The sequence below is a fragment of the Amycolatopsis regifaucium genome, assembly GCF_001613935.1.
GTDB lineage: Bacteria > Actinomycetota > Actinomycetes > Mycobacteriales > Pseudonocardiaceae > Amycolatopsis > Amycolatopsis regifaucium.
In genome coordinates this window covers 226,721-282,667 of the sequence record NZ_LQCI01000012.1, presented here as the reverse complement: position 1 = coordinate 282,667, position 55,947 = coordinate 226,721, and the positions used below count along the sequence as shown (strand labels likewise).

Here is a 55,947-nt window from a genome sequence, read left to right as displayed (position 1 = left end):
CGGCGCCCACGCCTGGGAAGCCGACGTCACCAGCTGGGACGACCTCGAACGCGCCACCGCGGGCGTCGTCGAACACTTCGGCGGGATCGACATCGTCATCGCGAACGCCGGCATCGCGACTTCCGGCTTCGTCCGATCGGTGGACCCGGCCGCCTTCGAGAAGGTCATCGAGGTCGACCTACTGGGTGTGTGGCGTACCTTCCGCGTCACCCTTCCGCATGTCATCGACCGCAAGGGCTACCTGCTCGCGATCTCGTCGCTGGCCGCGATCACCCACGCGCCCGGCATGGCCAACTACGCCGCCGCGAAGGCGGGCGTCGAAGCGTTCTGCAACAGCTTCCGCGCCGAAGTCGCCCACCTCGGCGTGAAGGTCGGTGTCGCGCACCCGACCTGGATCCGCACCGACCTCGTCGAAAGCGCCGACAAGCACCCGGTCTTCGGCAAGCTCCGCACCGGCATGCCCGGCCTGCTCGGCAAGACCTACCCGCTGTCCGTCGCGCTCGACCACCTGCAGACCGGGATCAACAAACGCGCCCGCACCGTCCACGTGCCCCGCTGGGTCGGCGGCCTCAAGCTGATCCGCGCGTTCCTGCCGCCGATCATCGAGATCGGCGCGAAGAGCCGGATCAAGAAGGCCGACGCGGCCGCACTCGTGGACATCGAGCGGCGCGGCGCGTACGAATCTTCCATAACCGGCCAGGCAGGCCGGGCCGCCACGAAGAAGGGCTGACCACGCATGTCGCGTCGCGACCAGATCCGCATGACGCCCGACGAGCTCGCCGCGTTCCTCGACGGGCAAAAGGTCATCAACGTCGCGACGATCGGCCCGAACGGCCGTCCCCATCTGGCGCCCCTCTGGTATTACCCGTACGAGTCCGGCGTCGCGACCTGGACTTATGGCACGTCCCAGAAGGCGAAGAACCTGGAGCGCGACCCGCGCGCCACCGTGCTCATCGAGGACGGTGACAGCTACGAGAAGCTGCGCGGGGTCTCACTCGAAGCCGATGTCGAGGTCATCACCGATACGGCCGTGGTCACCCAGATGGGCATCAACCTCATGCAGCGCTACGCGGGCGCGAAGTCCGGAGACCCCGTACCCGAAGAGCTCTCCGGCTTCATCGGCAAGCAGGCCCCGAAGCGGATCGGACTGATTTTCACCCCGACCAAGATCGTGAGCTGGGATCACACGAAGCTCGGCGGGACATACTGACAGGTAGGTAGTACTAGCAAGTAACTGTTACTTCCGGTAACGTCATCTGGGCACGAACGCCTCGAAGTGGAGGATTGCCAGATGACCGAGCGATTCAAGGTCGTGATCGTGGGCACCGGGTTCTCCGGGCTCGGCCAGGCCATCCAGCTCGAAAAAGCCGGAATCCGGGACTACGTCATCCTGGAGAAGGCGGACGAAGTCGGCGGTACGTGGCGGGACAACTCGTACCCCGGCTGCGCCTGCGACGTGCAGTCCCACATGTACTCGTTCTCCTACGAGCAGAACCCCGACTGGTCGCGGTCGTTCTCGCCGGCGCCGGAGATCTTCCAGTACCTCAAGGACGTCACCGACAAGTACCGGCTGCGCGACAAGATCCGGTTCGGCGTCGAACTCACCGGCGCCACCTGGGACGAAACCACGCGCCGCTGGCACGTCCACACCAAGACCGGCAAGGACATCGAGGCCCAGTTCGTCGTCTCCGGCGTCGGGGGCCTGCACATCCCGCAGCTCCCCACCCTGCCCGGGATCGAGGAGTTCAAGGGCCAGACCTGGCATTCCGCGCAGTGGAACCACGAATACGACCTGCGCGGCAAGAAGGTCGCCGTGGTCGGCACGGGCGCCAGCGCGGTCCAGTTCGTCCCGCGGATCGCCCCGGAGGTCGACGAACTGACGCTGTTCCAGCGCACCCCGCCGTGGATCATGCCGAAGCCCGACCACGCCATGCCCGGCTGGGCCAAGACCGCGTTCCGCCGCATTCCCGGTGTGCAGCGGCTTTACCGCAACGCGCTCTACTGGTTCCTCGAAGTGCGAGCCGTCGGCTTCAACGGCCACCCCGCGATCATGAAGGCCGGCGAAGTGATCGCGAAGCGCCACATCGGCAAGGCCATCAAGGATCCCAAGCTGCGCAAGAAGGTCACCCCCGACTACACCATGGGCTGCAAGCGGGTGCTGATCTCCAACGACTACTACCCGGCGATCAATCGGTCCAATGTGGACGTCAACACCGACGGCGTGCGCGAGGTCAAGGCGCACAGCGTCGTCGACGGCAACGGCGTCGAGCACGAGGTCGACGCGATCATCTACGGCACCGGGTTCAAGGTCACGGATGCCTTGGAATACCTGGACATCACCGGGATCGACGGCCGCGACCTCGCCAAGGAATGGGCGACCGAGGGGATGCGCACGCACAAGGGCATCACCGTGTCCGGCTTCCCCAACCTGTTCTTCCTCCTCGGCCCCAACACCGCGCTGGGCCACAACTCCGTGGTGTTCATGATCGAATCGCAGGCACGTTACGTCGTCGACGCGATCAAGCTCGCCGACTCGCGCGGTGCCGAGGCGCTCGACGTTCGCGCCGGTGTCCAGGAGAAGTTCCAGCGCGAGATCCAGGACAAGCTCGTCAAGGGCGTGTGGACGCAGGGTGGCTGCAAGAGCTGGTACCTCGACGCCAAGGGGGTCAACCGCACGATCTGGCCCGGGTTCACCTGGCGCTACTGGCTCGAAACCCGCAAGGTCGACCCGAGCGACTTCGAACTCAGCGGGCGGGCCTCGTGACGGACCACGAGCAGATCGTCCTGCACGCACGCGACGTCAAGTTCGACTGGGGATCGCTGCCGATGCACTGGATCCCCGGCGAACCGCAGGCGACGCACACGATCAACGTGCTGCATCTGGCGTTGCCGGAAGGCGAACGCTGGTTCGTCGAGGTGTTCAAGCAGGCCGTGCCGCTGATCCGCGACGAGCGGCTCAAGGAAGACGTCCTCGGCTTCATCGGCCAGGAGGCCATGCACGCCGAGGCGCACGACGGTGCCGCCGAACACCTCGAAGCGGCCGGTGTGCACGTCCGGCCGTTCATCGCGCAGATGGAATGGATGTTCCGCCGCCTGCTCGGTGATCGCCCGCTGTCGGCCAAGCGCCGTGAAGAATGGCTGATCGAACGGCTCGCCATCGTCGCCGCGATCGAGCACTACACCGCTTTCCTCGGCCAATGGATCCTCGACGCCGAAGCGCTCGACGCCGCCGGTGCCCATCCGACGATGCTGGATCTCCTGCGCTGGCACGGCGCCGAAGAGGTCGAGCACCGCTCTGTCGCCTTCGACCTGTTCATGCACCTCGACGGTCGCTACGGCCGACGCGTGCGCAGCATGATCGTGGTGACCCCGGTGCTCGCGTGGGTCTTCTTGCGGGGCACCAGATTCCTGATGCGCAACGACCCGGCCCGGCCGGGCAAGACAAGTTTCCGGACATATCTGCGCGTCGCGAAGCTCGGGCTGCTGCCATCGGGAAGGCAGCTGGGGCGCGAAATCCTGCCGTATTTCCGGAAGTCCTATCACCCGGCCGAAACCGGCGACACCGATCAGGCCGTCGCGTATCTCGCGAATTCCCCGGCCGCGCTGGCCGCCGACGAACCACGATGACGCGCCCGCTGCGGCTCGACGGCAGCGGGCGGACCGACCGCTTGATGGCGACGCTGACCGGGGTCGTCGCGGTGTACCGCAGGCTCAGCGGGGTGAGCGGACGCCGTCGTCCCCCGGTCCTCGCCGTCGACCGTGATCTCCCGCTCGTGGTCGACGATGTCCGCGCCGAAGCCGAAGGCGTCGTCAGCCTGCGGTTGGTGCCCGAACGCGGCGAGGTTCTGCCGCGCTGGCGGCCCGGCGCGCACGTCGACCTCTCACCGCGGCCGGGGCTGGTCCGTCAGTACTCGCTGTGCGGCGACCCGGACGACCGCTCGGTGTACCGCGTCGGGGTCCGCTTGCTCGGCGAAGGATCCACGGCGGTGCACGGGTTGAAGAAGGGCGCGCGCGTCACCGTGCGCGGACCGCGCAACGCCTTCCCGTTCGTCGCGAGTCCGTCGTATCTGTTCGTCGCGGGCGGCATCGGGATCACGCCGATCCTGCCGATGGTGCGGCAGGCCGCCGCCTCCGGCGCGGACTGGCGGTTGGTCTACACCGGCCGCGATCGGGCCTCGATGCCGTTCCTGGAGGAATTGGCCCAGATCGAGGCACTCTTTCCCGCCGAGAGCTCATCAACGCTGTCCGGCGACCGGGTCTGGATCCGGCCGGACACCGAATACGGCGTCCCCGCCTCGGGCGCGGAACTTCTCGAAGGCATGCCCGAACAGGCGCCGATCTACTGCTGTGGCCCGGTTCCGATGATCGTCGGCGTGCGGGCGGACGCGGCACTGCGCACGTCCGGCCCGGTCTTCTTCGAACGGTTTTCGCCACCGCCGATCGTCGGCGGCGAACCGTTCCGGGTCACGCTGGCCCGCAGCGGCGTGACACTGGACGTACCCGCCGACCGGACGACACTCGACGTCCTGCGCGAAACCGTGCCCGGTATCGCGTATTCGTGCCGTCAGGGGTTCTGCGGGACCTGCGAGCTGCCGACGGTGACCGGCGCCCGCGTCCGGGTCTGCGTCGAACGCGAGCCGGTCACCCTCGACCTCTGAGCCGTCAGGCTTCCTCCGGGAGCCAGGAGCCGATCACCGGCTTGAACTCGCGGACGGTCCGCTTCGCGACGACGCCTTCGAGGTGATAGGGGTCCTGGTCGATGATCTCCAGCAGTGCCGCCTCGTCCGCGGCCTGGTACATCGAGATGCCGCCGGAGCCGTCGCCCAGCGGGCCGCCGAGCGCGACGACGCCCTGGTCGGCGAGGTCGGAGAGGAACTTCCGGTGCCGCGGGCGCACGTCCTCGAGCTTCTCCCGCACGTACGTGATCTCCACCAGGAACCAGGCCATCGACGTCTCCAAGGGTCGTTCCGACAGACGCCCCAGCTTCTCAGGAACCGATCAGGCAGGACTCCCGCCCCACCCGATACGCTGATCGAGCGCCACGCACAGGTTGTGCATCAAAGGGGTAAATGAACAGGTAGGGGTACATGCTCGAGGGCAACGCGGAACGCAGTGTCGAGGTGACCCTCGGCCATCTGCGCACCATGGACGGACCGGTCACGCCACCGCCGCCTGCGGCACCACTGACCCTTGAGGATCTCTATCGTCAGCATCGGATGCGGCTCGTCCGGCTGGCCATCCTGCTCGTGGACGAACCGGCCACCGCCGAGGACGTCGTGCAGGAGGCGTTCACCGGCCTGCACCGCAACTGGGGGCGCCTGCGCGACGCCGCCGCGGCCGTCGGCTACCTGCGCACCGCCGTGGTCAACGGATCACGCAGCGTGCTGCGCCGCCGCAAGACCGCTCGCGAGTACGTCGCGCCGCACGCGGTCAACGCGCGTTCGGCCGAAAGCCTCGCCATGCTGTCGAGTGAACATCAGGCCGTGGTGAGCGCTTTGTCCAAACTGCCCCCGCGTCAGCGTGAAGTTCTGGTACTCCGTTACTACGGTGGGCTGAGTGAGGCCGAGATCTCCGAGGCCGCCGGTATTTCGAAAGGTACCGTGAAGTCAACCGCCAGCCGGGCGCTGGAGGCACTGCAGAAAGCGATGCAGTCGCCGAACTGAGACCCGGCCTCACTCTCGAGCGCTGGGTTGTGCCGCCATGCTTGGTCCAGACCAATATATGCTGGGGGGCGTGAGAGGCGCCGGAGATTTCGTGATCGTGGGCGGCCGGGTCGTCGCCCCGGACCGTGTACTCGACGACGGCTGGCTGGCGATCGCCGGCGGCAAGATCGTCCAAGTCGGGTCCGGGACACCCCCGGACATCGACCGCGTCCCAGTCGATGGGTGCCTGGTCGTGCCGGGCTTCATCGACACCCACTGCCATGGCGGTGGGGGCGGGTCGTTCTCCAGTGCGAACCCCGAGGAGCTGTTCCGCGCCGTCCGCGCGCATCGGCGACACGGGACCACGACCATGCTCGGCAGTCTCGTCTCGGACCCCATTCCGGTGCTCCGAGACCAGATCGCGGCCCTTCGAGAGCTGGTCCAAGAGGGTGAACTTGCCGGCATTCACCTCGAAGGACCCTTCATCTCGAAGGCGCGCTGCGGCGCACACGACCCGGCGACGCTGATCGAACCGGACACGGCGACGGTCAACGCGTTGCTGACCGCGGGCCGCGGTGACATCCGGATGGTCACTCTCGCCCCCGAACTGCACGGTGGGCTCAAGGCGGTCCGCCAACTGGCCGAATCGGGCGTCATCGCCGCCATCGGGCACACCGACGGCGTCGAAGACCAGATCATCCCGGCGATCGACGCCGGCGCCTCCGTCGCGACGCACCTCTTCAACGCCATGCGCCCGCTCCACCACCGCGAACCGGGCCCGATCGGCGCACTCCTCGACGACGAGCGGATCACCGTCGAGCTGATCTGCGACCTCGTCCACGTGCATCCGACGGTGCTGCGGCTGGCCGCGCACCACGCCGGCAAGGGCCGGACGGTGCTCATCACCGACGCCATGTCGGCCACCGACGCCGCCGACGGCAGCTACATCCTCGGCCGCCTCGAGGTCGACGTCCGCGACGGCGTCGCCACGCTGGCCGGGAACGGCTCGCTGGCGGGCAGCACGCTGACCATGGACGCGGCCTTCCGCAACCTCGTCCGCGGCGCGGGTATCGATCTGCTCGACGCCGTCCGCGCGACCTCCGGCAGGCCTGCCGAACTGCTCGGCATCGCCGACCGGACCGGGTCGCTGCGCGCGGGTCTCGCGGCCGACGTCGTGGTGCTCGACCGCGACCTGCGACCGGCCAAGGTGCTGCGCCAGGGCGAGTGGGTCAAGGACGAGGCGGCGGCTACATTGAGCGCCACGGCCCCGCTGAGCGGCGCGGTCGAAGGCGGTGTGTCGGTCAGCGACGGGTAGCGGCGAGAGGAGTCCGGATGAGCGAGCCCAAAGACCCGGAGAAGCTCCTGGCCGACGCCTTGCGCGCTCAAGCCGTCTTCGCGCCTTCCGCGGAGCGGATCACCGAGGCTTCCACCGAGAAACCGGTCGAATCGGACACCGAGAGTAATTCGGTCACCGAAGCGGCTCCGGTCGCACCCGAGCCGTCTCCGTCGCCGGGAGAAGGCGAGCTGCCCCTGCAATACGGGCTGCTTTCCGGCGCCGGCGCCGGCTCGCTCGAACGTGAGCGCGTCGCGTTGGAGGACGCGGAAACGGCCAGGCTGGCGGAGCGGCCGTCGCCACCTCCTGCTCCTTCGCCCGGCAGTGCGCCCCTGCCCGCGTACTGGGTGTTGCTGCTCGCCGTACTGCTGGGACTGGCGGCCGGTTCGGTGATCGGGCTGCTCACGCTCATCTGAGCCGCCTTCCCCGTCGGATCAAGCCACTCAGCGTCACCCTGTACCGTTTTGGTGTGATCCTGGCGCAGAACAACGTGACGACGATGGGGCTCCTGCCCGAGTGGCTGGACCCGATGCACCTGCTGAACGGGCTGACCGTCCCGGTCATCACGGTGCTCTGCCTGATCATCTTCATCGAGAGCAGCGTCTTCCCGGTGCTGCCCGGTGACTCCCTGCTCTTCACCGCCGGCCTGCTGATCGCCTCCGACAAGATCCAAGCCCCGCTGTGGCTGGTCTGCGTGCTGGTCACCGTCGCGGCGCTGCTCGGCAACCTGCTCGGCTATGGCCTCGGCTGGAAGGTCGGCCCCTGGCTGTTCCGCAAGCCGGACTCCAAGTTCTTCAACAAGAAGTACGTCGACCAGACCCACGCCTTCCTGGAGAAGCACGGGCCGAAGGCGGTCGTGCTGGCGAGGTTCGTGCCGTTCGTGCGGACGTTCATCACCTGGATCGCGGGCATCGGCAAGATGGACCCGAAGAAGTACTTCACCTACACCGTCATCGGCGGCATCCTCTGGGCCGCCGGGATCACCGCGCTCGGTCACCTGCTCGGCGACATCCCGTTCATCCGCGACAACATCGACGCGATCTTCATCCTGATCGTGCTGGTGTCGGTGGTGCCGATCGTGCTCGAGTACCTCAAGTCGCGCCGCGAGAAGAAGCACGGCGCCACCGCGACCGGCATCGTCGCCGACACCGCCGAGGACATCACGCAGCAGATCCCCCGGATCCGCGACTGACCCACTTGCTCGCCCCTGCCGTTCATGCAATGAAGGGGCCTTTCATCGCAAATTTTGCGATGAAAGGCCCCTTCATTGCACTCAGAGGGAGAACATCGAGCCCGGGTTGAAGAGGTTCCCCGGGTCCAGCGCCTGCTTGATCTGGCGGTGCACCTTGAGGCCCACTTCGCCGATCTCCTTCGCGAGCCACTCACGTTTGATCCGGCCGATGCCGTGCTCGCCGGTGACCGTCCCGCCCAGCGACAGGCTGACGTCCAGAATCGCGTCGAACGCCTTCTGAGCGCGGGCGAACTCGTCCTCGGAGTCCGGCGCGTAGACGATCGTCGGGTGCATGTTGCCGTCACCGGCGTGGCCGACGACGGCGATCCGCAGCCCCACCTCTTCGCTGATCCGCTCGCAGCCGGCGATCAGTTCGGCGATCCGGGTGCGCGGCACGCAGACGTCGTCGGTCAGCCAGACGCCGTACAGTTCCAGCGCGGTGAGCACGACCCGCCGCACCTGCAGCAGCATCTTGCCCTCTTCGAGATCGTCGGTGGCGTAGGCGAGATCCGCGCCGCAGTCGACGCAGATCTGTTCCAGTGCCGCGAGTTCCCGCCGCGCGACCTCGCCGCCGGAGTCGGATTGCGCGAGCAGCAAGGCCTTGCAGTCCGTTCCCGCGCCGACGTCGGTCTTGAGATAGGTCTCGGCGGCTTTGATGGACGTCGCGTCCATGATCTCCAGCAGCGACGGCACCAGCCCCTCGCGCACGACTCGCGCGACGGCTTCACCGGCGGCCTCTGTGCTGCTGAAGCCCGCGACGAACGTGGAAGGCAGCTGCGGCAACGGTTTCAGCGCCACTGTGGCCTGCGTGATCACGCCGAGCGTGCCCTCGCTGCCGACGAAGAGCCGTGCGAGGTCGTAGCCCGCGACGCCCTTCACCGTGCGGCGCCCGGTCTTCAGCACCGACCCGTCGGCGAGCACGACTTCCAGGCCCAGTACGGAGTCCGTCGTGACGCCGTACTTCACACAGCACAAGCCACCGGCGTTGGTGGACAGGTTGCCGCCGATGGTGCACCAGTCGTAGCTGGACGGGTCCGGCGGATAGAACAGGCCGTGTTTCTCCACCGCGTTGCGGAAATCGAGGTTCACCACACCGGGCTGCACGACGGCGAGCCGGTTGGCCGCGTCGATCTCGACGACCTGGTCGAGTTTGGTCAGCACCAGCATGACGCAGCCGTCGATCGCGTTCGCGGCGCCGGACAGGCCACTGCCGGCGCCGCGGGGCACGATCGGCACCCCGAACTCCGCGCACGCCTTGACCACGGCCTGCACCCCCTCCACATCGGACGGCAGCACCACCGCGAGCGGCTTGCCTGCCGAGGCCAGCGGCATCATGTCGCGCGAGTAGGCGTCCGTGACGTCGGAGTCGGTGAGCACCGCGGCCTTTCCCAGATGCTCACGGAGACGGGTGACCAAGGCTTCGTTGCTCATACCACCATCGTAAGCACATCAGATCCGCACTGCGGAATTCTTCTTCCGGTTAAGGAGAACGAAGGCCTGAACACCCGTATAGACGAGCACGACGACGCCTGCCCATGCGGTGACGTGCACCCCTTGCGTGAAGGCTTCACGAGCCGACTCCAGGAGCGCCTGCCCCTCAGCGGGAGCGAGGTGTTGCGCCGTGGCGACAGCGCCGCCGAGTGTGTCCCGCGCGGACTCGGCCGTGCCTTCCGGCAGGCCGGCGCGGTAGACCGCGGTCGCGACACTGCCCAGGATCGCGGTGCCGAGCGCACCGCCCAGCTCGAACCCCGTCTCGGAGATGGCCGACGCGGCTCCGGCGCGCTCGGCCGGAGCGGCCGAGACGACGAGGTCGTTCGTCAGCGTTTCCGACAGGGCGACACCGCCCCCGAGCAGTGTGAACGACACCACGACATAGGCGAGTCCGCCACCGGACGAGACCTGCGTCAACGCCAGAAACCCGACCGCGGCGACCAACAGACCACCGCTGACCAGCACGGAAACCCGGATCCGCTTCGCGAGCCAGGCCGCGAGAAGCGCACCGGCGACGCCGGCGGCCGTCGCCGGGAGCATCCACAGCGCGGCGACGACCGGGGCCAGTCCGAGCACCAGCTGCAGGTACTGCGGCACCAGGAACAGCAGACCGACCATGGCGAACACGCCCAGCATGTTCGTCACGACCGAGGCACTGAAGGCCCGGTTCGAGAACAGCTTCAAATCGAGCATCGGCTCGTCGAGGTGGTTCTGCCTGCGCACGAACACGACGCCGAGCGCGAGACCGGTCAGGATGCTGAGCGCGGCCTTCCAGGTGAAGCCGTGCTCGGCGATCAGCTTGATGCCGTAGACCACCGGCAGCATCGCGGCCAGCGAGAGCAACGCCGACAGCGGGTCGAAGCGGCCCGGCTTCGGGTCACGCGCCTCCGGCAGCACGAACGGTCCGACGATCAGCAGTACCAGCATCACCGGGACGTTGATGAGGAACACCGAACCCCACCAGAAATGCTCCAGCAGCCAGCCGCCGAGCACCGGCCCGACCGCCATCCCGCCGGAGAACCCGGCGCTCCACACGCCGATCGCGATCCGGCGCTGTTTGGCGTCGAGGAAGATGCTGCGGATCAGCGACAACGTCGACGGCATCAGCGTCGCACCGCCGACACCGAGCAGCGCGCGGGCGATGATCAGCATGAAAGCGCTGGTCGAGAAGGCCGCGAGCACCGAGGCGGCACCGAACGCGGCGGCACCGGCGAGCAGCAGCTTCCGGCGGCCGATGCGGTCACCGAGGGTCCCCATCAGCACCAGCAGACCCGCCAGCATGAACGAGTAGATGTCGACGATCCACAACTGCTCCGCACCGGTGGGTGCCAGATCCTCGGACAGGAACGGCAGCGCGAAGCCGAGCACCGTCATGTCCACGCTGATCAGCAGCACCGGAAGCACCAGTACCGCCAACGCCCACCACTGCTTGCGCCGCGCCATGGCGCACTCTCCTCACTAGATAAACCGTCTGGACGGTACAGTTACCGCCTCGTTCGAAGGTAAACCGTCCAGACGGTATAGTCAACTGATATGACCAGGCCCACGGCGAAGGAACGCATCCTCGATTCCTACGAGGAGATACTCATCGAGCAAGGCCCTGGCGGGATCACCCTCGAAGCCGTCGCCGCGCACGCCGGGGTCTCGAAGGGCGGCCTGCTCTACCACTTCGGCTCCAAGGAAGCGCTGGTCGACGGCCTGATGGAACGTCTCGCCACCTTGTCGGAGGAGGACCTCGAACAGGCGCGGAGCGCACCGGAAGGCGTCGTTTCCTGGTACCTGCGCACCGCCATCACCGACGTGACTCAGCGCAAACCACTGCACCGCACGACCATGGCGACGCTCCGGATCATGCTCAACGAACCACGGGTCTCCGAGGTCGTGCAGGTCTACAACCAGAAGGTCCACGACCTGATCAGCGAGCACGTCGACGACCCGCTGACCGCCGAACTGGTCATCCTGGTGGGCGACGGTCTCTATCTGCGGGCGGCACTCGGCCGAGACGACGCGAGCCCCCTGCTGAACCGGATCGACGAGATCGTCACCCGCATCCAGCACTGACGCCCTGCGCCCCTCACGCATTTCGTCCTCTGAATGCGGTCCTTGCGCGTACAACTACCGCATTCAGAGGACGAAACACGAGTCACATCTGGAGGCCGTAGACGCGCTCGATCGGGATGGTCAGCAGGACACGCTGCTCGGCGACCATGGCGTCGCGGAACTCGTCCCAGTCCGGATGCTCGCCGCGGGCCCGCCGGTAGTGATCCACCAGCGCGTCGACGGTGGCGTCGTCCCGGGCGGCGGCGGTCGGCGTCAAGACCGCGGGACCTTCGACGACGACGTAACCATCGCCGCTTTCGGTCGACACATGGAAGGTCGCCCTCGGGTCACGGCGGAGGTTCTTGGTCTTGGCGCGCGGCGCGGTGATCGAGATCAGGATCGCGCCGGCGTCCGCGTCGTAGAGGTGGTTGACGGTCGACAGCTGGGGCCTGCCGTCACGCTTGATCGTGGCGAGGGTGCCGAAGTTGCGGTCGGCAAGGATCGCGTAGAGCGCGGAGTCGGTCATGACTTCACCAAAGCGCGGCAGGTCTGGCTTGTTCCGCGATGAGCAAAAGCCCAGCTCAGCCCACCAAGCGGGATGAACCGGACAAACATGCACGAATAAATGTGCTTGCATGCGGCAACTAAAGTGTTGTCCGACACACAAGGTCACTTTCTCCTTGCGAAGCACTCTTGAGAGGAACATCCTTGCTCTAGGCAACTAGTTGCAGTGACCAAGCAACCGGCGAGAGAGACCACCATGACACCCACGACACCCGGCACCAGGTCGAAGGCCGACCTCGACCTGGCCGACACCCTCGGGCATGAGCTCGTGCGGCTCGTGCGCCTGGTCAACCGGGCCAAGTCCCAGGTGTCCAAACAAGGGCCGGACGGCATCGAGCGGGCCGCGTACGCGATCCTCTTCTGCCTCATCCACGTCGGTCCTCAGCGGACCAGCAAGCTCGCCGAGTTCCTGCACTCCGAGATCTCGACCATCAGCAGGCAGTCGAGTTCTCTCGTCCAGCACGGGCTGGTCGAGCGCCTGGCCGACCCCGAAGACGGCCGCGCCTGCCTGCTCGCACCGACCGCCGAAGGACTCCGGGTCTTCGAGGAGAACCGCAAGCAACGGAATCAGTGGCTCGCCGAGGTACTCGGCGATTGGTCCGACGCCGACCGGGAAACCCTCAACTCGCTGTTCCACCGGCTGAACGACGACATCGAAAAAACATCTCCACAGTTCGCCGACCCCGCGTCGGCGTCGAAGGCCAAGGGGGCCTGAAGCAATGAGTTCCACCGTAGAAAGTCCGCCAGCCATCCAAGAAGATGGTCCCCGGCTCAGTCACCGTCAGATCGTCACGATCCTGATCGGCCTGATGTCGGGCATGTTCCTGGCGGCACTCGACCAGACGATCGTGGGTACCTCGATCGTCCGGATCGCCAACGACCTCAACGGGTTCGACCTGCAGGCCTGGATCACCACGGCCTACCTGATCACCTCGACGATCGTCACGCCGATCTACGGCAAGCTGTCCGACATCTACGGGCGCAAGCCGTTCTACATCGCCGCGATCTCGATCTTCCTGATCGGCTCGATCGCCTCGGCGTTCGCGACATCGATGTACGAGCTGGCCGCGTTCCGCGCGATCCAGGGTCTCGGTGCCGGCGGTCTGATGTCGCTGGCGATGACGATCATGGGCGACATCGTGCCGCCGCGGGAACGCGCCCGCTACCAGGGTTACTTCCTCGCCGTGTTCGGTATCTCCACCGTGCTCGGCCCGGTGCTCGGCGGGTTCTTCGCCGACTTCGACAAGCTCGGCAGCGTCTTCGGCTACGACATCGCCGGCTGGCGCTGGGTGTTCCTGATCAACGTGCCGATCGCGATCGTCGCGCTGTTCGTCGTCGCCCGCGTGCTCAACGTGCCGCACCAGCGCCACGATCACAAGATCGACTGGTGGGGCGGGCTCGCGCTCGTCGTCGCCGTGGTGCCGTTCCTGATCGTCGCCGAGCAGGGCAACAAGTGGGGCTGGGGCTCGCAGAACGCGATCATCTGCTACATCATCGGTGCCATCGGTGTCGTGGCGTTCATCTTCATCGAGAAGCTGATGAAGGACGCGGCGCTGATCCCGCTGCGGCTGTTCAAGAACTCGACCTTCACGGTCGCGATCATCGGCGGCGTCATCGTCGGTGTCGCGATGTTCGGCGCGATCATGATGATCCCGCAGTACATGCAGGTGGTTCAGGAGTTCTCGCCGACCGAATCGGGTCTGCTGATGATCCCGCTGATGGCTGGCATCATGAGTGGTTCGATCATCTCGGGCCAGATCACCAGCAAGACCGGCCGCTACAAGGTGTTCCCGGTGGTCGGCACGCTGCTGATCGCGGGCGGCGCGTTCTTCTTCGCGCAGGTCGAGTACAACAGCGCGCTGTGGCACCCGCTGGTCGCGGCCGCGATCATCGGTCTCGGCCTCGGTGCCTGCATGCAGACGCTGATCATCGCGGTGCAGAACGCGGGCCCGCGCAGCGACATGGGCGTCTCGACCGCTTCCGCGACGTTCTTCCGGCAGATCGGTGGTACCGCGGGTGTCGCGGTGTTCCTGACGATCCTGTTCAACGTCCTGCCCGGCAACATCACCAAGGCGTTCGGCGGCAACGCGCCGACCGGACCCCAGGCGGCGGCGCTCGGTGACCTGCAGTCGAACACGAGCGGTATCGCGAGCCTGCCCGAGGCCATCAAGACCCCGGTGCTGATCGGCTTCACCGAGTCGATCACCACGGTGTTCTACGTGGCGGGTGCGGTCGCGCTGCTGGCGACGCTGGTGTTGATGTTCATGAAGGAGATCCCGCTGCTCGGCGGCTCGGCGCCCTCCGCGGCTTCGGCCCTCGAAGGCGGCGAAGCCCTCCTTGAAGAGGACGAGACGCCTGCCGAGAAGACGGTCGTGACCGCGCCTGTCGAGCCCGGCAAGCACGCGCTGACCAACGGGAACGGCAACGGCAACGGGGTGTTCCGGGCGGGATCCGCCCAGATCAGTGGGCACGTCCGCCGGGACGACGCCACGAACGTCGCGGGTGCGGCGCTGACCCTGATCGACCACAACGGCAATCAGGTCGCCAGGACGCACACGAACGAGAACGGCGTGTACTCGTTCACCGGCATCGTCGGCGGCCGGTACACGATCGTCGCCAGCGGTCGCTGGTTCCGGCCGGTCGCGGCGACGCTGACCGCCACCGGTGCCGGCGTGCTGCGCCACGACGTCGAACTGGTCAGCACGATCCTGCTGAGCGGGGTCGCCCGTACCGACGGGGACCGGGTGGTGCCGGACGCGCGGATCACCGTGCTCGATTCCGCGGGCGGCGTCGCCGCCGTGGCGAGGACCGACGCGGAGGGCAATTACACGGTCAGCGACCTGCCCGCCGGGACGTACACGGTGATCGCGAGCGGCTACCCGCCCGCCACCAGCCGGGTGGAGCTGCTGGGCGGTGACCAGGCCGAACACGACGTGCGGCTGAGCTACGACCAGGCGCTCGACGAACTCGTCGACCACTCCTGAGCCTGAGATGAAGGGGCCTTTCATCGCGAAATTTGCGATGAAAGGCCCCTTCATTGCGCTTGGGGGAGGCGTGACCGGGCCTTTCGGACACCCCGATTCCATGGTTCGGCCGCGTGTGGTTCGCCGAGTACACGTAGGCTCGCGTCGTGAGTGAGGTGTACACCGAGGCCGCGGGCATCGGCGTGAGCTGGCTCGACACCGCCGGGCCAGTGCTCGTCTGGGTGATCGTGCTCAGCTTCATCTTCGTGGAGTGCGCGCTGATCATCGGGCTGTTCTTGCCCGGCGACTCCCTGCTGTTCGCGGCCGGGGTCGTCCTCGCGCAGCACGGCTCCGACCTGAACGCGTGGCTGCTGTCGGCCGCCGCGCTGCTCGTCGCGATCCTCGGCAACCAGGTGGGTTATTACATCGGCCGGTCGACCGGGACGAAACTGATCGCGCGACGCGGTGGCAAGGTGCTGAACCGGCACAATCTCGACCGTGCCAGGGCGTTTCTGGACCGCAAGGGTTTCTTCGCCATCGTGGCCGCGCGCTGGATCCCGTGGATCCGCACGCTGGCGCCGCTGATCGCGGGGACCGCGCGGATGGATCCCCGCCGGTTCGCGCTCGCGACCGCGCTCGGCGGGCTGCTCTGGGTGCCGACGCTGGTGCTGCTCGGCTACTACGGTGCCGGCTTGCTGGACGAACTGCCGTGGGTCAAAACCGTCGCGCTTTGGGTCAGCGTCGCGTTCTTCGTGGTGGGCACGGCTTACGGCGTGATCCGCTATCGCCAGGAGATGCGGCGTCCCGCCGAAGACGTCGAAGACCGCGCGACGACCTAAACCTCCGGGTCGGCCCAGATCTCCAGCTGGATGCCGTCCGGGTCACGGAACACGATGACCGACGAGCCTTCCAAGGTCCGCGATCCCTTCGACGGCGTGTAGACGACCCCGTATTCCGAGAGCCGTGCTTCCCACTCGGCCAGTTCCGACCGCGACGAGACCTTGAAGGCCACGTGGTCCAGACCGGTACGCCGTTCGTCGAATCGCGGCCGCTCGGTGTCCTGGTGCTCGACCAGCACCACCGCGAAACCCTCGCTCGGCGAGCGCAGCACGACCTTCCGCAGACCCGTCTCGGGGTCTTCGCGACGCGTGAACTCCTCGAGTTCGAGCACTCGGGCGTACCAGGGCACGCTCCGGTCCACGTCGGTCACGGTGAGTGCCAGGTGGTGCACAGACATGAGCTTGGACATCGGGGATGACCGTCCTGATCAAGAAGCTGGGGACGCCACCAGGGTGACACAGGCGCATCGGGCGTCGAGGTGATCCGCCGACTTCCCACATGAATCGTGATATCGGCCGGGAAACAGTGTTGAAACGTGGCTGAACCGCACGCGGACCCGATATCGCCCCGTGACCGCTCCGTGGCCCGGGTCGTCAACGCCCGCCGCCGACGGTCAACACCGTCCCGGTGGTGTACGAGGCGGCCGGGGAGAGCAGCCACAGCACGGCTTCCGCGACTTCGCCCGGCTCGCCGGCGCGCCCCATCGGAATGGTCGGGGCGATCCGTTCCATGCGGTCGGGCAAACCCGCCGCGGCATGCAGTCCGGTATGGATCATCCCCGGTGCGACCGCGTTGACCCGGATGGATTCTTTCGCGACTTCTTGCGCCACGCCGTAGGTCATCGTTTCGACCGCGGCCTTGGTCCCCGCGTAGTGGACCCATTCCCCGGGTGATCCGGTCCGCACGGCGGTGGAGGACACCGTGACGATCGCGCCGCCCTCGCCGCCGTACCGGGTGGACATCCGGCGGATGCCCTCGCGGACGCACAGGAAGACGCCCGTGATGTTGACATCGACCACGCGACGGACGACGTCCACGTCGTACTCGTCGAGGCGGCCGGGGGTGTTGCCGGTGATGGCCGCGTTCGCGACCACCCCGGCGAGCGGGCCGAGTTCGACGGCCGCGTCGAACAGGCCGATCACGTCCGTTTCGGAGGCGACGTCCCCGCGCCGGGTGATCGCCTGGACGCCGTGCCGCCGGACGCGCGAAGCGACGTCTTCGGCCGCTTCGGCGTCGCCCGCGTAGTTGACGACGACGTCGTAACCGCGCGCGGCGGCCAGTTCGCAGACCGCCGCGCCGATGCCCTTGCTGCCGCCGGTGACGACGAGAACACCACTCATATGGCGAAGTTGACCAGCGGCAGGTTCTCCAGTACCAGGTCGGCCCGGCTGCTCGTGGACGCGATCAAATCGGCGTTGCGCTGATCGGAGCCGAGCGCGCGGCGACGCGCTTCGACCAGCGAGCGGCCGTAGCGACGGTGCCGGGAGACGAGCCGCTCGATGCGCTCCGGCTCGTCCGGCGCGAGGAACCACGACTCGGCGAGGATCGGCTTCACCCCGCTCCACGGGTCGTCCTGCAGGAGCAGGTAGTTCCCCTCGGTGATGACCAGCGGGACGTCCGGGGTGACGGCGACGGCGCCGGCGATCGGCTCCTCGATCTCACGACGGAACTCGGGCGCGTAGACCGTTTCGCGGCCCTCGGCGAGCCTGCGCAGCAGGTGCACGTAGCCGGCGGCGTCGAAGGTGTCCGGCGCGCCCTTGCGCTCCACACGGCCGAGCCGCTGCAGTTCGACCTGCGCCAGGTGGAAACCGTCCATCCCGACCACGGCCGCCCTCGTGCCCAGCGCCTTCGCCAGCCCCCAGGCCAGTGTCGTCTTACCGGAGGCGGGGGCGCCGACGATCCCGAGCACGCTGCGCTGTCCCGGCTTCGCCAGCGTCTGAGCCCTGCTCAACAGGTCCTCGAACACCGATGGCATGGCTGTCATGGCAGTCCCTCTCCCATCTTCGCGACCGAGGCCGTCCACGACCTCGGTCCTTCATGCCGCACCCGTTCGGCGGCCACCTCGTTGGCGAACCCGATCCAAGCCTGGAGACCCTCCACGCCCCGGGCGACCGCGTACGCGAAAGCCCCGTGCCAGACATCGCCGGCGCCCAGCGTGTCACGCGCCTGGGTGACGGGGACGGGGACCGCGCCGGATCCGTCCGCGGTCGTCCAGCGCACCGGTTCCGGCCCCGCCGTGGTGATCACGACCGGTACGCCGTACGCGCGAGGATCATCCCCCCGGTAGAGGGATGAGCACGCGGCGATGTCGACCAACGGCAGGAGTTCGCCGAAGACCGGCTTCCAGCTCCCCGCGTCGAGCACCACCGGCACCTTCCGCTCCCGCGCCCAGCGCGCCAGGTGCAGAGCGATTTCTGGATGGTGCCCATCCAGGAGGACACACCTTGGCATTTCGTCCTCTAAACGCGGTAGTTGCGCGTGCAAGGAACGCATCGAGAGGACCGAACGCGAGGAAGCGTGGGCGTTGCGCGAGACGACGGTGCGCTCGCCGTCGGACTCGCGGACGACGACGGCGCTGATCGCGGGCGGATCGGGCTGGCCGGGATCGAGATCGACGAGGTCGACGCCGTGCGCATCGAGGTCGGCGCGGGCGAGTGCGGCCAGCGGGTGCGCACCGGCGACCGTCAGGAGCGTCGCCTCGGCGCCGAGCGCGGCCACGGTCACCGCCGCGTTCGTCGCCGGCCCCCCGGCCGCGACGTCCATCGACAGCGAACGCACCTTCTCACCCGGTGCCGGGATCTCGGCGACACGCTGAACCTGGTCGACGGTGCACAGCCCCGCCAGCAGCACTCTCACTCGCTACAACCCGGTGTGCACGGCCGAAGCGACCTCTTCGACCTCGCCGTTCTCGCCGATCTTCAACGCGCCCGTGAGCAGGCCGACGACCTGGTTCATCGTGTGCGTCTTCGGCGAGACGACCGCGACGCGCTTGCCGAGGCGGTGCACGTGGATGCGGTCGGCGATGTCGAACACATGCGGCATGTTGTGGCTGATCAGCACCACCGGCAGGCCGCGTTCGCGGATCCGGTTGATCAGGTCGAGCACCTTGCCGGATTCGGCGACGCCGAGCGCGGCGGTGGGCTCGTCCATGATCACCGCCTTGGTGCCGAACGCGGCCGCCCGCGCGACCGCGACACCCTGGCGCTGTCCGCCGGACAGCGTCTCCACCGGCTGGGCGATGGATTTGATGTTGATGCCGAGTTCGTCGAGGATCCGCTGCGCCTCGTCCCGCATGGCGGTCCGGTCCAGCTTCCGGAACACCTTGCCGAAGATGTCCTGACGCCGTTTTTCCCGGCCGAGGAACATGTTCGACGCGATGTCGAGAGCGGGTGCGACGGCGAGATCCTGATACACCGTCTCGATTCCGTAGTGGCGAGCGTCCAAAGGAGACTTGAAGTGGACGATCTCACCGTCCACTTTGATCTCACCGGCGTCCGGGATCACCGCACCCGAAAGGGCTTTGATGAGACTCGACTTGCCGGCGCCGTTGTCGCCGACGACGGCGAGCACCTCGCCGGGGAACAGTTCGAAGTCGGCGCCGTCGATGGCGGTGACCCGGCCGTAGCGTTTGACCAGTCCCTGTGCGGACAACGTCGGTGTCGTCATGACTGCTGCCTCCTCGCGAAACGGTCGACGCAGACGGCGCCGATGAGCAGGGCACCGGTGGCGACGTCCTGGTAGAGCGCGTCCACCCCGAGCTGGGTCAGCCCGGACCGCAGTACCGCGACGACCAGCGCGCCCATCATCGTGCCGAGTACGGAACCCCGGCCGCCGAAGAGGCTCGCGCCGCCGAGCACCACCGCGGTGATGGAGTCGAGGTTGCCGAGCTGGAACGCGTTCGGGTCGGCGTTCGGCACGCGGCCGAGCGCCTGCCAGGCGGCGATCCCGACGATCACCCCGGCGACGAGGTACACCGAAAGGATGGTGCGGTTGACCTTGATCCCGGACAGCCGCGCGGATTCCGGCGCGTTGCCGACCGCGTAGACGTGCTTGCCCCACGGCGTCCGCGTGAGCGCGTACCAAAGCCCCAGGTACATCAGCAAAGCCAGCGTCATGCCGTAGGTGATCGGAATGCCGCCGAACAGGTACCGGCGGGTGCCGAGCCACTTGAGCAGCTCGTCGGCGACCGGGACGGCCTGTCCGCTCGCGAACAGTTTCGCGGCCGCGGTGAGCACCGTCAGCAGACCGAGGGTGACGATGAACGGCGGCAATTTGATCCGGGTGACCAGGGAGCCGGTGACCGACCCGATCACCACCGTCGCCACAATTCCCAGCAGCAGCGCCCAAATCCCGGGGACGCCGCCGACGACGAGCTTCGCCATGATCAGCGTCGCGAGCACCATGGCGGCCGCGTTGGCCAGGTCGATCCCGGCGGTCAGGATGATCAGCGTCTGCCCGAGGGCGAGCGTGCCGACCACCAGGGACTGTTGCACCACAAGGGAAAGGTTGTCGAGATCGAGGAAGGTGTCGGTCGAAAGCGAGAACACCACGATCGCGACGAGCAGGGCGAGCGCCGGTCCGACGGCGGGCGCGCGCAGGAAGAACTCACCGATCGTCGGACGCTCGTTGCCTTTGAGGGTCACCGTGCTCATTTCGTCCCCCAGCAGTTCTCGAGGCCCCACTTGGTGTCCTGGCTTTCCACGCCGGGGATCGGCTTGTCCGTGATCACCGCGGATCCGGTGTTCACGAAGCCGCTCGGCTTCTTGCCGGTCTTGGCGTACTCGATGGCGGCGAGGACGCCCTGCTCCGCCATCTTTTTCGGGAACTGCATGACCGTGGCGGCGTACTGACCGTCGCGCACGTTCTTGACGCCTTCGCAGCCGCCGTCGATCGAGCCCATCACGATCTGGTTCACCAGGCCGCGGGCCTGGAGCGCGGCGTAGGTGCCGCGGCCCATCGGCTCGTTCATCGTGTAGACGGCGTTGATGTCGGTGGTCCGCTGCAGCAGGTTCTCCACCCCCTGCTGGGCAAGGCTCTGGTCACCGTTCGCCGGCGTCTTGCCCTTGATCTCCGGAGAGGCGTCGGTCAGCCCGATGCCCTTGAGGAACCCGGTGTGCCGCTGAGTGTCCACTGTGGATCCGGCGGTGCCGTCCACCATGAACAACTTCGGCGGCTTGCCCGCGAGCGCGGCCTTGACGTACGCGCCTTGCTGCCGTCCGGCCTCGAAGTTGTCCGTGGCGAAAGTGGCGTCGACGGCGGTGTCGGGTTCGGTCGCGGTGTCGAGCGCGATGACCAGCACCCCGGCCTTGCGGGCGCGGTCGATGGCGTCGAGGACACCGGTCGAGGAACTCGGCGTGATCAGGATGGTGTTCGCACCCTGCTGCATGAGGTTCTCGATGGCCCGGACCTGGCCGTCGTTGTCCCCGTCGAACTGGCCGGCGAGGGCGCTGAAGTCCGCGCCGTTCGCCTCGGCGGCGGCCTTCGCGGCCGCTCTCAACTCGACGAAGTAGGGGTTGGTGTCGGTCTTGGTGACCAGGCCGACCTTGGCCTTGCCACCACCACCGGTCTTCGACCCGCCACCCCAGTGGCGTTCGACCGTGCACCCGGCCGTGGTCACCGTGAGCGCGGCTGCCAGGGCTAGCGCTAAGAGACTGCGCTGTCTCATGGGGGATGCCCTTCCGATTCAAGGCTGTCGGCGATGAACGGGAAGGTAGACAGGGTTATGCTCACTCGCAAGCGTTTGCGCAAACGCTTGCAGCAGACCTGACCGAGGATTGGTAATGCCGCCGTCACGCTCCTCCCGTCCCACTCAACGCGACATCGCCGAGCTGGCGGGCGTCTCCATCACGACCGTTTCGCATGTGGTCAACGGGACCAGGGCGGTCGCCGAGGAGACCAAGGCCGCGGTGCTCCGCGCGATCGAGCAGACCGGCTACACCGGTGACGCGATCGCCCGCTCGCTGGTCACCGGCGGGACGCGGTCGATCGGCGTCGCGATCTCCCTGTTGGCGAACCCGTATTTCGCGGTGCTCATCCAGGCGATCGAGCGCGAAGCCGCGTCGGCGGGATACACGGTTCTGCTGGCCGACACGCACGACACCGTCGACACCGAACGTGAAACGGTGCGGACACTGCGTTCCCGCCGGGTCGACGGCCTGCTGATCACCCCCTCGCCCGGCGACGGTTCGGTGATCGGGGAACTCGTCTCGCTCGACGTCCCGACCGTGCTCATCGACCGGCTTTCCACGCGCACCGACGTCGACCAGGTCGGCGCGGAGAACATCCAATCGACGTCGGCGCTGACGGCGCATCTGGCGTCGCTCGGGCATCAGCGGATCGGCATGATCAGCGGTGCGGCCGGGCTGAGCACCAGCGAGGAGCGCATCCTCGGCTACCGGCTGGGACTCGGCCGTTCGGGGCGGACCTGGTCGGAGGAACTGGTCGCCTGCGGGCAGTCGTCGCGGGCGGGCGGGGCGCTGGCGTTGAGCACCCTGCTCGCGCTGCCGGAACCGCCGACGGCGCTGGTGGTCGGCAACGACAGCATGATGGTCGGGGTGCTGCACGAACTACGCCGCCGAGGCATGCGAGCCGGGATCGACCTGCCCGTCGTGGTCTACGACGACGTCGAGTGGGCCGACCTCGTCGATCCGCCGCTCACCACGATGGCTCAGCCGATCGAGGAGATCGGCACGCAGGCCGTCCGCTTGCTGCTGTCCCGGATCAACGACCCCGCACGCAAGGCCCAGACGCTCCGGATTCCGCCTACGCTCCGCCACCGTGCGTCCTGCGGCTGCGCGCACGTTCACTCACATTGATGATTGTTGGGAGACTTTCCGGTCTCGCGGCCGAGCAACGCTCCGTCAGCCGTTACCTTCATTCAAGCTCGGATGAAGGCGTGGATCGATGACGGCATTGTCCCCGGCGTTGCCCCTGTGGGAGGACACCCCGGTCACCCACCGGTTCGGGGTGGCCATGGCAATGCACGCGAACCCCTATTCGGGTGAGCTCATCCGCGCCATCCGCCGCGCCGGACGTCGTCACGGCTGCGAAATCACCCTCGCCGACACCGGCGACAGCGTCGCCAACGAGGCCGCGGTCATCCGCGAGCTGCGCGCGGACCGCGTCGACGGTGTCCTGCTGGTCCCGGCGGCCGGCGACGAGGCGGTGATCAACGGGCTGGTCCGGATGGGCGTGCCGACCGTCCTCGTCGACCGGATGGCCGGACGCAACGACGTCGACCAGGTCGGCTCCGAAAACATCCAGGCCGTCTGCGCGCTCGTGCGGCATCTCGCCGGGCTGCGGCACCGCAAGATCGGCTTCATCGCGGGCGAAGAAGGCATGACCACCCACGAGGAGCGCGCGCTAGGCTACCGGCTCGGCCTCGGCCGCTCCGGCATCCGGTGGACGTCGCAGCTGGTCGCGTGCGGGCGGTCAACCCCGGGCGGGGCGGCCGCCGCGACCGCGAAACTGCTCGACAGCTGGCCGTCGCCGACCGCGCTGGTGGTGGCGAGCGAGGCGATGATGATCGGCGTCCAGTACGAGGCGCACCGGCTCGGCATCCGGATCGGCCGCGACCTCGCGATCGTCGGCTACGGCGACATGGAGTGGGCCGGCCAGGTGACCCCGGCGGTGACCACGATGGCGCAGCCGATCGAGGAGATCGGGCGCAAGGCCGTCGAACTCCTGCTCGCCCGGATCACCGACCCTGAGCGACGACCCGAATCCGTACGGCTCGCGCCGCGCTTCATACACCGTCGGTCCTGCGGCTGCTGAGTCACAACCCGCTGGTCAGAACGCCGCCGCCGGGTGAAGATGGCGGAATGACCGAGCTGTGGACCGTGCACACCGCCGACCTCGACGCCGCCGTGCTGGAAGCGGCGCGCGCCCTGCTCGACGACGCCTTCGAGGGCGATTTCAGCGACGACGACTGGGAGAACTCCCTCGGCGGCATGCATACGCTGATCTGGGAGGGCGGCGAGCTGATCGGGCACGCGTCACTGGTCCAGCGACGGCTCGTGCACAACGGCCGGGTACTCCGGACGGGTTACGTCGAGGCGGTCGCCGTCCGCTCCGACCACCGGCGGCGCGGGCACGGCGCCGCGATGATGGACGCGCTGGAGCGGGTCCTGCGGAAGGCGTACGACCTCGGGGCGCTTTCGGCGTCCGAAGACGCACTGGAGTTCTACGAGTCGCGTGGCTGGCTGCTGTGGCGCGGTCCTTCGTCGGTCATGACGCCTTCGGGCGTGGAGGCGACGAAGGAGGACGACGGGTCGATCCACGTGCTGCCGGTGGGGGTCACCATGGACCTGGACGGGGAGATCACCTGCGACTGGCGCTCCGGCGACGTCTGGTGACCCCGCATTCAGTCCTCTAAATGCGAGGCCCGGGGACGAGCGGCGCCTCGCGAATGTCCATAGAGGACGATACTGCCGGTCGCCGAAACGCTCCTCCGCTGCCTAAGTAAGGAGCCCCACCAGGCAGGGCCTGCGCACGAGGAAGTCCGCCGCGCAGGCCCCTTTGGCCCTGCACTGGCTACTAGCCTTCGCGGCGGTCTGTCACCTTCGAGGTTTCCGCTTGCTCTCGGATCACTGATCGTCCTCGGACGGTCAGACCGGGGCGCGCCGTTGGTTCAACGTCGGCGGGCAACACCTCGTGCGGCGCCTGCTGGCGTTCGCCACCACGCGAAACCCCGGAGGGAGTCCCTCCGGGGTCCGGTTGGATGGCACCGCGCCAACGGTGATCCATCGCTACCCTTGGCTCGAGCCACAGCATTAGTTCGTGCCCAGGGTACCGGCCCTTCCGGACCGGTGAACACGACTTTACCCCTTGACGGGGGGTGAGCTCCGGGGAACGAGGACGGTTTTGGACAGCAGGTCACCGTGTCCAAAATCGACCGCGACGGCGCTCAACCTGGGTAAATACGACATCAGGCTGTCCTAAGCAGCGAGTTCACCCGCCACCGCGACAGCGTTTCACTATTCCTCGTCTCATGATCTTGGACACCGGGGACTCGCCGAGTAAGGCCGGTGTGACATCGATTTTGGACAGGAGTTCGAGGATCTATCGCACCTTCTTCTCGCCGTGATCTTCTTGCCAGGCATACGATGGGCCTGCCCTCACGAGGCGTGCCGCACGGCAGCGTGAGGGTTGTTCCGTTATTGGTGCGCCAACACCTGAGCGGAACAGGCTGGGATCACGAAGTCTCGAGCCACAGCACTTTCTGCCTAGCCGCCCACGGCACGCCGGGCGGCCCACATACTGCTCAGGGAGTTTCTTGTGACGTTGTCGTCTGTGCCGAGCGTGCCCGGCACTGCTGTTCCATACCGGCCGCCTGCGCACAGCGTCACGTGGCCACAGGTCACCATGACCCTCGGCGTGCTGTTCTTCACTGGATGGATGCTCACCCGTGGCTACGAGTGGTACCTGGCGCTTCTGATCGCCAGCTGTGCCGTTGTGGTCGGCACCGGCCTGATTTATGTCCCACGCGGTCTCATGCGCCTCGCCCGAGCGATCGACAGGCCGGATCAGTAATGGGAAAGCTGGATCACCAGAGGCCCGCCTTCGAAATGGTCCACGTCTCGCGGCCACGACCCTCCAGCCCACAGCGGGACCTGTTGCAGCAGGCGAAACAACAGATCGAAAAGGACGACCGGCTGAGCTGGCTCAAGCGCAGGCCGGCCGATCAGGCTCTCGACGTCGCGGCGATTTTCGTCCTGGCGGAGCGGACCGAGTTCGCGATGGACTACGACGTGATCCTGGAGATTGCGCAGATAGCGCTGCGGATCGGTGTCGACGACGGCGACCGGCGCGAGGGCGCTGGTGTTCTCGACGCGGCGGAACTACTGGTTGAGAACCCCGACGACGTGTCCAAGGTTGTCCAGCTGGCTATGAGTCGTGCTCGGCTCGGCCATGGGCAAATCGCGGCGAAGACCGGTATCAACCGTTCCCAGGTGTACAACCTCAGCAAACAGGATGGGGCGCTCCCTCGTGAACCCGACCAGCTGCTGAAGTGCTTGCACGCCTGCAAGATGCCGACGGTTCAGATCGACTTGGTGATCATGCAGTGGAGGCTGCTGCGGGAACGTCGACGGCTTGGGCTGTCGCTGGAGCTGCCTCGTTCCCCGATCCCGGCTCAGCGGCACGAGTCGTCCCTGCCGACCGTGCAGATCGGTGAGGATCGGGGCGCCGGGGAAGACCAGCCCGCGGAGCAGGAAGGCAGAGCAGATAACGCGCCGAGCGGTTTCCCGGAGCTTCCGCTGGTGGGAGCGCCGGTTGTCGCAGCGGAGTCCTCACGGGCACGGCAGCTGGCACTACGTCTCAAGGAGGGCGTCCGGGGACGGATCATGATGATCGCCATGCTGGTCATTTTGATCCTCATGCTGTTCCTGCTCGCCGCTGACGACTTATTGCCCAGCAATACCATGGTGGCCCTGCCGGTCTTCTCCATGGTGATCGCCGGCGGCAGCCTGTTCTCGACTTATGTCGTCATCCGCACCATGCGGCAGGAACGCGACGATCAGGCTGGAGCTGGGCGAGCTCGGCGGTCGAGTCTTTCCGAAATGGAGTTGTGCACCGACTACGACGAGCAGAAGGTGGCCGTCCACTCCACCGACGGCGTCTACAGGCCGCGCATGGCGGGCTAGTCCACCCAGCCCGATCTCGACAAGTAGACCGATGACGACGTAGAGGTCCAGTGTGCTCTTCACGCCGGGCCTCTACGTTTGCCACAGCTCACTCATCCTGACCGCGTTAGTCCTCTGGATGCGGTACTTGCACGCGCAACTACCGCATTCAGAGGACTAAACGCGGTGGTCCAGGGTGGCGGCGGCTTCGAGGAGCATCCAAGCGCTGATCTGGACGGACAGGTCGCGCTCGGGGGCGTCGGGGGCGAGAGGCAGCGAAGGCGCCGGAGTCGCCCAGTCTGCGCTGAAGAGCGGCCCCTGCGGTGTCGCGGCGGCTCCGTTCCAGCAGGCTTCAGCCGACCGGAGGACCAGATCGCGCGCGACCCCGCTCGGGAGCAGCGGCGCCGCGAGCGCCAGGTAGCGCGCCAGGATCCCGGCGAACAGGCCCCCGTCACCGCCTCCCTGTCCCCGGATCACCCCGTCCGGCGCGACGTGCGCCGCGACCGCGTGGATCGTGTGCTCCACCCTGTCCAGCTCGGACAGTTCGAGGCAGGCGCCGAGGTAAACCCCTTGGCAGTACGTGAAAATATGCTTGACCAGCTCCCCGGAATCGACCCGCACGCCGTCCCACACCAGTCCGGTTTCCGGATCGACGAGCCGCTCGGTCATCCAGTCGGTCAGGCCTCGCGCGTGCTGCGTCGCCCCTTCACGGGCATGGAAGATCGCGGCGGGGCCGTTCGCGGGCGCGTTCTTGAACTGGTCGCCGACGCGCCACCAGATGCCGCCGCCCGAGTCGTCGGTCCAGCCTTCGCGCAGCCGCGAACTGATCGCCTCCAGTCCGCCGCGGACGTCCAGGCCGAGATGGCCGACGCGTTGCAGCGCGAGGCCGAGCCAGGCGATGTCGTCGTAATAGTCGTTGATCCACTTGCCGAAGTTGCGCAGCCGCAGCGAGGCCACGAACCGGTCGATCAGCTTCAGCCGATCCGGTGAGGGATCCCGCAGTTGGGCGTCGACGAGGGTGTCCAGCAGATGCGCCTGCCACCAGTAGTTCCAATGCCAGTGGACGCGCTGCCCGGTCGAGGGCGGCCAGCCGCTGCGGCCCAGCACGGTCCCCGGCAGCCCCCACACCCGGCGCAGATGCCGGTCGCGGATCGCGCGCTCGGCGGTCGCGGCCCGGTCGGCAAGAGCGTTCATCGCGCCATCATCCCTTGCCCACTGACATACCGCTCAGTATGTTGGGACGATCCCCGATCCCGCGAGGTGCCTCATGACCACGGCGCATGTGACCTGCCCCCTGTGCGAAGCCACCTGCGGCCTGGAGGTGACGATCGACGAGAAGAGCCTGGTCACCCGGGTTCAGGGCGACCGCGAGGATGTCTTCTCCCACGGGTACATCTGCCCGAAGGGCGCCTCCCTCGGCGCGCTGCACCACGACCCGGACAGGCTCACCGCGCCGCTGGTCAAACGCGACGGCGAGTTCGTCGAGGTCACCTGGGACGAGGCCTTCGCCGAGATCGACAAGCGGCTCCGGCCGATCATCGAGGAGCACGGCAAGGACGCCGTCGCCGTCTACTCCGGCAATCCGACGGTGCACAACGCCGCACTCGTGCTCTATGGCCGCGTGTTCTTCAAAGCCTTGGGCACCAAGAACTTCTACACCGCGACCACGGTCGACCAGATGCCGAAGCACTTTTCGTCCGGGTATCTGTTCGGCGACCCGCAGACCATTCCCGTCGCCGACCTCGACCGCACCGAGCACCTGATCGTCCTCGGCGCGAACCCGTTGGTGTCCAACGGGAGCCTGATGACCGCGGCCGACATCCGCGGCAGGCTGCGCGGCATCCAGCGGCGGGGCGGCAAGATCGTCGTCCTCGATCCGCGTCGCACCCGGACGGCGCAGCTCGCCGACGAGCATCACGCGATCCGGCCCGGCACCGACGCGCTCTTCCTGTTCGCGCTGGTCAACGTGCTCTTCGCGGAGAACCGGGTCAGTCCCAGTGAGCACGTGAACGGCGTCGACGAGGTTCGCGCGCTCGCGGAGCCGTTCACCCCGGAGGCGGTCGCGCCCGCGACCGGCATCGACGCGGCCGAGATCCGCCGCATCGCGCTCGAGCTCGCCGACGCCGGACGCGCGGCGGTCTACGGCCGGATGGGGACGACGACGCAGTCGTACGGCACCATCGCGAGCTGGCTGGTCGACGTCGTCAACACGCTCACCGGCAACCTCGACCGCGAGGGCGGCATGATGTTCCCGCTACCCGCTCTCTGGCGGCCGCGCCGGTCCTCACCGTTCACCAGCGGCCGGTGGAAGAGCCGGGTGCGCGGCTATCCCGAGGTGCTCGGCGAGCTGCCGGTGGCCACGCTCGCGGACGAGATCGAGACGCCCGGCGCGGGTCAGGTCCGCGCGCTGGTGACCATCAGCGGCAACCCGGCGCTGAGCACGCCCAACTCCGCGCGGCTCACGGAAGCGTTGCGGCAGCTGGACTTCATGGTTTCCCTCGACGTGTATCTCAACGAGACCACCCGGCATGCCGACGTCATCCTGCCCGGCCCGTCACCGCTGGAGCGGCCGCACTACGACGTCGCGCTGTACGCGCTCGCCGTGCGCAACGTGGCGAACTGGACGCCTCAGCCGCTCGAAACGGACATGCCGCAGGAATGGGTGACGCTGCTGCGGATGGCCGGGATCGCCGCCGGTCAGGGTCCGGACGTCGACGTCACCGCGTTCGACACGATGGTCGCGGCCGAGACCGCCCGCCGCACCGGCGTCGACCTCGCGCTCGCGGAGGGGCGCACGGGCCCGGCGCGGATGATCGACCTGATGCTGCGCGGCGGACCGTACAGGCTGACACTGGCCGACCTCGAAGCCGCCCCGCACGGCATCGACCTCGGCGCGCTGAAGCCGCGGCTGCCCGAGGCGCTCGCCACGGCGAGCGGAAAGGTCGAACTGGCCCCGGACGCGATCACGAAGGACGTCCCTCGGCTGCGCGCGGAGCTGGACAAGGCGCCGGACGACGGGCTGCTGCTGATCGGGCGACGGCATTTGAGCTCGAACAATTCGTGGATGCACAACCTGACGCCGCTGGTGCGCGGCGGGAACCGGTGCACGGTGCAGGTACATCCGGACGACGCGTCACGGCTCGGACTGACCGACGGCGGGCTCGCATCGGTGACGTCGCGGTCGGGGAAGCTCGAAGCTCCGGTGGAGGTCACGCCCGACGTCCGGCCCGGCGTGGTGAGCATGCCGCACGGCTGGGGGCACGACCTCGGCGGCACGCGCACGGCTGTCGCGTCCGCGCACGCCGGGGTCAACTCGAATCTGGTCGCCGACGAGACCCTTCTCGATGTCCCCTCCGGGACGGCCGTGCTCAACGGGATCCCGGTGGACGTCGCCCCGGTCTAGAACGCGTTTCGTCCTCTGAATGCGGTAGTTGCATGCGCAAGGACCGCGTTCAGAGGACGAAACGCGGGAATCACCAGGCCTGGGTGAGGTCGGCGTGCTGCCGGACCCAGGCGTGCATGACGATCCCGGCGGCGACGCCGGCGTTGATCGAGCGCGTCGTGCCGAACTGTGCGATCGAGACGACCAGCGACGCCGTCTTCTGTGCCTCGGCCGACAGCCCTGGGCCTTCCTGGCCGAACAGCAGGACGCACTCGCGCGGCAGTTCCGCGGTCTCGACGGGCTGTGAGCCGGGAGTGTTGTCGACGGCGACCACGGTGAGCCCTTCCTCGGCGGCGAAGGTCAGCAGTCCGGAGACGTCCTCGTGGTGGTGAAGGTGCTGGTAACGGTCGGTCACCATGGCGCCGCGCCGGTTCCAGCGCCGCCGTCCGACGATGTGCACGGCGGCCGCGGCGAACGCGTTCGCCGTTCGGACCACGGTGCCGATGTTGTGGTCGTGCTGGAAGTTCTCGATCGCGACGTGGAACGGGTGCCGCCGTGCGTCCACATCGGACACGATGGCCTCGCGCCGCCAGTAGCGGTACGGGTCGACGACGTTGCGGCGGTCACCTCCTGCCAGGAGCTCGGGGTCGTACCGCTCGTCCGTCGGCCAGTCGCCCTCCCACGGGCCGACGCCGACCTCTTCCCGCGCCACCCATTCGGTGGGGCCGACCTCTTCAAGACTCACCTGGTGATTGTCACTCAACCCATGCTGACGCGGTGCGCCGGTGCGTCGCCGTCGTGGTCGCGGTGCCGCCAGCGCTGGACCGTGCCGACGTAGGAGATGATCACCGTCGCCATCGCGATCACGACGATCAACGGCAGGGACGAGCGCGGGAACACCGTGTCGTAGAGGTAGTAGGCGTTGAACCCGCCGGGCAGATCGCCGAGGCCCTGTTGATGGCGGAAGTAGTTCTCCGCGGCTGTCAGCGGACAGGGCCACGGGAAGACGTTGACGAGGATCCCCCATGCGGCGAAGAACACATGCACGAAGATCACCTTCGGCCACCGCCACGCGAGAAAACCACCGAATCCGATGAACACCAGCGCGAAAATATGCACCGCGACTGTCACGTTCGCCAGAAAACCCGCCACCTCAAGCCCCCTTTCGCTCCCCTACCTGCGACGTTACCCCTCTCGTATCGAGAAACGCTCACAAAAAAACGGGGCACCCTCCGTTCGCACGGAGGATGCCCCGTTCGGGAGCTTTTAGTCAGGACAGACCGAGATCGTCCTTGTTCAGAATGTAACGGTATTCGAGGCCTTCCTTCTCGATGGCCTCGCGCGCTCCGGTGTCCCTGTCGACGACCGTCGCGACGCCGACCACGTTCGCGCCTGCTTCGCGCAGGGCCTCGACGGCGGTGAGCACGCTGCCGCCAGTGGTCGAGGTGTCCTCGACGGCCAGCACGCGCTGTCCGAGCACCTCGACGCCTTCGATCCGGCGCTGCATGCCGTGCTCCTTGACCGCCTTGCGGACCACGAACGCGTCGAGGACGACGCCGTCGGTGGCCGCGGAGTGCAGCATGGCGAGCGCCACCGGGTCCGCGCCGAGGGTCAGGCCGCCGGCGGCGACGTAGTCCCAGTCGTGCGTGAGCTGGCGGAGCAGCTTCCCGATGAGCGGTGCGGCCGCGTGATGCAGCGTCGCCCGCCGAAGATCGATGTAGTAGTCGGCTTCCTTGCCGGAAGACAACGTCACCTTGCCGTGCACGACGGCCAATTCGCCGACGAGCCTTGCCAGTTCGAGTTTCGCCGCTTGATCAACCCCGGGGTACGCCACGGCCGAGAGTCTTACACATGGCTCGGCGGGCGCCCCCGGGGTGTTTGCCCCAGTGTGTTCAGTCACTGCCGGTCGTCGCGGCGTCCACGGGCTGTCCTCGGGTCGCCGCCCAGGCCGGGACCAAGGTCGCCGCCAGCGCGAGCGCCGCGGCGATCCCGATGATGGACAGGTAGATCAGCGGGGACCCCATCGGCAGCAGGGAATCGGCCGCCACCAGGCAGAACGGGACGATCGCGCCCGCCGAGACGACCGTGCCGAGCACGATTCCGATCACCGCGACCAGCCCACCTTCGAAACCGGCCATCCGCAGGACCTGCGCCCTGGTCGAGCCGGTGAGCCGCTGGAGGCCGAACTCGCGGCGCCGCCGCATCGTCGCCATCACCAGCGTGTTGGCCACCGAAATCACCGTGTAGGCGATGATCATCCCGACCATCAGGTAGTTCACCCACGCACCGACGGCCTGGTCCTTCGCGTGTGCCGCGACGAGCGCGTCCCGGTCGCCGACGGTCACCGGTTGCCCGGCCGTCGCCTCGCGAAGGCGTTCGGTCAACGTCACGGAATCGACGCCCGGAGCCGCGCGGACCAGCATCTGCGGGGCGAGCCCGGCGGTGGTGTGCGGGGCCAGGAGATCGGCCGGGAGCAGCAAGCTCTCGAAACCGGGGCGCTGGCTGGTCACCGCGACCACCTTGACCTCGACCGGCGTACCGTCGCCGAGCCTCAGGCTCAGCGTGTCGCCGATACCGCGGCCGAAGTCCTTGGCGAAGACGTCGGGGAGTGCGACGCTCCTGCCGGTCAACGACTTCAGGTCGCCCTGGGTCACCTTTGTGTCCGTGGTCGCACCGGCACCGGAGGCGGTGAGGCCGATCGCCGGACGTCCATCGTCAGAACGCTCGTACGGCTTCTCGACGAACACATTGGTCGTCACGTACTCGGACGCTCCGGCCACCCCGGGCACGGTCTGGATCCGCTGGACCAGGTCCGGCGAGAGCCCGCCGGCGACCGAGCCGAGCACGGCGTCGGCGCGGACGTCTTCGGTGAACGCCTGGTTCGCCAGCTCCTGCTGGGTGGTCTGCAGGTAGATGTTCGCGGTCGCGATGCCGACGGCGAGCATGATCGGGGTGACCGCACCGGCCGCGCGGACGATCCCGGCACGGGTGTTGAGCACGGCGAGCCGTCCGTCGATGCCGCCGAGGAGACGCATCGGCCACTGCAGGATCGCCGTCATCACCTTCGCGACGCCGGGGGTGATCATCGCGACGCCGAGCGCCCACAGGATCACGGCGGGTCCGGCGGTGCTGGCCGCGATCGGGCCGGTCATCACCGCGACGGTCACGATGGCCAAGGCGAGGCCACCGCCGAAACAGAGGACGGCGAGCACGACCCGCATCGGCGTCAGCCAGCGGCGGGTGACCGAGGCCTCGGCGAGCGCCTCGGTCGGCCGGATCTTGCCTGCCCGGCGGCCCGCCACGAAGGCGGCGATGAAGACCGCGAGCATCGCGGTGCCCGCGCCGACGACGGCGGGCAGCCAGCCCTGGTAGAACCGGAGAACCTCGGGTACGACACCGTTTTCGACGAGTTGCCCGAACAGCCATTCACCGAGCAAGGGGCCGAAGGCGGCGGCGAGCGCGGTGGCGAGCAGGCCGACGGCCAGTGCCTCGCCGAGCACCATGCGCCGCAGCTGACGCGGGGTCGTGCCGATCGCCCGCATCAACGCGAGTTCGCGCGAACGCTGCTGGGTCGACAAGCTCAGCGTGCCGGCGACCACGAACATCGCGACCATCACCGAAAGCCCGCCGGACACCGCGGCGATGACAATGAGGTTGGACCCGCTCGATTCGGCCTCGGGGAACTCCGCGACACCGCGGTCGATCCCGCTCAGGACGGTCGCCCCGGCCGCGGCCTTGGCGACGTCCGCCCGCACCGTCTCGATGTCGGCGCCCGGCTCGGTGAAGACGCCGATGACGTCGGCCTTGCCCGGATATCCGGAGAGCCGCGCGGCGTCCGCGGCGGAGAAGAACACGGCGGACCGCGTGATCGAACGCGGCGCGGTGGCCACACCGGCGACCCGGAACGGTTCGGTCTCACCATGTGCGGCGACGTCGACGCGGTCGCCGGGCTTCAGCCCGGACGTCGGCTCGACGACGACCTCGCCCGCCTTGGGCGCGGCACCCGCTGTCAACGCGTACGGCGTCAACGCGGCGGAATCCCAAGCGTGGCCGAGCGCCCGCTGACCGCCCGCGGCGAGCGGGAAGCTCACTTCACCGACGACGTCCGAGACGCCGGGAACGGAACGCAGCCGCGAGACGAGACCGTCGTCGAGGCGGACCCGTTCCGGGAGCCGCACGGTCTCGAACTTCTCGTCGTCGTCGGCATCGAGCGTGGCCGGGTCCTTCTTCGGCAGTTCGAAGGTCTGGCCGCCGGTGACGAGGATCGGCGCGGCCGCGAGTCGCTGCGGTTCCGCGTTGCCGCGAATCCCGGTCTCCATCAGGCCACCGCAGGAGGCGACGATCAACGCGCCGAAGAAGACGGCGACGAAGGTTCCGATGAACCCGCCCTTGCGCAGGCGCAGGGTCCGGAAGGCGAGACGCAGCATCACGCACCTGCCCGGACGCGGCTGCCCCAAGCACCGAGGTGGGTCATGCGCTCCGCGACGACGTCCGCGGTCGGCGCGTGCAGTTCGTCCGCGATCCGGCCGTCGGCGAGGAAGATGACGCGGTCGGCGTAGGAGGCGGCCATCGGGTCGTGGGTCACCATGATCACGGTCTGGCCGGTCGTCCGGACCGAATCGCGCAGGAGACCGAGGACTTCGGCGGCGGTACGCGTGTCGAGGGCGCCGGTCGGCTCGTCGGCGAAGACCACCGCGGGCCGGGTGACCAGTGCCCGCGCGATCGCGACGCGCTGTGCCTGCCCGCCGGAAAGTTCGCCGGGAAGGTGCTTGCGGCGGCCGGAAAGCCCGACGCGGCCGAGCATTTCTTCGACGACGCGGCGGTCCGGCTTGGCACCGGCGAGTTGCTGCGGAAGGGTGACGTTCTGCTCGACGGTCAGCGCCGGGAGCAGGTTGAAGGCCTGGAAGATGAAGCCGACCCGGTCGCGGCGCAGCTTCGTCAGCTTCGTCTCGCTCATTCCGGCCAGCTCCTGCCCGTCGAGCACGACGGACCCCGACGTCGGCCGGTCCAGCCCGGCCGCGCAGTGCAGGAAGGTGCTCTTACCCGAGCCCGAGGGGCCCATCACCGCGGTGAAACCGCCGCGCGGGAACGCGAGCGTCACCCCGTCCAGGGCGATGACGCCCTTGCCGTACTCCTTGCGGACGCCGTCGAGCCGGACCGCGTCACCGTTCCACCCAGTGTTCATGGGGAAAACACTAGGAATCCCAGGTCGGCCGCACCCTGGGGCGAGCGTGCGTCTCCGCGGTGGGGCAGGCCCTACCTCATCGGCTCAGCGGGCCTCGCCGGTCTTGGCGTCCACATTGACCTCGTGCTCGACGCCCTTGCCGTCGCGAAGCCCGATCTCCCAGATCAGGGCGCCGTCGGCGGCGTAGTCGATCTCCATCTCGTCGAGCTCACCCGGCTGGCGCTGCTGCGCGGCCTGCAGCGCCTTGACCGCGTCGACTCCCGCCTGTTCGATCTTCGGCAGGTCGTCGCTCGGTTTGGCGGTCTGCTGCTTGCCGAGGACCTGACCGCCGTCCCGGCTCACGCGCACCTTGTGTTCCTGCCCGTGCGACGCCACCTTGATCTCCCAACCCTCGTTCGAGGGCTCCACGTCGAACACCCGCCCGTCGGGCACCGCGCCGGCCGCCGTTCGGATCGCGTTCACCGGCTTTCCCTTGCCTTGCTCCGTCGCTGTGGGCGACAGGGAGTTCGGCGGCGGGGTGTTGGGCTCTTCGGTGGAACAAGCGGCCGACACCAGCACCAACGCGCCGACCATCAGGCGTGCTGACTTCATGATCCGTACCTACCCGCCGGGCGAGGCCCCCAACCGCCGAATACACCGATGGCGTGACTCAGGTACGACCCTTGCCACCGAAACCGCCGCCGAGTTTGCGCACCACCGCCCTCGGCAGCAGTCCGCCGACCGCGACGAGCGCCTTGTACTGCAGGCTCGGCACCGAGATCACCTTGCCGCGGCGCAGATCCGCGAGCGCCTCGGCCACGACCTGCTCGACGCCGAGCCAGAACGCCTTCGGCCCCGGCCGGTCCAGCCCCGCCCGCTCGTGGAACTCCGTGGCGGTGAACCCGGGACAGAGCGCCATCATGCGGACGCCCTGCGGCAGCGAGGCCGCGATGCCCTCGGTGAACGACGTGACCCAGTTCTTGCTGGCCGTGTATGTCGAACCGCGGCCGCTGAAGAAACCCGCGACCGAGCTGACGTTGATGATCGCGCCCTCGCCGCGGTCGATCATCGCGGGCAGCGCGGCGCGGGTGAGCCGCAGGACCGCGGTGACGTTGACGTCGAGCTGACGTTGCAGCGCGTCCGGCGGAATGGTCCAGAAATCGCCGTTGAGGCCGAATCCCGCGTTGTTGACCAGTAGGTCGACGGGATCTTCCGCCAGCCGGGCCTCGACGAGTCCGCGTCCGTCCACTTCGGACAGATCGGCCGGGAGGACGACGACGTCGACACCGTGTGCCTCGACCAGTTCCGCGGCGAAGGCCTCCAACCTGTCGACGTCGCGCGCGACGAGCACGAGGTCGTACGCCTCGGCGGCGAGCCTGCGCGCGAACTGCGCGCCGATGCCGGCGGTGGCGCCGGTGATCAGTGCGGTTTGTGTCATACCGCGAACCTACTCTCCAGTCGGGTGCGCTCTCGTCGAGCGACGAGCGGTGGACGTCACGCTCAGTGGGGGCCTGACGTGCGACGACCCCGGTCGGGAAGTATCGTCCCGGCCCATGGGGAAGCACAGCAGGCGCAAGCCGAGCTATCTGCCCAAGGTCGCGGCCGGTGCCGCGCCGCTGGCGTTGTTGCTCGCCGGCCCGGCGACCTCGCTCGCCGCCCAGACCGACCCGGCGATCCCACTACCGCTCGACCACCAGCGGGAAGGCACCCTCGATCGCGGTGCCGGCGTCACCAGCGAAGGGGACACGTCCGTCCTTCGCGGCTTCGTGAACAGCACCGAGCGGGACGTCTACCGCAAGGACCTCGGTGACGCGAAGGTCGTCGCGGATGTCCGCCGGTCGGTGAGCGAGAACGTCGAGACCCGTGACGGTGTCACCGTCCGGCCGGACAACGTCGGCGTGCTCACCGCCTCGAAGACCACGCAGGGCGTCACGCAAGGCCAGCGGAACACGATGAAGCTCGACCCCTACGGCGGTGCCGTGGCCGGGAACGAAACCAACCTCGGACGAAGCGACGAGCGGCTGACCGAGGCCGCCGTCGATCCGCGCTCCGACACGCCTTCCCTGATCGCCGAAGACGGCCGGGCGATCGATGCGTCCGAGGGGACCTACCACGCGGTCCGCCCACTGTCCGGCTTCGGCGTGATCAACGAGACCCAACAGCACGCGGGCGGCGAATTCGGCCGGGCCGCGCGGCTCGACGGCGGCTTCTCGGGCGACCTCGGCGGGCTGCTGGAGGCAGGCCGCTCTTCGGGCCACGCCGTCGATCTCGGCAACCTCGCGACCGTCGGGGCGACCTCGGCGCAGCACGGCGACGGCCGGTTCGACGGCGTCCTTCCCCTGGATGCCCGCTCAGGCGCCGGCTTCGGTCAGGAACACGCTTTCGGCGGCACCGCCGGTCCGATGAGCGGGCTGGTGACCACCGGACAGGACGCGGATCTGGCGCGGCAAGGCGGCGGGCTGACCGGCACCGGCGCGAACACGATCAACGGCGACCTCGGCATCATCGAGGTCGCGCAAGTCCACGGGAGCACGTCGACGTCGGTCCACGGGCTCCTGCCGACCGTCGATCCCGCCGAGGCCGGGCGCGTGACGCAGTCCGGGACGCTCGACCTCACGGTGTTCGACCGGCCGGCACACCTCGGCGTCACCGCCGACGCGCTGCCACTGGAGCTCAGGCGGTCCTAGCTCTTGGGCTCGACGTCGTCGGCGGCCTCGGCCTGCCAGTGACGGCCGGGGGTCGGGGTGTTGTTGTACTCCTCGTCGAACGGGTCGACGATGTCGGCGATCTCGCCGAGATCGCGCAGCAGCCGCTCGAGCCGCGACGGCCCGGCGTTCGGGGCGACGCTCGCGAGCACCCATTCGTTCTCCAGCCACGCCACGCCGACGTCGCCACCGAGCGAATCGGCCGCGTCGACAAGTTCCTGCGTGATCACCTTGCGGGCGCCCTCGGAGTCGTCCGCGAAGGCGTAGCGCTGGCCGATCGGGCCGAGCATCTCGGGCATGTCCTGGCGCTGGAACGGCACGCTGGACAGCCACATCTCCAGCGGCACTTCGTGCACGCGGTTGCAGCGCACGGCGATGACGACCGCCGGGATCTGGCCCTCGGTCTCGATGTCGAAGATGAAAACGGGACGCCTGCCGTCGGAGGTGAAGGTGGACCCGGCCACGACGTTGACCGCGGCCTGGGCGCCGAAGTACCCGATGGCGCCACCGGACCACTGCCGCGGCAGCCGGTCGTCCTCCTCGACGAACTGCCAGCCGCGCAACTCGGCCCAGCGCATTCGCTCGCGATTGCGCGAGCCCTCCTTCGCCCGGTCGGCCGCGAGCAGCCCCAGCCCCGCCACCAAGGCGACGGCGGCGACGACGAACCAGATCCACGCCGGAATACCCACGACCGTCAGGGTATCCCCCTGCGCTCACCGGAAGTGATCGCCGGGCGCCGTGTCGCGCCACCCCTTTTCGGTGGCGCACCGAAAGAGTCACCGAAAGGTCGACAAATCGCTGTGTCGCCAACGCAATGAAGGGGCCTTTCATCGCAAATTTTGCGATGAAAGGCCCCTTCATCTCATCGGGCGGTCATCAGCGACCGCCCCGCGTCACTCCACCCGGGTGACCGTCAACGCGTCCGACGCCTCCTCGGCCGGGATGTCCACCCGCACCGTGTCGCCGTCCCGGATCTCACCGGCCAGCAACTGTTTCGCCAGCTTGTCGCCGATCGCCGACTGCACCAGCCGCCGCAACGGCCGCGCGCCGTAGATCGGGTCGAAACCGTTCAGCGCGAGCCACTCGCGTGCTCCGACGGTGACGTCCAGCGTCAGGCGGCGCCGCGACAGCCGGGAGGCGAGCCGTGCGATCTGGATGTCCACAATGGACGTCAGCTCGTCGGTGCCGAGCGCGTGGAAGACGACGATGTCGTCCAGCCGGTTCAGGAACTCCGGTTTGAACTGCCGCTGCACGACCGCCATCACCGCGTCGTTGCGCTGCCGCTCGTCGAGCGTCGGGTCCGCGATGGCCTGCGAGCCGAGGTTCGAGGTCAGCACCAGGATCGTGTTGCGGAAGTCCACCGTGCGGCCCTGGCCGTCGGTGAGCCGCCCGTCGTCGAGCACCTGCAGGAGCACGTCGAACACGTCCGGGTGAGCCTTCTCGACCTCGTCCAGCAGCACCACCGAATACGGCCGCCTGCGCACGGACTCGGTCAACTGACCGCCCTGGTCGTAGCCGACATAACCCGGAGGCGCCCCGACCAGGCGGGCCACCGAATGCTTCTCGGCGTACTCACTCATGTCGATCCGCAGCATCGCGCGCTCGTCGTCGAACAGGAACTCCGCCAGCGCCTTCGCCAGCTCGGTCTTGCCGACGCCGGTGGGGCCGAGGAACAGGAACGAACCGGTCGGCCGGTCGGGGTCCGCGACGCCTGCCCTGGTGCGGCGCACCGCGTCCGAGACGACCTGCACGGCCTCCTTCTGCCCGACGACCCGCTTGCCGAGCTCCTCCTCCATCCGGAGCAGTTTGCCCGTCTCGCCCTCCAGCAGCCGTCCCGCCGGGATGCCGGTCCACGCGCTGACCACGTCCGCGACGTCGTCCGCGCCGACCTCCTCCTTCAGCATGACGTTCTGCTGGCTGACCTCGCTGGCGGCCGTCGCGGCCTCGAACTCCTTCTCCAGCGCGGGGATCCGGCCGTAGCGGAGTTCGGCGGCCTTGCCGAGGTCGCCGTCGCGTTCGGCGCGTTCGGACTCGCCGCGCAGCTGCTCCAGCTGCCCCTTGAGTTCGCGGACACGCTCGATCGAGCCCTTCTCGTTCTGCCAGCGCGCGGTCAGCGCCGTCAGCGTCTCCCGCTTCTCGGCCAGTTCCGAGCGCAGCACGGCGAGCCGCTCCTTGGAGGCGACATCGTCCTCTTTGGACAATGCCATCTCCTCGATCTCCATCCGCCGCACGGCGCGTTCGACCTCGTCGATCTCGACCGGCCGCGAGTCGATCTCCATGCGGAGCTTCGACGCGGCCTCGTCGACCAGGTCGATCGCCTTGTCCGGCAGGAACCGGGCGGTGATGTAGCGGTCGGACAGTGTCGCGGCGGCCACCAGCGCGGCGTCGGTGATGCGCACCCCGTGGTGCACCTCGTACCGCTCCTTGAGCCCGCGCAGGATACCGATGGTGTCCTCCGTGGACGGTTCGCCGACCAGCACCTGCTGGAAGCGCCGCTCCAGCGCGGCGTCCTTCTCGATGTGCTGGCGGTACTCGTCGAGTGTGGTCGCGCCGACCATCCGCAGCTCACCGCGGGCGAGCATCGGCTTGATCATGTTGCCCGCGTCCATCGCGCCCTCGCCGGTCGCGCCCGCGCCGACGATCGTGTGCAGCTCGTCGATGAAGGTGACGACCTCGCCCGCGGAGTCGGTGATCTCCTTGAGCACGGCCTTCAGCCGCTCTTCGAACTCGCCGCGGAACTTGGCGCCCGCGACCATCGAACCGAGGTCCAGCGCCACGACCCGCTTGCCGCGCAGCGACTCCGGCACGTCACCGGCGATGATGCGCTGGGCGAGCCCCTCGACGATGGCCGTCTTGCCGACGCCGGGCTCACCGATCAGCACCGGGTTGTTCTTCGTGCGGCGCGAGAGCACCTGCACCACACGGCGGATCTCGGTGTCGCGGCCGATCACCGGGTCCAGCTCGCCGGCGCGGGCCCGTTCGGTCAGGTCGACGCCGTACTTCTCCAGCGCCTTGAACGTGCTCTCCGGATCCGCGCTGGTGATCCGCGCGGAACCGCGGACCTTGGCGAACGCGTCACGCAACGCGTCCGGGGTGGCGCCGTGCCGGTTGAGCAGGTCGGCGACCGGGCCGCCCTCGGTGGCGAGACCGACGAGGAGGTGCTCCGTCGAGACGTACTCGTCGCCGAGTTCGGTCGCGAGCTTCTGCGCGTGCGTCAGCGCCTTGACCGCGTGCGTGTCGAACTGCGGGCTCGACACGGTGGCGCCGGTCGCCGACGGCAGCGCCGCGATCAGCGGCTCCAGCTCCTTGTGCACCTGCGCCGGGTCGGCCCCGACCGCGGTCAGCAGCGGTGCGGTGAGTCCCTCACCCTGCGCCAGCAGCGCGCCGAGCAGATGCGCGGCCGCCACATGCGGGTTGCCCGCCATCGTGGCCGCCTGCGCCGCCGACGAGATCGCCTGCTGGGTCTTCGTGGTCGGGTTGAAAGCGTCCATCCCTCACCTCGTACTAGGTCCTGCGAAGTTCTTGCCGACAGGTACAACGTCAGAAAAGTTGAGTCTGTTCCGCTCAACCTTGAATCGGTCCGCCCCCGCCCGGCGAGACGGCCTCCGCGGGGAGGCGCGGGCCCACCCGGCCGAGGCCGACGACGGCGGCGCAGGCGCACGCGGCGACGAGCACCCACGGGATCCAGACTGCCACGGAGAACAGCGCGACGACGGTCGGCGCGATCACCGCGGCGAGGGTGAACGCGTATTGGAAGGCCGCCAGATAGCGCCCCCGCGCCTCCGGCGGTGCCGCGGCTTCGGCCAGTGCCCCGGACCGCGGGCCGAACGCCAGATCGCCCGCGGCCAGCACGAGGGTCGCGCCGAGCAGGTAAACCGGCTGGAAGACCTTCGGCACGAACACCACCGCGAGGCACGCCAGACACCACACCGCGAACAACGCCGACCCCGCGCGCATCGCGGCGATCCGGGTCAGCCTCCGGGTGACCCGCAACGCGACGACACCACCCAGACTGGTGACGACGGTGAGCAGGGCGATGATCGTGCCGGGCAGCCACCGCGGCCCCTGGAGCGCGTTGAAGACGTACACCGGCATCCCGATGAGAAAGAAGTCCATCGTGAGCGCGAAGAGCCCGCTGAACACGATCAACGCGAGGTAGGGACGATTCCGCCACACCCTGGCCGATCCCGAAAGCCGCCGGGTGCGGCGAGGGAGCGGCGGCACCAGTGTCGCGAGGATGGCCGCAGCGACGACGAACGTGAAGACGTCGACGATGACGGCGACGTACAGGCCCTCGCGTCCGGCCCACACCAGCAACCCGGCCGCCGCGAGCCCGCCGAGCCCGAAGCCCGCGGAGCGCACCATCGCGGCTTCGGCGAACGGCCGGTCCTTCGGACCTTCACCTGCGACGTCGGCGATGAGCGAGAACTGCGAGCTGTAGAACAGCTGCTGCCCGGCCGCGAGCATGACCGACGCGCCGACGACGCCGGTGAAGCCGGCGGCGGGCAGGTACGCGGCCACCCCGGCGGCCTGCAGGAGATGGGCGCAGATCATCACCGTGCGCGGGCCGAACAGATCGACGAGCCGCCCCGCCAGCGCGGGGACGAGCAAACCCGCCAGTGCACCGAGAGTGACCGCCGTCCCCGCTTGGGCGAGGGGCAGACCGACCACCCGGATGACGAAGACGAGGCCCAGTGGGAGGAAGAGTCCCGAGCCGAAGTTGTCGATTCCCAAGGCGACCAGCAACGCGACCCGGCTCCGCACGAACATCGACGTTACCGGGGTGACAGCGCTACGAAAGGTCCGTTCAGTCAAGACCGGCGGGTAGGTACCGGCGGGGTCAGACCTCGCACGCCGGTACGGAGAGGACGGCGCGGATGTCCGCGTTCATCTCGGCGAGGCGGGTGGTCAGCTCCAGGATCTTTTCCTCGTCCCAGTCACCGAGCGCACGCTCCATGAAGGCCAGATAACCGGCCCGCCTGCGGTTCAGTTCCGCCCGGCCCCGCTCGGAGACGCTGATGATCGACGCGCGGCCGTCCTCGGGCGCGGGACGGCGGTCGACCATCCCCGCCGCGGACAGCTGGGAGATTTGCCGGCTTACCACCGAAAGATCCACAAAGCGCCGTTTGGCCAATTCCGACGGGCGTGCTTCCCCGTGCTTCGCCAGGTCGGACAGCAGCATGGCGGCGGCCGGATGCAGGCCGGGGTCGTCCTGCCAGGCCTGCATGATCCAGGCGTGCTGCAGCTGAGAGGCGGCCTTCAGCTCGCGCATCAGCTCGACCCTGGCGTCGTCGGCGGAGCTCATCGATGCCTCCCAGCTACTTGTACAGTACAACTTTATTCGGCGAAGCTTGCGTAAGACAACTGTTTACCTCGTGAGATCGCCCACTCACCCCGGCCTTCGGCTACACCCGTCCGGAGCAACGATGCGGGCAAAAGGGCTCTCGGCGGCTAGTCTCGCGGACAGGCCGGAACCAAGCCCGACCGGCCGACAACCACTGACCGGAGGGGTGAATGATCCGTGAATTCTTCTCCAGTCGCCCTCCGTTCGTGAACCATCGGAATCCCGTTCCGGTATGCACTTCCCGATCAGCGACCCCCAGCCCGTGACAGCCGACGCGGTCAGCCCGGTTCCCCGGTCTTCGGCGCCGAGGGCAGCCCCGCCGGCGGTCACCGCGATGGTGCGGCTCATCCGCGACACCTGGGCGAAGTCGGAGCCGTTCATCCCGGAGATCTCCCAGTTCTTCTACGGCATGCTGTTCACCCTCGCGCCCGCCACCCGGGACTTCTTCCCGATCAACATGGAGGTCCAGCGCGGCAGGCTGGTGCGCGCGCTGGTCCACATCGTCCAGATGGTCGACCGGCCGGATGATCTCGTGCCGTTCCTGACCCAGCTCGGCCGCGACCACCGCAAGTTCGGCGTCATCCCGCGGCATTACGAGGCCGTCGGCACGGCACTGCTCGCCGCGCTCAAGAACCACCTCGGTCCGGACTGGACACCGGAGGTCGAACGGGCCTGGGCGGAGGCGTTCACCATCGTCGCCCGCGCGATGCAGGAGGCCGCCGCGGCCGACGTGAACCCGGCGTCGTGGTCGGCCACCGTGCTGGAACACCGGCGGCTCACCTGGGACCTCGCGCTGGTCCGCGTCCAGCCCGAATACCCGGTGCCGTACCAGCCCGGCCAGTACATGAGCGTCGAAGTACCGCAGCGGCCGAGGCTCTGGCGCTATCTGTCCCCGGCGAACGCTCCACGCGAGGACGGCGGCATCGAGTTCCACGTGCGTGCCGTCGACGGCGGCTGGGTGTCCCGCGCCATCGTGAGCCACACGCAGCCGGGCGACGTCTGGCGGCTCGGCCCGCCGCTCGGCAGGCTTTCGGTCGACCGGACCGACCGCCGCGACGTGCTGATGATCGCGGGCGGTACGGGTATCGCGCCGTTGCGGGCCATTCTGGACGACCTGGCGCAATGGGGCGAGAACCCGAAAGTTCGGCTGTTCTACGGTGGACCGTCGCGTGAGGACCTTTACGACCTCGACGAGTTGCGCGCCCTCGCCGCCACGAACCCGTGGCTCTCCGTTACCCCGGTGGTCGAACGCGGTGACGAAGCCCCCGGCTGCGTACAGGGCACGCTCGCGGAAGCCGTTACCCAGCACGGATCCTGGCCCGGGCACCGGATTCTCGTCTCCGGCTCGCCGACGATGATCCGGGCGACGGTGTCCCGGATGCTGGTCGCGGGCAGTGCGCTCGACCAGATCGCGTACGACCCCTTCACCATCGACTAGCGGCCCTTTCCGCCACCGTTCTAATGTGATTCCACAATGGGGACAGCCGAGTGCTGTTACGCGACCGGGTAATCACGGAGAAACACCACCCGATCGGCGGATCACGCTTTGCTTCGAACTGGCGAAAAGACCTGGTGGACAAGGAAAAAATCCGGTCATTTGATCATCTTCACCGAGTGCCAGCTGGGGTTTACGGCGCGTACATCGTTTGCTCCGTTCGAGCGGGAAACAACGATTATCGGATCCTTTTTCCGCGGCCGGGCCTACAGTCGGGAACCTTCGGGGGAACACGAGCACGATGACATCGGGTCTGGAGAATATGCCCGATCCAACTGGAGAAAATCGTTCACCCATGACTGCCGAAACAGTGAAGTACGAACAGCCGCCTGGTTCGCCGAGATCTTCGCCACCGGTTCCCGTTCCGCCACTGGTCGAAGCACCGGCGGCGGACAAGACCATCCAGCCGGCCAAGCTCATCAGGGAAAGTTTCGCCGCCGTCGAAACGAAAGCCGAGGAGCTGTCCCAGTACTTCTACGGGGTGCTCTTCTCGGTTTCGCCGGACGCCAGGGCGTTGTTCCCGATCAACATGGCCACGCAACGAAATCGTTTGCTGCGCGCCCTCGTCTACGCCGTACAGATGGTGGACCGGCCGGACGAACTGTCCACATTCCTCAGCCAGCTCGGCCGGGACCACCGGAAGTTCGATGTCCTCGGCCGCCATTACGATGCCGTCGGCGTCGCGCTGATCACCGCGCTGAAACGGTTCTTGAAGGACGACTGGACGCCTGAGGTCGAAGACGCCTGGGTCACCGCGTACGGCGTCATTTCGAAAAGCATGCGCGAGGCCGCGGGCAAGGAGATCGGGCCGGCGTGGTGGAAGGCGACGGTGGTCGAACACCGCCGCGTCTCCCGCGACGTCGCCGTCATCAAGGTGCGCACCGACCAGCCACTGCCGTACCGGGCCGGGGGTTACGTGAGCGTCGAAGTCCCGCAGCGCCCCCGGATGTGGCGGTACTTCTCACCGGCGACAGCGCCGCACGACGACGGAACGCTGGAGTTCCACGTGCACGCCGTGCGCGGCGGCTGGGTCTCGCGCGCGATCGTCCATCACACCAGGGTCGGCGACGTCTGGCGCATCGGCCCCGCGCTCGGCGCGCTTTCGGTGCACCACACGGAAAGCCGCCCGCTGCTCATGATCGGCGGTGGTACCGGGATCGCGCCGCTGCTCGCCCTGCTCGACGACATGTCCCGCTGGCGCCACAACCCGCCGGTGCACCTGTTCTTCGGTGGCCGGAGGCCGGAAGACCTCTATGCCCTCGACGACCTCCGCGAGCTGACCGTCACCTGCCCTTGGCTCACGGTGACCCCGGTGACCGAGGAAGGCACCCTTCCCGGCGGCGACCGCGGCACGCTGGCCATGGCGGTCACGCAGCGCGGAGAGTGGCCGGACCGTGACGTCTACGTCGCCGGTTCGCCGTCGATGATTCGCGCGACGATCGCGAAACTGCTCGCCACCGGGACGGATCTGGCCCGGATCAAGTACGACCCCTTCACCCTGGATTGACCCGGGGGTTCCTTCGTATTAGGCCGATCGGCTGTTCCACTTGGGCTCTACGCAGCAGTGGGCCGGTGAATCATTGACCGTTGGTCACCGGCGGATCTATGGTCTAGACCACATTGCTCCCCCTCGCGGGAACACCGTCGTTCCATCCCAGGAGCCGGCATGACCGTCAAACGTAAGCTCATGGCAGCCGCCGCCGGTGCGGTGCTCGCGCCGATCGCCATCGTGGCCATCCCGCAGGTGGCCAGCGCGCACGGCTACGTGCTGTCCCCACCCAGCCGTCAGGCGAACTGCGCACAGGGCAAGGTCTCCGGTTGCGGCAGCATCACCTACGAACCGCAGAGCGTCGAAGGTCCGAAGGGACTCCGGAGCTGCAACGGCGGTGTGCCGGGGTTCGCGCAGCTCAACGACGAATCGAAGTCGTGGCCCGCCGCTTCGGTCGGCAACAGCGTGACCTTCAACTGGAAGTTCACCGCCTACCACCGGACCACGAACTACGAGTACTACATCGGCGGCACCAAGATCGCCGACATCAGCGGAAACAACTCCGCGCCGAAGGACCCGACGTCGCACACGGTGAACCTGAGCGGTTTCAGCGGCCGTCAGAAGGTCCTCGCCATCTGGAACATCGCGGATACGCCGATGGCCTTCTACAGCTGCATCGACCTGCAGATCGGCGGCGGGAACCCGCCCACGACGAGCAATCCGCCGACCACCAGCAACCCGCCGAGCACGTCGAATCCCCCGACCAGCACCACGACTCCGCCCGCGGGTGGCACCTGGGCGGCCGGGTCGGCCTACTCGGTCGGCGACACGGTGACCTACGGCGGCGCGTCCTACCGCTGCCAGCTGGCGCATACGGCGATCCAAGGCTGGGAACCGCCGAACACCCCGGCACTGTGGACCCGGCAGTAAGGGGACCCGCCAGTGAAGTTCGGCCTGATACTCGTCGCCGGTCTCGTGGCTCTCGCGGGCTGCGGGACCGGTGATGGCTCACCCACCACCGCCGGTGCCCCGATCTCCCCGGTTCCCCAGTCGGCGACGGGCACCTCGGCGTCCGCGGAGTACAACGACGCCGACGTGATGTTCCTGCAGATGATGCTCGCCCACAACAACCAGGGCGTGGAGATCGTCAAGCTGGTGCACACGAAACAGGGACAGCAACAGCCGCTCAAGGATCTCGCGGCCGCCATCGAGGCGACGCAGCAGACCGAGAGCTCCGACATGCGGAACTGGCTGAAGTCCTGGGGCAAACCCGAGACCGGCTCGATGGACCCGCACGCGCACCACCATCACGGTGGCGACGGGCTCACGGACAAGGGGCTGCTCGAAGCACTGTCCAAAAAGGATGGCGGGGACTTCACCCTCGACTTCGTGGACATCCTCGTCGCGCACCAGCACAACGGGGTCGCGCTCGCGAGGACCGAGCTGAAGGACGGCAAGAACCCGGAGTCGAAGGCCCTGGCCCAGCGGATCATGGACTCGCGCACCGGCGAGGTCCAGCAACTGCGCGCCCTGGTCCCCGGCCAGTAGAACGCATTCAGTCCTCTAAATGCCAAAGCGCATTTAGAGGACTAAATGCGCTTTTTGGGCTTCCAGATCACCAAGGCGGTCTGCTGCCGCATGGGCACGAGGTCCTTGCGGTAGGAGGCGTGCACGGCCGCGGCCGTCTGTTCGGCGGCGACGTACGCGGCCGTGAGCTCCTCGGTCAGTTCGGCGATCCGACTCCGCAGCGCGTCGACCTGGTTCTCCAGTTCGATGATCCGCTTGATGCCCGCGAGGTTGACACCGTCCTCTTGGGACAGTCGCTGCACTTCGCGCAGCAACGCGATGTCCCGCATGGAATAGCGGCGGCCACCGCCGGAGGTCCGGCCAGGGGACACGAGACCCTGCCGGTCGTAGGACCGGAGGGTCTGCGCGTGCATCCCGGAAAGCTGCGCCGCCACCGAGATGACGAACACCGGCGTGTCTTCGTCCGCACCGTGCGGCAGCCCGCCGAACATCATGCTCACCTGCCTTCGAGAAGTTCGGTGATCTCCGGTCGCGGGTCGTGGTCGGCCGTGGCCTTCGCGTAGGCTTCCAGCGCCTCACGGGCCTTGTCGTCCAATTTGGACGGAATGGCCGCCTGCAGGGTGACCAGAAGATCGCCCTGCGCACCGTCCCGTTTCGCGATTCCCTTGCCACGCACGCGAAGCACGCGGCCGCTCGCCGTACCCTGCGGCACCTTCAGCGAGACCTTGCCCTCGAGGGTCGGCACGGTGATCGTGCCGCCGAGGGCCAGTTCCGCGAAGGACACCGGCACGGTGATCGTCAGGTCGAGGTTCTGCCGCCCGAACACCGGATGCGGTGCGACGTGCACGCGGACGTACAGGTCGCCCGGATGCGCGCCACCCTTGCCCGGTTCACCCTGGCCGGCGAGCCGGATCCGCTGGTCGTCGGCGACGCCCGGCGGGATCCGCACGGTCAGCGTGCGGGTGCGGGTGCTGATGCCCTCGCCAGCGCATTCCGGACAGGGGTCGTCGATGATCGTGCCGCGGCCACGGCAGTCGCGGCACGGCTCGGAGAACGCGAACGCGCCCTGGCTCCGGCTGACCAGCCCGCTGCCCTGGCAGGTCGAACACGTCCTCGGGGAAGTCCCCGGTTTCGCGCCGTTCCCGCCGCAGGTGGAACAGGTCGCCGGGCTCGACAACCGCAGCGGCAGGGTCGCGCCCTTGACCGCCTCGGTGAAGTCGATCCGGACGTCGGTCTCCACGTCCGAACCGCGCTGCGGCCGGTTCGCCGTGGCACCGGCGGCACCGCGGCGGCCGAAGAGACCGCCGAGGATGTCGCCGAGCCCGCCGAAGCCGCCCTGCTGCTGACCGGCCTGGCCGAAGATATCGCCGACGTCGAAACCGCCGGCGCCACCGCCGCCAGGGAAACCGAAGCCACCGGGACCGCCGGAACCGAAGAGGCGCCGGGCCTCGTCGTACTCCTTGCGCTTGGACGAATCCGAAAGCACGCCGTAAGCCTCGGAGACCGCCTTGAACTTCTTCTCCGCCTCCGCGTTGCCCGCGTTGGCGTCGGGGTGGTTCTCCTTGGCCAGCTTGCGATAGGCCTTTTTGATCTCGTCCGCGGTGGCGTCGGAGGAGACGCCCAGCTCACGGTAGAAGTCCTTACCGATCCATTCCCGTGCACTCACCGAACGTCTCCTCCTCTCGCGCCGTTTCGCCGATCAGCGGTTGTTTTCATCGAAGAGCTCGCCGTCGAGCGGCAGCTCGCCGCCGACGGGCGGATCCACCGGGGTGGCCTGCGCCTCCGGTGCGGGGGCGGCCGCGGGGGCCGCACCCGGTTCGTGATCGGTGACCCCGACCAGCGCCGCGCGCAGCACACGGTCGCCGAAGCGGTAACCGCGGCGCATGACCGTGGTGACCGTCGGGCCCGCGACGTCCGGGGACGTGCTGTGCTGGACGGCCTCGTGCACGCTCGGGTCGAAGGCTTCGCCCTCGGCGCCGAACGGCTCGAGTCCCGAGCGCTGCAGGCTGGCGACCAGCTTCTCGCCGACCGCCTTGAAGGCGCCCGTCAGATCGCCGTGCTGCTCCGCGCGCTCGAGGTCGTCGAGCAGCGGGAGCAGGTCGCCGACGACCGACGCCTTCGCACCGGCGACGACCTGCTCGCGGTCACGGTCGACCCGCTTGCGGTAGTTGGCGTACTCCGCCTGGAGCCGCTGGAGGTCCGCGGTGCGTTCCGCCAGCTCCTTCTCCAGACCGGTGGCCACCGACACCGAATCGTCCACGATGGAGTCCCCGAGGCCGGGGCCCGCGTGGGTCGCGGCCGACGGCGTCGGTTCCGCCGGCTCCTCGGTGGGAGCGGCGTGCTTCGGGCCATCCTGGGGTTCAGCGGCCGGGGCGGCCTGACGGATCTCACCGGTCGCCGGATCGACCCGGCGACGGTCCCGCACGACCACCGGATCGTCCGGGCCCCGGCCCTCGGTTTCGTCGTAGCGTTCCGTCACTTCTTGTCCTTCTCGTCCTCTTCGACGATCTCGGCGTCGACCACGTCGTCGGCCTTGGCCTGCGAACCCGCACCGGCACCGGCCGCGCCGGTGGCGCCTTCGCCCGCGGCCGCACCGTCGGCGGCGTTGCCCGCCGCGTTGGCGTAGAGCGCGGTGCCGAGCTCCTGCGAAGCGGTGTTCAGCTTCTCGATGGACTCACGGATCTTCGCCGAGTCGGTGCCCTTGAGCGCCTCGTTGGCCTCGTCGATCGCGGTCTTCACCTTGCCCTTGAGCTCGTCGGGCAGCTTGTCCTCGTTGTCCTTGACGAACTTCTCGGTCTGGTAGACGAGCGTCTCGGCCTGGTTGCGGGTTTCCGCCTCCTCGCGACGCTTCTTGTCCTCCTCGGCGTGCGCCTCGGCGTCCTTGACCATGCGCTCGATGTCGTCCTTCGGCAGCGCCGAGCCACCGGTGATCGTCATCGACTGTTCCTTGTTCGTGCCCAGGTCCTTCGCGGTCACGTGCACGATGCCGTTGGCGTCGATGTCGAAGGTGACCTCGATCTGCGGCACGCCACGCGGCGCGGGCGGGAGACCGGTCAGCTCGAACATGCCGAGCTTCTTGTTGTGCGCGGCGATCTCGCGCTCACCCTGGAACACCTGGATCTGCACCGACGGCTGGTTGTCGTCCGCGGTGGAGAAGATCTCCGAACGCTTGGTCGGGATCGTGGTGTTGCGCTCGATGAGCTTGGTGAACACGCCGCCCTTGGTCTCGATGCCCAGCGAAAGCGGGGTCACGTCGAGCAGCAGGACGTCCTTGACCTCACCCTTGAGCACACCGGCCTGCAGCGCCGCGCCGACCGCGACGACCTCGTCCGGGTTCACGCCCTTGTTCGGCTCGCGGCCGCCGGTCAGCTCCTTGACCAGTTCGGCGACGGCGGGCATGCGGGTGGAACCACCGACGAGCACGACGTGGTCGATGTCGCCGACGGCGATCCCGGCGTCCCGGATGACGTTGTTGAACGGCGCCTTGGTGCGGTCCAGCAGGTCCGAGGTGATCTTCTGGAACTCGGCGCGGGAGAGCTGCTCGTCGAGGAACAGCGGGTTCTTGTCCGCGTCCACGGTGATGTACGGCAGGTTGATGCTGGCGGAGTTCGAGCTGGAGAGCTCGATCTTCGCCTTCTCCGCCGCCTCGCGGATGCGCTGCAGCGCCATCTTGTCCTTGGTCAGGTCGATGCCGTTGGACGACTTGAACTTGTCGACCAGCCAGGTGACGATGCGCTCGTCCCAGTCGTCACCACCGAGGTGGTTGTCACCGGAGGTGGCGCGGACCTCGACGACGCCCTCGCCGATCTCCAGCAGCGAGACGTCGAACGTACCGCCACCGAGGTCGAAGACCAGGATGGTCTGTTCCTTCTCGCCCTTGTCCAGGCCGTACGCCAGCGCCGCCGCGGTGGGCTCGTTGACGATGCGGAGCACGTTCAGGCCGGCGATCTGCCCGGCCTCCTTGGTGGCCTGCCGCTGCGCGTCCTCGAAGTAGGCGGGGACGGTGATGACCGCGTCGGTGATGGTCTCACCCAGGTAGGCCTCGGCGTCCCGCTTGAGCTTCATCAGCACACGGGCGCTGATCTCCTGCGAGGTGTAGGCCTTGCCGTCGATCTCGGTCTTCCAGTCGGTACCGATGTGCCGCTTGACCGACCGGATGGTCCGGTCGACGTTCGTCACGGCCTGGTTCTTGGCCGGCTGGCCGGTCAGCACTTCGCCGTTCTTGGCGAAGGCGACGATGGACGGGGTGGTGCGTGAACCTTCGGAGTTGGCGATGACCGTCGGCTCGCCGCCCTCAAGGACAGCGACGACCGAGTTGGTCGTGCCGAGGTCGATGCCGACCGCTCGCGCCATGGTGTGTTCCTCCTGCTATTCGTGACCTGCACGTTCACCCCCACCTTGAGTGGGTGCTACGCAAGTTCTATCGGGATGATGCGGTCTCCGTCAAGCCGTACTTGAGCCGACTGCACTCAACCTTGTACCCGGCTCAACGAGCGACCAGGGCGTCTTGTTCCCGGCTTACCGGCAGACCTTGCCCGGAGCGGGTGTGACCCCGCTCACCAGGTATTTCACCTCTTCGTCGCGCACACAGGCCGAGTTGAGCAGCCCGGTGTGCCCGTATCCGGCGTCGACCAGCAACGTCGAGTTCTCGATGTTCCGCGCGAGCCCCCGTGCCCACACCAGCGGCGTCGCCGGGTCGTGTTCGCCGCCGACCACGAGGATCGGCGCAGCGCCCCGCACCTGCTGCGGCCGGGGCAGGTACGCCGACGCCACGGGCCAGCCCGCGCAGCCGCTCGCCATGTCCCAGAACTCCGAGTAGCGCCAGGCGTGCGGAGCGAGGGTCTTCACCAACCCCTGCATCGCCTTCATGTCGGCGTAGGAGGTGAAGGGTGCGCCGAAGTCGTGACACCCGATCGCGCGGTACGCGCCGTACGAGGGGTCCAGCTGGGCGTAGGGCGCCAGCGCGGACGCGTCCGGCTTCTCCGCCGTCGAATCGGCGATCCCCTGTGCCACCGCCGGCCAGAAAGCCGGGAGGATCAGGCCGCCGTAGATCCCCGCCGACATCTCCTCGGCGGTCAAGTTCCGCCCGAGTTCCTTCGCCGGGACACCCCCCGGTGTCCGCATGAGGGCGTCGTAGGTCGCGAGGACGTCCTTGCCGCGAAGCACGCACTCGGCCGACGTCGTACACCACTTCGCGAAGTCGTTGAGCGCGCCTTCGGTCGCGATGGTCTCGTCGAGGATCGCCTGCCGCGTCGGCCGGGAGTGGTCGACGGCACCGTCGAGCACCATCGTGCGGACGCGCTTCGGGTACTTCTCCGCGTACACGGCACCGAGTTCCGAACCGTAGGAGACACCGAGCCAATTCACCTTCGGTTCACCGAGGGCTGTCCGGATCGACTCCACGTCGTCGGCCGCGCGCCAAGTATCTACCTGAGACAGTGCCGGTCCGGTCCTCTTGAGACACTCGGCACCGGAAACGCGGTTGTGCGCGATGAGCTTTTCGTAGTCGGCGCGGTTCTTCGGGAACCGGCTGACCGCCGGATCGTGCAGATCCGGACCACAGGCGATGGCGGGGGTACTCGCCCCGACACCACGTGGGTCGAAGCCGATGACGTCGAACCGCTGCCGCACCTCGGCCATTTCCGGCTTGTCCAGCGCGAACCCCCGGCCGCCGTACTTGAGCACGGTGACCCCGGAGCCGCCAGGTCCGCCGGGGTTCGTCAGCAGGGAACCGACACGGCGCCCGGCGTCGGTCGCGGGCAGTTTCGCCAGCGCGATCGAGAAGACGCCGCTCACCCGGAGGCTCGCGCATTCCAGCGTCGGCGCGTACTCGGTCGCGCATGGTTTCCAGTCGATCCGCGGTGCCGCGGACGCGGGCAGCGCGGAAAGCGGCAGCAGGGTCAGCGCGGTGACGGCGGCGAGGACCTTGGTTTTCATGCGGCCTTCACCGTGACCTTGCCGGTGCCCGCGTCGAGGTCCAGGACGTTCGGCGAAGCCTGGTCCTGCCGCACACCACCGGTCTCGACGCCGCCGACCTCCGACTTCGCGCGGACCTGATACGTGCCGTCCGGGACGGTGACGGTGATCTTGCCGACCTCGGCGGCCGCGGTGACCGCGCCGGGTTTGGCGAGACCGACCTCGATGTCGCCGGTGCCGGTGCGCAGTTTCACCGGCCCGGAAGCGCTCTGCACCTTGAGGTCCCCGACGTCGCCGTGCAGATCGACCGAGGCGGCGCGGGTGAGCGTGATCTTGCCGGTGCCGATACCGCCGGAGATCGCCAGCTCACGCGGGACCACGACGTCGTAGTCCACGCCGCACTGGCTGCAGCCGCCCAGCACCAGGGTGCCGTTGTCGACGCTGTACGTCTTGCCGGGATTGCGACCGGTGTAGGTCACTTCGCGGCGCAGCGAGACCGGTGCGCCGTCCTCGACCCGGAGCGTGACGCCGCCGACCGGGACATCGACGCGGATCGCGGTGATCTGCTCGGTGACCGGCGAGCCGTCGCTCAGCGTCTCGCGGTGTTCGCTTGTGCAGCCGACGATCCCGAAGGCCGTCAGCGCGCCGAGCGCGAGCGCGCCGAGGACGCGCTTCTCCGTGTTCCCCATGAGAAAGTGTTTCCCCCGATAAGTCCGTCAGGCCGCGTTGACCTTGACGCTTCCGCTGTCGGTAGTGAGATCGAGCTTGTGCGTGGCCGAACCGGACTGGTTCACGCCGATGTCGCGGCTGCCGCTGTCGGTGGTGCCGCTGACGTTGTACTCGCCGGAAGGCACGGTGACCTCGATCGAACCGCTGTCACTGCGCGCCGTGATGTTCGCGGCCTTGACCAGTTCGAGTTCGATCCGGCCGCTGTTCGCCCGCGCTTCGACGTTGCCGCCGAGCCGTTCCCCCTTGATCGAACCGGAACTCGCGTCGACGGTGACGTCCTGCCCGAGGTTCTTCAGCTCGACGCGACCGGAGTCGGCCTTGACCTTCACCGGGCCCGCGACGTCGCTCACCTCGACGCGGCCGGAGTCGACCGTGATGTCCACAGTAGACACTCCGGCGATCTCCACCGCACCGGAGTCGACCCGTCCGGTGACCGGGACCCCCGCGGGGACGATCACGTCGTAGCGGACCTCGCAGCTGGTGCCGCAGCCGGCGAGGACGAGGGTGTCGCCCTCCACGCGGTAGGCGTCGCCCGGCTTGTTCCAACGGTACGAGAACTCCTGGTGCACCTTCGTCGGCCCGCTGCCCGTGCGGATCTTGACGGCGCCTTCGTCGTTCTCGACCCGGACGCTCTTGATCGACTGGGGCAGCTCGGCGGTCGCCTCCGCGTCGGACGGCCACCACCAGCCGAGGCCGGTGAGGACACCGACGCCGATCAAGGCGATGCCTCCGATTGCGAGGAGTGGGCGCGCCATGGTCTTGAGTCCCTCCAGAGCAGGTTTTCGTGTGCCTCGACGCTAAGGGCCACGTGCCGGGAAGGACATAGGGGTAACCCCCGGAATCGTCCCTGATCCCGCACCGGGGTCCTCGGGGTCATAACCTGGTCCGGTCATCGGTTCCACGACCAGGAGGACGCATGCCGCAGGCACCCGATCCGTACGACTTCCTGCCCGATCTGCCTGCCTTCACCTTGAGCAGCAACGACATCGAGCAAGGCGGCTTCCTGCCGACGCCGCAGCTGTCCGGGATCTTCGGCGCGGGCGGCGAAGACCGGTCCCCGCAGCTGTCCTGGGAAGGCTTCCCCGCGGAGACCAAGAGCTTCGCCGTGACCTGCTACGACCCGGACGCCCCGACGGCGAGTGGGTTCTGGCATTGGGCGGTGTTCAACATCCCCGCTTCGGTGACCGCGCTGGCGGCGAACGCGGGCGACGAGGCGGGGTCCGGCCTGCCGGAGGGCGCTGTCACCCTGAAGGGGGACGGCGGCGTGAAGCAATTCCTCGGGGCCGCCCCGCCGCCCGGACACGGTCCGCACCGGTACATCTTCGCGGTGCACGCTGTCGACGTCGAGAAGCTGGAAGTCGGCGAAGACGCTACGCCGGCCTTCCTGGGCTTCAACCTCTTCAGCCACGCGATCGCTCGAGCCACCCTGACGGCCCTTCACGAAAACAAGGACTGAACGGCTTTCCGTGA

55 protein-coding genes (1 of these 55 running past the window's edge) are annotated in these 55,947 nt (G+C 68.2%); 25 read left to right on the top strand and 30 right to left on the bottom strand.

Annotation, left to right across the window (positions count from 1 at the left end; genetic code table 11):
* The 5 genes from AVL48_RS15815 to AVL48_RS15795 form a co-directional block, all read left to right on the top strand.
* A protein-coding gene (locus AVL48_RS15815) for an SDR family oxidoreductase (protein ID WP_061981847.1) crosses the window boundary here: on the top strand, positions 1–730 show its 3' portion. Its footprint begins 161 nt before the window's first position; 730 of the gene's 891 nt are visible here — the last part of the coding sequence; its start codon lies beyond the left edge, outside the window; its stop codon occupies positions 728–730.
* Between the two features lie 6 nt (positions 731–736).
* On the top strand, positions 737–1,210 hold the full coding sequence (locus tag AVL48_RS15810) for a pyridoxamine 5'-phosphate oxidase family protein (protein ID WP_061981846.1): 474 nt from the start codon (positions 737–739) through the stop codon (positions 1,208–1,210).
* Between the two features lie 81 nt (positions 1,211–1,291).
* A complete protein-coding gene (locus AVL48_RS15805; RefSeq protein WP_061981845.1) occupies positions 1,292–2,764 on the top strand; it encodes a flavin-containing monooxygenase in 1,473 nt (490 codons plus the stop codon).
* The gene (locus AVL48_RS15800; protein ID WP_061981844.1) at positions 2,761–3,627 is read left to right on the top strand and encodes a metal-dependent hydrolase; all 867 of its coding nucleotides are present in this window, start codon (positions 2,761–2,763) and stop codon (positions 3,625–3,627) included. The genes AVL48_RS15805 and AVL48_RS15800 overlap by 4 nt, the downstream gene beginning before the upstream one ends.
* On the top strand, positions 3,624–4,658 hold the full coding sequence (locus AVL48_RS15795) for a PDR/VanB family oxidoreductase (protein ID WP_061981843.1): 1,035 nt from the start codon (positions 3,624–3,626) through the stop codon (positions 4,656–4,658). The genes AVL48_RS15800 and AVL48_RS15795 overlap by 4 nt, the downstream gene beginning before the upstream one ends.
* 4 nt (positions 4,659–4,662) lie before the next feature.
* Here AVL48_RS15795 and AVL48_RS15790 read toward each other — a convergent pair whose 3' ends face one another.
* Positions 4,663–4,947, bottom strand: coding sequence for a YciI family protein (locus AVL48_RS15790; protein ID WP_061981842.1), 285 nt, complete (start codon positions 4,945–4,947; stop codon positions 4,663–4,665).
* A gap of 140 nt (positions 4,948–5,087) precedes the next feature.
* Here AVL48_RS15790 and AVL48_RS15785 point away from each other — a divergent pair, with 140 nt between their 5' ends.
* The 4 genes from AVL48_RS15785 to AVL48_RS15770 all read left to right on the top strand — a co-directional run bounded on the left by AVL48_RS15785 (position 5,088) and on the right by AVL48_RS15770 (position 8,167).
* Positions 5,088–5,663: a SigE family RNA polymerase sigma factor gene (locus AVL48_RS15785; RefSeq protein WP_061981841.1), complete on the top strand. Its 576-nt coding sequence runs from the start codon at positions 5,088–5,090 to the stop codon at positions 5,661–5,663.
* Positions 5,664–5,754: 91 nt separating this feature from the next.
* Positions 5,755–6,957: an N-acetylglucosamine-6-phosphate deacetylase gene (gene nagA / locus AVL48_RS15780; RefSeq protein ID WP_061981840.1), complete on the top strand. Its 1,203-nt coding sequence runs from the start codon at positions 5,755–5,757 to the stop codon at positions 6,955–6,957.
* Between the two features lie 17 nt (positions 6,958–6,974).
* Entirely contained in the window at positions 6,975–7,391 is a 417-nt protein-coding gene (locus tag AVL48_RS15775) for a hypothetical protein (protein ID WP_061981839.1), read from the top strand.
* A gap of 53 nt (positions 7,392–7,444) precedes the next feature.
* Positions 7,445–8,167 (top strand): DedA family protein, encoded by a 723-nt coding sequence (locus tag AVL48_RS15770; RefSeq protein WP_061981838.1) that lies wholly within the window; start codon positions 7,445–7,447, stop codon positions 8,165–8,167.
* Between the two features lie 81 nt (positions 8,168–8,248).
* On the opposite strand, the gene AVL48_RS15765 is transcribed toward AVL48_RS15770, so the two are convergent.
* A complete protein-coding gene (locus tag AVL48_RS15765) occupies positions 8,249–9,637 on the bottom strand; it encodes an FAD-binding oxidoreductase (RefSeq protein ID WP_061981837.1) in 1,389 nt (462 codons plus the stop codon).
* Between the two features lie 18 nt (positions 9,638–9,655).
* Positions 9,656–11,140 (bottom strand): MFS transporter, encoded by a 1,485-nt coding sequence (locus tag AVL48_RS15760; protein ID WP_061981836.1) that lies wholly within the window; start codon positions 11,138–11,140, stop codon positions 9,656–9,658.
* Between the two features lie 90 nt (positions 11,141–11,230).
* Between AVL48_RS15760 and AVL48_RS15755 the strand changes: the two genes are divergently transcribed.
* Complete coding sequence (locus AVL48_RS15755; protein ID WP_061981835.1) at positions 11,231–11,758, top strand: TetR/AcrR family transcriptional regulator; 528 nt, start codon at positions 11,231–11,233, stop codon at positions 11,756–11,758.
* Between the two features lie 82 nt (positions 11,759–11,840).
* On the opposite strand, the gene AVL48_RS15750 is transcribed toward AVL48_RS15755, so the two are convergent.
* Positions 11,841–12,263: a PPOX class F420-dependent oxidoreductase gene (locus AVL48_RS15750; RefSeq protein ID WP_061981834.1), complete on the bottom strand. Its 423-nt coding sequence runs from the start codon at positions 12,261–12,263 to the stop codon at positions 11,841–11,843.
* 234 nt (positions 12,264–12,497) lie between these two features.
* On the opposite strand from AVL48_RS15750, the gene AVL48_RS15745 reads away from it, so the two are divergent.
* From AVL48_RS15745 to AVL48_RS15735, 3 genes are all read left to right on the top strand, one after another.
* The gene (locus AVL48_RS15745) at positions 12,498–13,016 is read left to right on the top strand and encodes a MarR family winged helix-turn-helix transcriptional regulator (protein WP_061981833.1); all 519 of its coding nucleotides are present in this window, start codon (positions 12,498–12,500) and stop codon (positions 13,014–13,016) included.
* 4 nt (positions 13,017–13,020) lie between these two features.
* Positions 13,021–15,285 (top strand): MFS transporter, encoded by a 2,265-nt coding sequence (locus AVL48_RS15740; protein ID WP_061981832.1) that lies wholly within the window; start codon positions 13,021–13,023, stop codon positions 15,283–15,285.
* A gap of 146 nt (positions 15,286–15,431) precedes the next feature.
* Positions 15,432–16,103 (top strand): DedA family protein, encoded by a 672-nt coding sequence (locus AVL48_RS15735; RefSeq protein WP_061981831.1) that lies wholly within the window; start codon positions 15,432–15,434, stop codon positions 16,101–16,103.
* On the opposite strand, the gene AVL48_RS15730 is transcribed toward AVL48_RS15735, so the two are convergent.
* The 7 genes from AVL48_RS15730 to AVL48_RS15700 all read right to left on the bottom strand — a co-directional run bounded on the left by AVL48_RS15730 (position 16,100) and on the right by AVL48_RS15700 (position 21,769).
* Positions 16,100–16,513, bottom strand: a complete 414-nt coding sequence (locus AVL48_RS15730) for a VOC family protein (RefSeq protein ID WP_034312409.1) — start codon at positions 16,511–16,513, stop codon at positions 16,100–16,102. The two genes, AVL48_RS15735 and AVL48_RS15730, sit on opposite strands and share 4 nt — an antisense overlap.
* Before the next feature lie 184 nt (positions 16,514–16,697).
* A complete protein-coding gene (locus AVL48_RS15725; RefSeq protein WP_061981830.1) occupies positions 16,698–17,444 on the bottom strand; it encodes an SDR family oxidoreductase in 747 nt (248 codons plus the stop codon).
* Positions 17,441–18,088 (bottom strand): nucleoside/nucleotide kinase family protein, encoded by a 648-nt coding sequence (locus tag AVL48_RS15720; RefSeq protein ID WP_061981829.1) that lies wholly within the window; start codon positions 18,086–18,088, stop codon positions 17,441–17,443. The genes AVL48_RS15725 and AVL48_RS15720 overlap by 4 nt, the downstream gene beginning before the upstream one ends.
* A complete protein-coding gene (locus AVL48_RS15715) occupies positions 18,085–18,954 on the bottom strand; it encodes a PfkB family carbohydrate kinase (protein WP_082857664.1) in 870 nt (289 codons plus the stop codon). The genes AVL48_RS15720 and AVL48_RS15715 overlap by 4 nt, the downstream gene beginning before the upstream one ends.
* Before the next feature lie 9 nt (positions 18,955–18,963).
* Positions 18,964–19,770 carry an ATP-binding cassette domain-containing protein gene (locus AVL48_RS15710; protein WP_061981827.1) on the bottom strand — a complete coding sequence of 269 codons (807 nt, stop codon included), beginning with the start codon at positions 19,768–19,770 and terminating at the stop codon, positions 18,964–18,966.
* Positions 19,767–20,756, bottom strand: coding sequence for an ABC transporter permease (locus AVL48_RS15705; protein WP_061981826.1), 990 nt, complete (start codon positions 20,754–20,756; stop codon positions 19,767–19,769). Before AVL48_RS15705 ends, AVL48_RS15710 begins: the two co-directional genes overlap by 4 nt.
* On the bottom strand, positions 20,753–21,769 hold the full coding sequence (locus AVL48_RS15700; protein ID WP_061981825.1) for a substrate-binding domain-containing protein: 1,017 nt from the start codon (positions 21,767–21,769) through the stop codon (positions 20,753–20,755). The genes AVL48_RS15705 and AVL48_RS15700 overlap by 4 nt, the downstream gene beginning before the upstream one ends.
* Positions 21,770–21,884: 115 nt before the next feature.
* Here AVL48_RS15700 and AVL48_RS15695 point away from each other — a divergent pair, with 115 nt between their 5' ends.
* The 5 genes from AVL48_RS15695 to AVL48_RS15680 all read left to right on the top strand — a co-directional run bounded on the left by AVL48_RS15695 (position 21,885) and on the right by AVL48_RS15680 (position 26,747).
* Positions 21,885–22,919: a LacI family DNA-binding transcriptional regulator gene (locus tag AVL48_RS15695; RefSeq protein ID WP_061981824.1), complete on the top strand. Its 1,035-nt coding sequence runs from the start codon at positions 21,885–21,887 to the stop codon at positions 22,917–22,919.
* Positions 22,920–23,007: 88 nt separating this feature from the next.
* Complete coding sequence (locus AVL48_RS15690; protein WP_061981823.1) at positions 23,008–23,877, top strand: LacI family DNA-binding transcriptional regulator; 870 nt, start codon at positions 23,008–23,010, stop codon at positions 23,875–23,877.
* A gap of 47 nt (positions 23,878–23,924) precedes the next feature.
* Entirely contained in the window at positions 23,925–24,458 is a 534-nt protein-coding gene (locus AVL48_RS15685) for a GNAT family N-acetyltransferase (protein WP_061981822.1), read from the top strand.
* Positions 24,459–25,467: 1,009 nt separating this feature from the next.
* Positions 25,468–25,635, top strand: coding sequence for a hypothetical protein (locus tag AVL48_RS39040; protein ID WP_156515768.1), 168 nt, complete (start codon positions 25,468–25,470; stop codon positions 25,633–25,635).
* Positions 25,635–26,747 carry a hypothetical protein gene (locus AVL48_RS15680; RefSeq protein WP_061981821.1) on the top strand — a complete coding sequence of 371 codons (1,113 nt, stop codon included), beginning with the start codon at positions 25,635–25,637 and terminating at the stop codon, positions 26,745–26,747. The genes AVL48_RS39040 and AVL48_RS15680 overlap by 1 nt, the downstream gene beginning before the upstream one ends.
* A gap of 156 nt (positions 26,748–26,903) precedes the next feature.
* On the opposite strand, the gene AVL48_RS15675 is transcribed toward AVL48_RS15680, so the two are convergent.
* Complete coding sequence (locus tag AVL48_RS15675; RefSeq protein ID WP_061981820.1) at positions 26,904–27,920, bottom strand: glycoside hydrolase family 76 protein; 1,017 nt, start codon at positions 27,918–27,920, stop codon at positions 26,904–26,906.
* 73 nt (positions 27,921–27,993) lie between these two features.
* Here AVL48_RS15675 and AVL48_RS15670 point away from each other — a divergent pair, with 73 nt between their 5' ends.
* Entirely contained in the window at positions 27,994–30,129 is a 2,136-nt protein-coding gene (locus AVL48_RS15670; RefSeq protein ID WP_061981819.1) for a molybdopterin-dependent oxidoreductase, read from the top strand.
* Positions 30,130–30,199: 70 nt separating this feature from the next.
* Here the strand turns inward: AVL48_RS15670 and AVL48_RS15665 are convergent, their stop codons facing one another.
* The 7 genes from AVL48_RS15665 to AVL48_RS15635 all read right to left on the bottom strand — a co-directional run bounded on the left by AVL48_RS15665 (position 30,200) and on the right by AVL48_RS15635 (position 36,710).
* Positions 30,200–30,853 (bottom strand): TrmH family RNA methyltransferase, encoded by a 654-nt coding sequence (locus AVL48_RS15665; RefSeq protein WP_061981999.1) that lies wholly within the window; start codon positions 30,851–30,853, stop codon positions 30,200–30,202.
* Between the two features lie 14 nt (positions 30,854–30,867).
* On the bottom strand, positions 30,868–31,260 hold the full coding sequence (locus tag AVL48_RS15660) for a DUF2784 domain-containing protein (RefSeq protein ID WP_061981818.1): 393 nt from the start codon (positions 31,258–31,260) through the stop codon (positions 30,868–30,870).
* Positions 31,261–31,378: 118 nt separating this feature from the next.
* A complete protein-coding gene (pyrE, locus tag AVL48_RS15655) occupies positions 31,379–31,942 on the bottom strand; it encodes an orotate phosphoribosyltransferase (protein ID WP_016338130.1) in 564 nt (187 codons plus the stop codon).
* A 58-nt stretch (positions 31,943–32,000) separates the two neighbouring features.
* Positions 32,001–34,535, bottom strand: coding sequence for an FtsX-like permease family protein (locus AVL48_RS15650; protein ID WP_061981817.1), 2,535 nt, complete (start codon positions 34,533–34,535; stop codon positions 32,001–32,003).
* Entirely contained in the window at positions 34,535–35,293 is a 759-nt protein-coding gene (locus tag AVL48_RS15645; RefSeq protein WP_061981816.1) for an ABC transporter ATP-binding protein, read from the bottom strand. The genes AVL48_RS15650 and AVL48_RS15645 overlap by 1 nt, the downstream gene beginning before the upstream one ends.
* A gap of 84 nt (positions 35,294–35,377) precedes the next feature.
* Entirely contained in the window at positions 35,378–35,884 is a 507-nt protein-coding gene (locus tag AVL48_RS15640) for a PepSY domain-containing protein (RefSeq protein WP_082857649.1), read from the bottom strand.
* A 58-nt stretch (positions 35,885–35,942) separates the two neighbouring features.
* Complete coding sequence (locus AVL48_RS15635; protein WP_061981815.1) at positions 35,943–36,710, bottom strand: SDR family NAD(P)-dependent oxidoreductase; 768 nt, start codon at positions 36,708–36,710, stop codon at positions 35,943–35,945.
* Positions 36,711–36,825: 115 nt separating this feature from the next.
* Between AVL48_RS15635 and AVL48_RS15630 the strand changes: the two genes are divergently transcribed.
* Entirely contained in the window at positions 36,826–37,959 is a 1,134-nt protein-coding gene (locus AVL48_RS15630; RefSeq protein WP_061981814.1) for a hypothetical protein, read from the top strand.
* On the opposite strand, the gene AVL48_RS15625 is transcribed toward AVL48_RS15630, so the two are convergent.
* The 4 genes from AVL48_RS15625 to AVL48_RS15610 form a co-directional block, all read right to left on the bottom strand.
* Positions 37,956–38,666 (bottom strand): type III secretion system chaperone family protein, encoded by a 711-nt coding sequence (locus tag AVL48_RS15625; protein ID WP_061981813.1) that lies wholly within the window; start codon positions 38,664–38,666, stop codon positions 37,956–37,958. The two genes, AVL48_RS15630 and AVL48_RS15625, sit on opposite strands and share 4 nt — an antisense overlap.
* A 204-nt stretch (positions 38,667–38,870) precedes the next feature.
* The gene (gene clpB, locus AVL48_RS15620) at positions 38,871–41,468 is read right to left on the bottom strand and encodes an ATP-dependent chaperone ClpB (protein ID WP_061981812.1); all 2,598 of its coding nucleotides are present in this window, start codon (positions 41,466–41,468) and stop codon (positions 38,871–38,873) included.
* Positions 41,469–41,541: 73 nt separating this feature from the next.
* Complete coding sequence (locus tag AVL48_RS15615; RefSeq protein ID WP_143104825.1) at positions 41,542–42,741, bottom strand: MFS transporter; 1,200 nt, start codon at positions 42,739–42,741, stop codon at positions 41,542–41,544.
* A 76-nt stretch (positions 42,742–42,817) separates the two neighbouring features.
* The gene (locus tag AVL48_RS15610) at positions 42,818–43,282 is read right to left on the bottom strand and encodes a MarR family winged helix-turn-helix transcriptional regulator (protein ID WP_061981810.1); all 465 of its coding nucleotides are present in this window, start codon (positions 43,280–43,282) and stop codon (positions 42,818–42,820) included.
* A gap of 271 nt (positions 43,283–43,553) precedes the next feature.
* Here AVL48_RS15610 and AVL48_RS15605 point away from each other — a divergent pair, with 271 nt between their 5' ends.
* The 4 genes from AVL48_RS15605 (at position 43,554) to AVL48_RS15590 (ending at position 47,853) form a co-directional block, all read left to right on the top strand.
* A complete protein-coding gene (locus tag AVL48_RS15605; RefSeq protein WP_177242325.1) occupies positions 43,554–44,759 on the top strand; it encodes a globin domain-containing protein in 1,206 nt (401 codons plus the stop codon).
* A 352-nt stretch (positions 44,760–45,111) separates the two neighbouring features.
* A complete protein-coding gene (locus AVL48_RS15600; protein ID WP_143104826.1) occupies positions 45,112–46,323 on the top strand; it encodes an FAD-binding oxidoreductase in 1,212 nt (403 codons plus the stop codon).
* 159 nt (positions 46,324–46,482) lie between these two features.
* The gene (locus AVL48_RS15595; RefSeq protein WP_061981809.1) at positions 46,483–47,235 is read left to right on the top strand and encodes a lytic polysaccharide monooxygenase; all 753 of its coding nucleotides are present in this window, start codon (positions 46,483–46,485) and stop codon (positions 47,233–47,235) included.
* A 12-nt stretch (positions 47,236–47,247) separates the two neighbouring features.
* Positions 47,248–47,853 carry a DUF305 domain-containing protein gene (locus AVL48_RS15590; RefSeq protein WP_061981808.1) on the top strand — a complete coding sequence of 202 codons (606 nt, stop codon included), beginning with the start codon at positions 47,248–47,250 and terminating at the stop codon, positions 47,851–47,853.
* Between the two features lie 41 nt (positions 47,854–47,894).
* Here the strand turns inward: AVL48_RS15590 and AVL48_RS15585 are convergent, their stop codons facing one another.
* The 7 genes from AVL48_RS15585 to AVL48_RS15555 all read right to left on the bottom strand — a co-directional run bounded on the left by AVL48_RS15585 (position 47,895) and on the right by AVL48_RS15555 (position 55,232).
* Complete coding sequence (locus AVL48_RS15585; protein ID WP_208616280.1) at positions 47,895–48,323, bottom strand: heat shock protein transcriptional repressor HspR; 429 nt, start codon at positions 48,321–48,323, stop codon at positions 47,895–47,897.
* A 5-nt stretch (positions 48,324–48,328) separates the two neighbouring features.
* On the bottom strand, positions 48,329–49,498 hold the full coding sequence (gene dnaJ, locus AVL48_RS15580) for a molecular chaperone DnaJ (protein ID WP_061981806.1): 1,170 nt from the start codon (positions 49,496–49,498) through the stop codon (positions 48,329–48,331).
* A gap of 33 nt (positions 49,499–49,531) precedes the next feature.
* A complete protein-coding gene (gene grpE / locus AVL48_RS15575) occupies positions 49,532–50,311 on the bottom strand; it encodes a nucleotide exchange factor GrpE (RefSeq protein ID WP_061981805.1) in 780 nt (259 codons plus the stop codon).
* Positions 50,308–52,185 carry a molecular chaperone DnaK gene (gene dnaK / locus AVL48_RS15570; protein WP_061981804.1) on the bottom strand — a complete coding sequence of 626 codons (1,878 nt, stop codon included), beginning with the start codon at positions 52,183–52,185 and terminating at the stop codon, positions 50,308–50,310. Before dnaK ends, grpE begins: the two co-directional genes overlap by 4 nt.
* 165 nt (positions 52,186–52,350) lie before the next feature.
* A complete protein-coding gene (locus AVL48_RS15565; RefSeq protein WP_061981803.1) occupies positions 52,351–53,769 on the bottom strand; it encodes an alpha/beta hydrolase in 1,419 nt (472 codons plus the stop codon).
* On the bottom strand, positions 53,766–54,437 hold the full coding sequence (locus tag AVL48_RS15560; protein WP_061981802.1) for a DUF4097 family beta strand repeat-containing protein: 672 nt from the start codon (positions 54,435–54,437) through the stop codon (positions 53,766–53,768). The genes AVL48_RS15565 and AVL48_RS15560 overlap by 4 nt, the downstream gene beginning before the upstream one ends.
* Positions 54,438–54,464: 27 nt before the next feature.
* On the bottom strand, positions 54,465–55,232 hold the full coding sequence (locus AVL48_RS15555) for a DUF4097 family beta strand repeat-containing protein (RefSeq protein ID WP_061981801.1): 768 nt from the start codon (positions 55,230–55,232) through the stop codon (positions 54,465–54,467).
* A 161-nt stretch (positions 55,233–55,393) separates the two neighbouring features.
* Here AVL48_RS15555 and AVL48_RS15550 point away from each other — a divergent pair, with 161 nt between their 5' ends.
* Positions 55,394–55,933, top strand: coding sequence for a YbhB/YbcL family Raf kinase inhibitor-like protein (locus AVL48_RS15550; RefSeq protein WP_061981800.1), 540 nt, complete (start codon positions 55,394–55,396; stop codon positions 55,931–55,933).
* Positions 55,934–55,947 lie beyond the last annotated feature (14 nt).

Coding starts and splice junctions, on each gene's coding strand:
- AVL48_RS15810 (WP_061981846.1), top strand. CDS start 737: ATGTCGCGTCGCGACCAGATCCGCATGACGCCCGACGAGCTCGCCGCG.
- AVL48_RS15805 (WP_061981845.1), top strand. CDS start 1,292: ATGACCGAGCGATTCAAGGTCGTGATCGTGGGCACCGGGTTCTCCGGG.
- AVL48_RS15795 (WP_061981843.1), top strand. CDS start 3,624: ATGACGCGCCCGCTGCGGCTCGACGGCAGCGGGCGGACCGACCGCTTG.
- AVL48_RS15790 (WP_061981842.1), bottom strand. CDS start 4,947: ATGGCCTGGTTCCTGGTGGAGATCACGTACGTGCGGGAGAAGCTCGAG.
- AVL48_RS15785 (WP_061981841.1), top strand. CDS start 5,088: ATGCTCGAGGGCAACGCGGAACGCAGTGTCGAGGTGACCCTCGGCCAT.
- AVL48_RS15775 (WP_061981839.1), top strand. CDS start 6,975: ATGAGCGAGCCCAAAGACCCGGAGAAGCTCCTGGCCGACGCCTTGCGC.
- AVL48_RS15765 (WP_061981837.1), bottom strand. CDS start 9,637: ATGAGCAACGAAGCCTTGGTCACCCGTCTCCGTGAGCATCTGGGAAAG.
- AVL48_RS15760 (WP_061981836.1), bottom strand. CDS start 11,140: ATGGCGCGGCGCAAGCAGTGGTGGGCGTTGGCGGTACTGGTGCTTCCG.
- AVL48_RS15755 (WP_061981835.1), top strand. CDS start 11,231: ATGACCAGGCCCACGGCGAAGGAACGCATCCTCGATTCCTACGAGGAG.
- AVL48_RS15750 (WP_061981834.1), bottom strand. CDS start 12,263: ATGACCGACTCCGCGCTCTACGCGATCCTTGCCGACCGCAACTTCGGC.
- AVL48_RS15745 (WP_061981833.1), top strand. CDS start 12,498: ATGACACCCACGACACCCGGCACCAGGTCGAAGGCCGACCTCGACCTG.
- AVL48_RS15740 (WP_061981832.1), top strand. CDS start 13,021: ATGAGTTCCACCGTAGAAAGTCCGCCAGCCATCCAAGAAGATGGTCCC.
- AVL48_RS15730 (WP_034312409.1), bottom strand. CDS start 16,513: ATGTCCAAGCTCATGTCTGTGCACCACCTGGCACTCACCGTGACCGAC.
- AVL48_RS15725 (WP_061981830.1), bottom strand. CDS start 17,444: ATGAGTGGTGTTCTCGTCGTCACCGGCGGCAGCAAGGGCATCGGCGCG.
- AVL48_RS15720 (WP_061981829.1), bottom strand. CDS start 18,088: ATGACAGCCATGCCATCGGTGTTCGAGGACCTGTTGAGCAGGGCTCAG.
- AVL48_RS15710 (WP_061981827.1), bottom strand. CDS start 19,770: ATGACGACACCGACGTTGTCCGCACAGGGACTGGTCAAACGCTACGGC.
- AVL48_RS15705 (WP_061981826.1), bottom strand. CDS start 20,756: ATGAGCACGGTGACCCTCAAAGGCAACGAGCGTCCGACGATCGGTGAG.
- AVL48_RS15700 (WP_061981825.1), bottom strand. CDS start 21,769: ATGAGACAGCGCAGTCTCTTAGCGCTAGCCCTGGCAGCCGCGCTCACG.
- AVL48_RS15695 (WP_061981824.1), top strand. CDS start 21,885: ATGCCGCCGTCACGCTCCTCCCGTCCCACTCAACGCGACATCGCCGAG.
- AVL48_RS15690 (WP_061981823.1), top strand. CDS start 23,008: ATGACGGCATTGTCCCCGGCGTTGCCCCTGTGGGAGGACACCCCGGTC.
- AVL48_RS15685 (WP_061981822.1), top strand. CDS start 23,925: ATGACCGAGCTGTGGACCGTGCACACCGCCGACCTCGACGCCGCCGTG.
- AVL48_RS39040 (WP_156515768.1), top strand. CDS start 25,468: ATGACCCTCGGCGTGCTGTTCTTCACTGGATGGATGCTCACCCGTGGC.
- AVL48_RS15680 (WP_061981821.1), top strand. CDS start 25,635: ATGGGAAAGCTGGATCACCAGAGGCCCGCCTTCGAAATGGTCCACGTC.
- AVL48_RS15675 (WP_061981820.1), bottom strand. CDS start 27,920: ATGAACGCTCTTGCCGACCGGGCCGCGACCGCCGAGCGCGCGATCCGC.
- AVL48_RS15670 (WP_061981819.1), top strand. CDS start 27,994: ATGACCACGGCGCATGTGACCTGCCCCCTGTGCGAAGCCACCTGCGGC.
- AVL48_RS15650 (WP_061981817.1), bottom strand. CDS start 34,535: ATGCTGCGTCTCGCCTTCCGGACCCTGCGCCTGCGCAAGGGCGGGTTC.
- AVL48_RS15645 (WP_061981816.1), bottom strand. CDS start 35,293: ATGAACACTGGGTGGAACGGTGACGCGGTCCGGCTCGACGGCGTCCGC.
- AVL48_RS15640 (WP_082857649.1), bottom strand. CDS start 35,884: ATGAAGTCAGCACGCCTGATGGTCGGCGCGTTGGTGCTGGTGTCGGCC.
- AVL48_RS15635 (WP_061981815.1), bottom strand. CDS start 36,710: ATGACACAAACCGCACTGATCACCGGCGCCACCGCCGGCATCGGCGCG.
- AVL48_RS15630 (WP_061981814.1), top strand. CDS start 36,826: ATGGGGAAGCACAGCAGGCGCAAGCCGAGCTATCTGCCCAAGGTCGCG.
- clpB (WP_061981812.1), bottom strand. CDS start 41,468: ATGGACGCTTTCAACCCGACCACGAAGACCCAGCAGGCGATCTCGTCG.
- AVL48_RS15610 (WP_061981810.1), bottom strand. CDS start 43,282: ATGAGCTCCGCCGACGACGCCAGGGTCGAGCTGATGCGCGAGCTGAAG.
- AVL48_RS15605 (WP_177242325.1), top strand. CDS start 43,554: ATGCACTTCCCGATCAGCGACCCCCAGCCCGTGACAGCCGACGCGGTC.
- AVL48_RS15600 (WP_143104826.1), top strand. CDS start 45,112: ATGACTGCCGAAACAGTGAAGTACGAACAGCCGCCTGGTTCGCCGAGA.
- AVL48_RS15595 (WP_061981809.1), top strand. CDS start 46,483: ATGACCGTCAAACGTAAGCTCATGGCAGCCGCCGCCGGTGCGGTGCTC.
- AVL48_RS15585 (WP_208616280.1), bottom strand. CDS start 48,323: ATGTTCGGCGGGCTGCCGCACGGTGCGGACGAAGACACGCCGGTGTTC.
- dnaK (WP_061981804.1), bottom strand. CDS start 52,185: ATGGCGCGAGCGGTCGGCATCGACCTCGGCACGACCAACTCGGTCGTC.
- AVL48_RS15565 (WP_061981803.1), bottom strand. CDS start 53,769: ATGAAAACCAAGGTCCTCGCCGCCGTCACCGCGCTGACCCTGCTGCCG.
- AVL48_RS15560 (WP_061981802.1), bottom strand. CDS start 54,437: ATGGGGAACACGGAGAAGCGCGTCCTCGGCGCGCTCGCGCTCGGCGCG.
- AVL48_RS15555 (WP_061981801.1), bottom strand. CDS start 55,232: ATGGCGCGCCCACTCCTCGCAATCGGAGGCATCGCCTTGATCGGCGTC.
- AVL48_RS15550 (WP_061981800.1), top strand. CDS start 55,394: ATGCCGCAGGCACCCGATCCGTACGACTTCCTGCCCGATCTGCCTGCC.